At 66.8% G+C, this 55,740-nt stretch carries 53 protein-coding genes (2 of these 53 running past the window's edge); 22 read left to right on the forward strand and 31 right to left on the reverse strand.

The features are described from left to right. The 5 genes from rodA to JLDANKMP_RS18260 all read right to left on the reverse strand — a co-directional run. A protein-coding gene (rodA, locus tag JLDANKMP_RS18240; RefSeq protein WP_005411073.1) for a rod shape-determining protein RodA crosses the window boundary here: on the reverse strand, positions 1-793 show its 5' portion. The gene continues 320 nt to the left of window position 1, outside the view; 793 of the gene's 1,113 nt are visible here — the first part of the coding sequence; its start codon is at positions 791-793; its stop codon lies beyond the left edge, outside the window. Next, complete coding sequence (gene mrdA, locus JLDANKMP_RS18245) at positions 790-2,865, reverse strand: penicillin-binding protein 2 (RefSeq protein WP_049433260.1); 2,076 nt, start codon at positions 2,863-2,865, stop codon at positions 790-792. Before mrdA ends, rodA begins: the two co-directional genes overlap by 4 nt. 3 nt (positions 2,866-2,868) lie before the next feature. Next, positions 2,869-3,354, reverse strand: coding sequence for a rod shape-determining protein MreD (mreD, locus tag JLDANKMP_RS18250; RefSeq protein ID WP_005411075.1), 486 nt, complete (start codon positions 3,352-3,354; stop codon positions 2,869-2,871). After that, the gene (gene mreC, locus JLDANKMP_RS18255) at positions 3,351-4,448 is read right to left on the reverse strand and encodes a rod shape-determining protein MreC (RefSeq protein WP_212561800.1); all 1,098 of its coding nucleotides are present in this window, start codon (positions 4,446-4,448) and stop codon (positions 3,351-3,353) included. Before mreC ends, mreD begins: the two co-directional genes overlap by 4 nt. Positions 4,449-4,569: 121 nt before the next feature. Beyond that, complete coding sequence (locus JLDANKMP_RS18260) at positions 4,570-5,616, reverse strand: rod shape-determining protein (RefSeq protein WP_005411077.1); 1,047 nt, start codon at positions 5,614-5,616, stop codon at positions 4,570-4,572. Positions 5,617-5,899: 283 nt separating this feature from the next. On the opposite strand from JLDANKMP_RS18260, the gene JLDANKMP_RS18265 reads away from it, so the two are divergent. Continuing rightward, the gene (locus tag JLDANKMP_RS18265; RefSeq protein ID WP_005411078.1) at positions 5,900-6,838 is read left to right on the forward strand and encodes a carbohydrate kinase family protein; all 939 of its coding nucleotides are present in this window, start codon (positions 5,900-5,902) and stop codon (positions 6,836-6,838) included. Positions 6,839-6,981: 143 nt separating this feature from the next. On the opposite strand, the gene JLDANKMP_RS18270 is transcribed toward JLDANKMP_RS18265, so the two are convergent. The 4 genes from JLDANKMP_RS18270 to ubiE form a co-directional block, all read right to left on the reverse strand. Then, a complete protein-coding gene (locus JLDANKMP_RS18270; RefSeq protein WP_212561801.1) occupies positions 6,982-7,617 on the reverse strand; it encodes an HAD family hydrolase in 636 nt (211 codons plus the stop codon). Then, positions 7,605-8,336 carry a hypothetical protein gene (locus tag JLDANKMP_RS18275; protein ID WP_005411080.1) on the reverse strand — a complete coding sequence of 244 codons (732 nt, stop codon included), beginning with the start codon at positions 8,334-8,336 and terminating at the stop codon, positions 7,605-7,607. The genes JLDANKMP_RS18270 and JLDANKMP_RS18275 overlap by 13 nt, the downstream gene beginning before the upstream one ends. 127 nt (positions 8,337-8,463) lie before the next feature. Continuing rightward, on the reverse strand, positions 8,464-10,392 hold the full coding sequence (locus tag JLDANKMP_RS18280; RefSeq protein ID WP_099481233.1) for a M1 family metallopeptidase: 1,929 nt from the start codon (positions 10,390-10,392) through the stop codon (positions 8,464-8,466). Positions 10,393-10,662: 270 nt separating this feature from the next. After that, positions 10,663-11,424: a bifunctional demethylmenaquinone methyltransferase/2-methoxy-6-polyprenyl-1,4-benzoquinol methylase UbiE gene (ubiE, locus tag JLDANKMP_RS18285; protein WP_005411082.1), complete on the reverse strand. Its 762-nt coding sequence runs from the start codon at positions 11,422-11,424 to the stop codon at positions 10,663-10,665. An 80-nt stretch (positions 11,425-11,504) separates the two neighbouring features. On the opposite strand from ubiE, the gene JLDANKMP_RS18290 reads away from it, so the two are divergent. From JLDANKMP_RS18290 to JLDANKMP_RS18305, 4 genes are all read left to right on the forward strand, one after another. Further along, positions 11,505-11,957 (forward strand): nucleoside deaminase, encoded by a 453-nt coding sequence (locus JLDANKMP_RS18290; RefSeq protein WP_005411083.1) that lies wholly within the window; start codon positions 11,505-11,507, stop codon positions 11,955-11,957. A 198-nt stretch (positions 11,958-12,155) separates the two neighbouring features. Beyond that, the gene (locus tag JLDANKMP_RS18295) at positions 12,156-12,416 is read left to right on the forward strand and encodes a hypothetical protein (RefSeq protein ID WP_212561802.1); all 261 of its coding nucleotides are present in this window, start codon (positions 12,156-12,158) and stop codon (positions 12,414-12,416) included. Positions 12,417-12,491: 75 nt separating this feature from the next. Next, positions 12,492-12,827: a hypothetical protein gene (locus tag JLDANKMP_RS18300; RefSeq protein WP_005411085.1), complete on the forward strand. Its 336-nt coding sequence runs from the start codon at positions 12,492-12,494 to the stop codon at positions 12,825-12,827. 67 nt (positions 12,828-12,894) lie between these two features. Then, positions 12,895-13,317 carry a low affinity iron permease family protein gene (locus JLDANKMP_RS18305; RefSeq protein ID WP_005411086.1) on the forward strand — a complete coding sequence of 141 codons (423 nt, stop codon included), beginning with the start codon at positions 12,895-12,897 and terminating at the stop codon, positions 13,315-13,317. An 83-nt stretch (positions 13,318-13,400) separates the two neighbouring features. Here the strand turns inward: JLDANKMP_RS18305 and smeF are convergent, their stop codons facing one another. From smeF to smeD, 3 genes are all read right to left on the reverse strand, one after another. Further along, on the reverse strand, positions 13,401-14,801 hold the full coding sequence (smeF, locus tag JLDANKMP_RS18310) for a multidrug efflux RND transporter outer membrane subunit SmeF (protein WP_138970161.1): 1,401 nt from the start codon (positions 14,799-14,801) through the stop codon (positions 13,401-13,403). A gap of 92 nt (positions 14,802-14,893) precedes the next feature. Beyond that, positions 14,894-18,016, reverse strand: a complete 3,123-nt coding sequence (gene smeE, locus JLDANKMP_RS18315) for a multidrug efflux RND transporter permease subunit SmeE (RefSeq protein ID WP_005411088.1) — start codon at positions 18,014-18,016, stop codon at positions 14,894-14,896. A 12-nt stretch (positions 18,017-18,028) separates the two neighbouring features. Next, positions 18,029-19,213 (reverse strand): multidrug efflux RND transporter periplasmic adaptor subunit SmeD, encoded by a 1,185-nt coding sequence (smeD, locus tag JLDANKMP_RS18320; RefSeq protein WP_005411089.1) that lies wholly within the window; start codon positions 19,211-19,213, stop codon positions 18,029-18,031. Between the two features lie 226 nt (positions 19,214-19,439). Between smeD and smeT the strand changes: the two genes are divergently transcribed. Next, positions 19,440-20,099 carry an efflux transporter SmeDEF transcriptional repressor SmeT gene (gene smeT, locus JLDANKMP_RS18325; RefSeq protein WP_005411090.1) on the forward strand — a complete coding sequence of 220 codons (660 nt, stop codon included), beginning with the start codon at positions 19,440-19,442 and terminating at the stop codon, positions 20,097-20,099. Between the two features lie 45 nt (positions 20,100-20,144). After that, positions 20,145-21,137, forward strand: coding sequence for a Gfo/Idh/MocA family oxidoreductase (locus JLDANKMP_RS18330; protein WP_212561803.1), 993 nt, complete (start codon positions 20,145-20,147; stop codon positions 21,135-21,137). A 52-nt stretch (positions 21,138-21,189) separates the two neighbouring features. On the opposite strand, the gene hslU is transcribed toward JLDANKMP_RS18330, so the two are convergent. The 8 genes from hslU to JLDANKMP_RS18370 form a co-directional block, all read right to left on the reverse strand. Next, a complete protein-coding gene (hslU, locus tag JLDANKMP_RS18335) occupies positions 21,190-22,563 on the reverse strand; it encodes an ATP-dependent protease ATPase subunit HslU (RefSeq protein ID WP_005414521.1) in 1,374 nt (457 codons plus the stop codon). 103 nt (positions 22,564-22,666) lie between these two features. Then, entirely contained in the window at positions 22,667-23,218 is a 552-nt protein-coding gene (hslV, locus tag JLDANKMP_RS18340) for an ATP-dependent protease subunit HslV (RefSeq protein WP_005411093.1), read from the reverse strand. Between the two features lie 85 nt (positions 23,219-23,303). After that, complete coding sequence (gene xerC / locus JLDANKMP_RS18345; protein WP_005411094.1) at positions 23,304-24,200, reverse strand: tyrosine recombinase XerC; 897 nt, start codon at positions 24,198-24,200, stop codon at positions 23,304-23,306. A 13-nt stretch (positions 24,201-24,213) separates the two neighbouring features. Next, positions 24,214-24,888: a DUF484 family protein gene (locus tag JLDANKMP_RS18350; RefSeq protein WP_012481301.1), complete on the reverse strand. Its 675-nt coding sequence runs from the start codon at positions 24,886-24,888 to the stop codon at positions 24,214-24,216. Continuing rightward, positions 24,885-25,736: a diaminopimelate epimerase gene (gene dapF, locus JLDANKMP_RS18355; RefSeq protein ID WP_033834522.1), complete on the reverse strand. Its 852-nt coding sequence runs from the start codon at positions 25,734-25,736 to the stop codon at positions 24,885-24,887. Before dapF ends, JLDANKMP_RS18350 begins: the two co-directional genes overlap by 4 nt. Next, positions 25,729-26,001, reverse strand: a complete 273-nt coding sequence (locus JLDANKMP_RS18360; RefSeq protein WP_005411097.1) for a lipoprotein — start codon at positions 25,999-26,001, stop codon at positions 25,729-25,731. Before JLDANKMP_RS18360 ends, dapF begins: the two co-directional genes overlap by 8 nt. 82 nt (positions 26,002-26,083) lie before the next feature. Further along, the gene (locus JLDANKMP_RS18365; protein WP_005414523.1) at positions 26,084-26,509 is read right to left on the reverse strand and encodes a YbaN family protein; all 426 of its coding nucleotides are present in this window, start codon (positions 26,507-26,509) and stop codon (positions 26,084-26,086) included. A 54-nt stretch (positions 26,510-26,563) separates the two neighbouring features. Then, complete coding sequence (locus JLDANKMP_RS18370; protein ID WP_212561804.1) at positions 26,564-28,675, reverse strand: S9 family peptidase; 2,112 nt, start codon at positions 28,673-28,675, stop codon at positions 26,564-26,566. Positions 28,676-28,895: 220 nt separating this feature from the next. Between JLDANKMP_RS18370 and JLDANKMP_RS18375 the strand changes: the two genes are divergently transcribed. Next, positions 28,896-30,089: a pyridoxal phosphate-dependent aminotransferase gene (locus tag JLDANKMP_RS18375; protein WP_171039730.1), complete on the forward strand. Its 1,194-nt coding sequence runs from the start codon at positions 28,896-28,898 to the stop codon at positions 30,087-30,089. A 128-nt stretch (positions 30,090-30,217) separates the two neighbouring features. Here the strand turns inward: JLDANKMP_RS18375 and JLDANKMP_RS18380 are convergent, their stop codons facing one another. Further along, positions 30,218-32,314: a prolyl oligopeptidase family serine peptidase gene (locus JLDANKMP_RS18380; protein WP_088611115.1), complete on the reverse strand. Its 2,097-nt coding sequence runs from the start codon at positions 32,312-32,314 to the stop codon at positions 30,218-30,220. A 69-nt stretch (positions 32,315-32,383) separates the two neighbouring features. Continuing rightward, a complete protein-coding gene (locus JLDANKMP_RS18385) occupies positions 32,384-32,710 on the reverse strand; it encodes a hypothetical protein (protein ID WP_212561805.1) in 327 nt (108 codons plus the stop codon). 128 nt (positions 32,711-32,838) lie between these two features. Here JLDANKMP_RS18385 and JLDANKMP_RS18390 point away from each other — a divergent pair, with 128 nt between their 5' ends. Continuing rightward, positions 32,839-33,441 carry a lipocalin family protein gene (locus JLDANKMP_RS18390; RefSeq protein ID WP_005411103.1) on the forward strand — a complete coding sequence of 201 codons (603 nt, stop codon included), beginning with the start codon at positions 32,839-32,841 and terminating at the stop codon, positions 33,439-33,441. A gap of 70 nt (positions 33,442-33,511) precedes the next feature. Here the strand turns inward: JLDANKMP_RS18390 and JLDANKMP_RS18395 are convergent, their stop codons facing one another. The 3 genes from JLDANKMP_RS18395 to JLDANKMP_RS18405 form a co-directional block, all read right to left on the reverse strand. After that, on the reverse strand, positions 33,512-34,201 hold the full coding sequence (locus tag JLDANKMP_RS18395) for a methionine ABC transporter permease (protein WP_005411104.1): 690 nt from the start codon (positions 34,199-34,201) through the stop codon (positions 33,512-33,514). Further along, positions 34,198-35,205 (reverse strand): methionine ABC transporter ATP-binding protein, encoded by a 1,008-nt coding sequence (locus tag JLDANKMP_RS18400; protein ID WP_049461469.1) that lies wholly within the window; start codon positions 35,203-35,205, stop codon positions 34,198-34,200. The genes JLDANKMP_RS18395 and JLDANKMP_RS18400 overlap by 4 nt, the downstream gene beginning before the upstream one ends. A 201-nt stretch (positions 35,206-35,406) precedes the next feature. After that, entirely contained in the window at positions 35,407-36,303 is an 897-nt protein-coding gene (locus JLDANKMP_RS18405) for a DMT family transporter (protein WP_005411106.1), read from the reverse strand. Positions 36,304-36,429: 126 nt separating this feature from the next. Between JLDANKMP_RS18405 and JLDANKMP_RS18410 the strand changes: the two genes are divergently transcribed. From JLDANKMP_RS18410 to JLDANKMP_RS18420, 3 genes are all read left to right on the forward strand, one after another. Next, entirely contained in the window at positions 36,430-36,912 is a 483-nt protein-coding gene (locus JLDANKMP_RS18410) for a YajQ family cyclic di-GMP-binding protein (RefSeq protein WP_005411107.1), read from the forward strand. 101 nt (positions 36,913-37,013) lie between these two features. Continuing rightward, on the forward strand, positions 37,014-37,580 hold the full coding sequence (locus tag JLDANKMP_RS18415; RefSeq protein ID WP_012481307.1) for a DUF1415 domain-containing protein: 567 nt from the start codon (positions 37,014-37,016) through the stop codon (positions 37,578-37,580). Next, positions 37,577-38,380 (forward strand): SDR family oxidoreductase, encoded by an 804-nt coding sequence (locus JLDANKMP_RS18420; RefSeq protein WP_012481308.1) that lies wholly within the window; start codon positions 37,577-37,579, stop codon positions 38,378-38,380. Before JLDANKMP_RS18415 ends, JLDANKMP_RS18420 begins: the two co-directional genes overlap by 4 nt. A 167-nt stretch (positions 38,381-38,547) precedes the next feature. Here JLDANKMP_RS18420 and JLDANKMP_RS18425 read toward each other — a convergent pair whose 3' ends face one another. Then, positions 38,548-40,578 carry a M3 family metallopeptidase gene (locus JLDANKMP_RS18425; RefSeq protein WP_212561806.1) on the reverse strand — a complete coding sequence of 677 codons (2,031 nt, stop codon included), beginning with the start codon at positions 40,576-40,578 and terminating at the stop codon, positions 38,548-38,550. A 170-nt stretch (positions 40,579-40,748) separates the two neighbouring features. On the opposite strand from JLDANKMP_RS18425, the gene JLDANKMP_RS18430 reads away from it, so the two are divergent. After that, positions 40,749-41,153, forward strand: coding sequence for a hypothetical protein (locus JLDANKMP_RS18430; RefSeq protein WP_044570892.1), 405 nt, complete (start codon positions 40,749-40,751; stop codon positions 41,151-41,153). A gap of 138 nt (positions 41,154-41,291) precedes the next feature. On the opposite strand, the gene JLDANKMP_RS18435 is transcribed toward JLDANKMP_RS18430, so the two are convergent. Then, the gene (locus JLDANKMP_RS18435; protein ID WP_005411112.1) at positions 41,292-42,404 is read right to left on the reverse strand and encodes a PLP-dependent cysteine synthase family protein; all 1,113 of its coding nucleotides are present in this window, start codon (positions 42,402-42,404) and stop codon (positions 41,292-41,294) included. Positions 42,405-42,529: 125 nt separating this feature from the next. Here JLDANKMP_RS18435 and gloA point away from each other — a divergent pair, with 125 nt between their 5' ends. Then, a complete protein-coding gene (gene gloA / locus JLDANKMP_RS18440; protein ID WP_005411113.1) occupies positions 42,530-43,048 on the forward strand; it encodes a lactoylglutathione lyase in 519 nt (172 codons plus the stop codon). Positions 43,049-43,142: 94 nt separating this feature from the next. Beyond that, on the forward strand, positions 43,143-43,571 hold the full coding sequence (locus JLDANKMP_RS18445; RefSeq protein WP_005414534.1) for a VOC family protein: 429 nt from the start codon (positions 43,143-43,145) through the stop codon (positions 43,569-43,571). A 67-nt stretch (positions 43,572-43,638) separates the two neighbouring features. Here JLDANKMP_RS18445 and JLDANKMP_RS18450 read toward each other — a convergent pair whose 3' ends face one another. Then, positions 43,639-44,070, reverse strand: coding sequence for a CBS domain-containing protein (locus tag JLDANKMP_RS18450; protein ID WP_005411115.1), 432 nt, complete (start codon positions 44,068-44,070; stop codon positions 43,639-43,641). A 446-nt stretch (positions 44,071-44,516) separates the two neighbouring features. Beyond that, positions 44,517-46,355 carry a glutamine--fructose-6-phosphate transaminase (isomerizing) gene (gene glmS / locus JLDANKMP_RS18455; protein WP_212561807.1) on the reverse strand — a complete coding sequence of 613 codons (1,839 nt, stop codon included), beginning with the start codon at positions 46,353-46,355 and terminating at the stop codon, positions 44,517-44,519. Between the two features lie 203 nt (positions 46,356-46,558). Here glmS and JLDANKMP_RS18460 point away from each other — a divergent pair, with 203 nt between their 5' ends. The 7 genes from JLDANKMP_RS18460 to JLDANKMP_RS18490 all read left to right on the forward strand — a co-directional run bounded on the left by JLDANKMP_RS18460 (position 46,559) and on the right by JLDANKMP_RS18490 (position 54,357). Next, a complete protein-coding gene (locus JLDANKMP_RS18460) occupies positions 46,559-47,836 on the forward strand; it encodes an efflux RND transporter periplasmic adaptor subunit (RefSeq protein ID WP_111113588.1) in 1,278 nt (425 codons plus the stop codon). A gap of 35 nt (positions 47,837-47,871) precedes the next feature. Further along, a complete protein-coding gene (locus JLDANKMP_RS18465) occupies positions 47,872-48,597 on the forward strand; it encodes an ABC transporter ATP-binding protein (RefSeq protein WP_005411118.1) in 726 nt (241 codons plus the stop codon). Between the two features lie 10 nt (positions 48,598-48,607). After that, entirely contained in the window at positions 48,608-49,906 is a 1,299-nt protein-coding gene (locus JLDANKMP_RS18470; protein WP_043035642.1) for an ABC transporter permease, read from the forward strand. 20 nt (positions 49,907-49,926) lie between these two features. Next, entirely contained in the window at positions 49,927-51,144 is a 1,218-nt protein-coding gene (locus tag JLDANKMP_RS18475) for an FtsX-like permease family protein (protein WP_005411120.1), read from the forward strand. A 16-nt stretch (positions 51,145-51,160) separates the two neighbouring features. Beyond that, positions 51,161-51,538, forward strand: coding sequence for a PDZ domain-containing protein (locus JLDANKMP_RS18480; protein ID WP_212561831.1), 378 nt, complete (start codon positions 51,161-51,163; stop codon positions 51,536-51,538). 123 nt (positions 51,539-51,661) lie between these two features. After that, positions 51,662-53,008 (forward strand): sigma-54 dependent transcriptional regulator, encoded by a 1,347-nt coding sequence (locus JLDANKMP_RS18485; RefSeq protein ID WP_060380616.1) that lies wholly within the window; start codon positions 51,662-51,664, stop codon positions 53,006-53,008. Further along, on the forward strand, positions 53,005-54,357 hold the full coding sequence (locus JLDANKMP_RS18490) for an ATP-binding protein (RefSeq protein ID WP_005414539.1): 1,353 nt from the start codon (positions 53,005-53,007) through the stop codon (positions 54,355-54,357). The genes JLDANKMP_RS18485 and JLDANKMP_RS18490 overlap by 4 nt, the downstream gene beginning before the upstream one ends. 56 nt (positions 54,358-54,413) lie before the next feature. On the opposite strand, the gene JLDANKMP_RS18495 is transcribed toward JLDANKMP_RS18490, so the two are convergent. Then, a complete protein-coding gene (locus tag JLDANKMP_RS18495; protein WP_099527392.1) occupies positions 54,414-54,947 on the reverse strand; it encodes a GNAT family N-acetyltransferase in 534 nt (177 codons plus the stop codon). Continuing rightward, on the reverse strand, positions 54,916-55,740 hold the 3' portion of the coding sequence (gene glmU, locus JLDANKMP_RS18500) for a bifunctional UDP-N-acetylglucosamine diphosphorylase/glucosamine-1-phosphate N-acetyltransferase GlmU (protein WP_005411125.1). 543 nt of this gene lie beyond the right edge of the window; only the last 825 of its 1,368 coding nucleotides appear in the window; its start codon lies beyond the right edge, outside the window; it ends in the stop codon at positions 54,916-54,918. Before glmU ends, JLDANKMP_RS18495 begins: the two co-directional genes overlap by 32 nt.

The raw sequence follows: 55,740 nt of genomic DNA on the forward strand, positions 1-55,740 counted from the left end.
ACGCGAAGTCGGTGGTCTGTTCGGGAATGAAGTTCAGGTGCGACTGCGAGCCCTCGCCCCAGCCCTTGCCATCGAAGCCACCGGACCCGATCGCGATCTTCGACTGGATGATGTTCCAGCCGGCCCCCAGTGCATCCATCTCCGGGTCCAGGAACATCATGATGCGGTCCTTCTGGTACGGCCGCAGCAGCCAGAACCAGGCCACCGGCGCGACCGCAGCCACGCCGCCCACGCCCAGCCCGACCCACCACCACGGCAGGCCTGCCAGCAGCAGTACGAACACGCCGCTGGCGGCGATCAGCACGCCGGTACCGAAGTCGGGCTGCAACATCACCAGGCCGGTCGGCACGCCGATGATGATCAAGGCCACGAGCACGGTGTTGAAGCGCGGCGGCAGCGGCATCTTGTGCAGGTACCAGGCCACCATCATCGGCAGGCTGACCTTCAGCAGCTCGGCCGGCTGCAGGTAGAAGAACTTCAGGTCCAGCCACTGCCGGCCGTACTTGCCGGTGCCGAGCACGAACACCGCCAGCAGCGGAATCATGGAGATCGCATAGATCATCGGCGTGGCCGAGCGGATGCGCAGGATCGGCACCCGCGAGATGCCCCACAGTGCAGCCATGCCCACCGCGAAACGCGCGCCCTGGGCCATCACCAGGCCGTCGCCACCGGCACTCTTCAAGGTGGCCAGGCCGATCACCATCAGCGCGCCCAGGGCCAGGCACAACACCCAGTCCAGCGTGCTGAAGAAGCGGCGCAGCATGTCGCCGGCCCAGCGCAGGAACACTTTCATCGTGCGGGCTCCGCAACCGTCGGGCGTGGCGTGGCCGGCAGTGCGGCAGCGGCCGGCGTGCCCGGCTGCGGCGCAGGGGCCGGTTCGGGGGCCGGGGCACCCACCTGCACCGGGTGTTCGCCCAGCTGCGCGGCCGCCAGATCACCGGCCTGGCGTGCGCCGGCGTCTTCGTTGTCGAACGCGGTGGCACCGATGGCGGTGGTACCACGCTCGCTGTCCAGCGGCTGCATGCCCTCGGGCATCTTGCCCAGCAGGTAGGCATCGAACACCTTGCGGGCGATCGGCGCAGCAGCCGAACCACCATAGCCACCGCCTTCCACCGCGACCGCGATCGCGATCACCGGGTTTTCGACCGGCGCGAAGCCGACGAACAGCGCGCGGTGGCGCAGGTGCATCGGCAGGCTCTTCGGGTTCACCGCTGCGGTGCCCTTGCGGCTGATGACCTGCGCGGTACCGGTCTTGCCGGCCATCACGTACGGCGCACCGACCGCCACGCGCCAGCCGCTGCCGCCCGGCCGCATGGTCGCCATCATGCCCTCGCGCACCGCCTGCACGTTGTTGGGGTTGGGGCTGACCGGCTTGCTCTCGCCGGGCGGCGTCGCGGTCCAGTCGCTGTCGAAGCCGTCGCGCTGCTGGATCACCAGGTGCGGGGTGCGCAGCTGCCCATCGGCCAGCGCGCTGACGCCGCGCGCCAACTGCAGCGGGGTGACCTTCCAGTCGCCCTGGCCGATGCTGATGTTGACCGTATCGCCGGGGTACCAGGCTTCCTTGCGGGTCTTCCGCTTGTAGGCCGGCGACGGCAGGATGCCGCCGATTTCGCCGGTGAGGTCGATACCGGTCGGCTGGCCGAAGCCGTAGTACTCCATGTAATGGTCGAAGCGCTCGATGCCCAGGTCCAGCGCCAGCTTGTAGTAGTAGGTGTTGACCGACTCGGCGATGGACTTGCGCAGATCGGTCCAGCCATGGCCGCCACGATGCGCATCACCCCAGCCACGGCTGGTGCCGGGCAGGTAGAACATGCCGGTGGACAGCACCTTGTCTTCCGGGCGGCGCACGCCCGAGTCCAGGCCGGCCAGGCCGATCAGCGGCTTCAGCGTGGAACCGGGAGCGACGCCGCCGAGCACCAGGCGGTTGAACTGCGGCCGCGACGGGTTCTCGTTCAGCGCCTTGAAGTCGGCATGGGAAATGCCGTTGACGAACAGGTTGGGGTCGTAGGACGGCAGGCTGACCATCGCCAGCACCTCGCCGGTACGCGGGTCCATCGCCACTGCCGAGCCTTCCTGATCGCCGAAGGCGGCCACCATGGCACGCTGCAGGTCCGCGTCGATCGACAGCCGCAGGTCGGCGCCGGACTGCGCGGCCACCCGGCCGATGGTGCGGATGGCACGGCCCTGCACGTTGGTTTCGACCTGCTCGTAGCCGACCTTGCCGCGCAGCTGCTGCTCGTAATAGCGCTCCAGGCCGGACTTGCCGATGTGGGTCAGCGCGGCATTGCCTTCGCCGAGGATCTCCAGGTCCTTGTCGTCGACACGGCCGACGTAGCCGATGATGTGCGCGAACAGGTCGCCGTACGGGTAGCGCCGGGTCAGGTAGGGCTCAAGCTCGACGCCGGGGAAGCGCCAACGGTCGACGGCGAAGCGCGCCATCTCCTCGTCGCTCATGCGCAGCTTCAGCGTGACCGGCAGGAACTTGCGGCGCGCCTTGCGCGACTTGTTGAACGCTTCCAGCTCTTCCGGGCTGATGCTGATGATCTTCGCCAGCCCTTCCAGGGTGGCGTCCATGTCCTTGACCTTGTCCGGGGTCACGTCCAGGCGGAACGCTGGCACGTTCTCGGCCAGCAGGCGACCGTTGCGGTCGTAGATCATGCCGCGCCCGGGCACCACCGGCCGCGGCTTGATGCGGTTGGCTTCCGAGCGCGTGGCGTAGACGTCGTGATCCAGCACCTGCAGCTTGAAGTACCAGCCGCCCAGGCCCAGCAGGCAGACCAGCACGCCCAGGAAACCCAGCGCCGCACGGCGGCGGAACTGTTCGGCTTCGGCGTGCGGGTTCTTGACCTGGCGGCGCGGGATCATGGCTCAGCGCCCGCGCTTGCCGAAGCGCACTGCGTCCAGCAGCACGAACACCAGCGGCCACAGGCCCATGCCCAACAGCGGGGCCCACCAGTACGACCACGGCAGGGTCGGCTCGCCCACCAGGATGTGGACCAGCGCGCTGACGATGCGATCGTTGAACAACAGGCCACCGATGGCCAGCATCTGCTGCGACATCGGGAAGAAGCGGATGCGGGCGCGGAAACGCTGCAGGATGAAGGCCAGCATCACCAGCCGCAGCGCCTGTTCGCCGAGCACGCCGCCGTACAGCAGGTCGGCGACCACGCCGCTGGCGAAAGCGATGCCCAGGCCGACGCGCTCGGGCGTCTCGATCACCCAGTACGCCAGTACCAGCGCCAGCCAGTACGGGCGCAGCGGCTGCAGCAGCGCCGGCAACGGCAGCAGGCCCAGCAGCAGGGCTACGACCAGGCTGGCCGGCAATACCCACGGGTTGTCGCGCAGGCGGCTCATCGCTGGGCCTCCGGCGTGGTCGGTTGCCGGCCAGCGGCCGGCACTACCGGGGCAGCAGGATCAAGCGAAGATGCGGGGGCAGCAGTCCTCGCTTGCGACGAGGGCTGTTGCCGGCCAGCGGCCGGCACTACCGGGGAGCTGACCGGAGCTGGCGTCGTTGTCGCTGGCGCGGCTCCCGCAGGCACGGTGGCGCCGGTGGCCGGGCCACCCGGAGTGGTTTCTTCGAGCTGCAGGCGCAGTTCCGGCGGAATGCGGATCGCCGCACCGGGGCGCAGCAGCAGCACATCACGGCCACGATCCAGCTGGGCGGCTGGCTTCAGTTCGCCGACCAGGAAGGCATGGGTGTCGTCCGGGCGCAGGCCGGTGATGGTGCCGACCGGGAAGCCGGCCGGGAAGCGGCCACCGAGGCCGGAGGTGACGATCTCATCGCCCACTTCCACACCCGCGCTGAGCGGGATGTCGCGCAGCTCCAGCGTGTCGCCGCGACCGTAGACGATCAGGCGTACGCCGTTGCGGGCCACGGTGACCGGCACCGCGTGGTCGGGGTCGGTCAGCAGCAGCACGGTGGAGGTACCGCCGGTGACGCTGATCACCTGCCCCATCAGGCCACCGGCATCGATCACCGCCTGCCCGACGTGCACGCCTTCGCGGCTGCCGGCGTCGAGCACCAGGCGCTGCTTCACCGGGTCCAGGTCGATATCCAGGATCGGCGCCAGCTGCACGTCCAGGCCACTGCGCTCGGCCACGTTCAGCAGTTCGCGCAGCTGGGCGTTGTCCAGCGCCGCGGTCTGCAGACGGGTCAGGCGCGCGTTGGCCAGCAGCAGCTGGTTGCGCAGTTCACGGTTCTCGGTGACCAGCTGGGTGTGGCTGGCTGCGGAATCCTTGACCTGGTTGCCGAGCTTGCCGGGCAGACCCGCCAGTGCCCACACAGGCTGCACCAGGCTGTTGGCCTGCTCGCGCAGGCGCGCCAGCCAACCCGCCTGATCGTCAAGGACGATCAGTGTGATGGCCAATGCAAGATAGGCCAGCAACCGCAGGGGGCTGGCGGCATCACCGGATCGGGAGGCAACGGGAGGACCGGCGTAGGGCGGCACGGCAACGATTCAACTGGCAGAAGGCGGAAGGGAAACACGCGGACGCCCCGCCGGTGCCGGCCCGCCATCGCGGCGGGCCGCACCCCGGAAGGGCGCGGCGGGCAGGAACGGCCGGGACGGCTTATTCCGGCGCAAAGAACTCGTTGCCGTGCATGTCCACCAGTTCCAGCGCACGACCGCCACCGCGGGCCACGCAGGTCAGCGGATCGTCGGCCACCTGCACGTGCAGGCCGGTTTCCTCGGAGATCAGGCGGTCCAGGTCACGCAGCAGGGCGCCGCCGCCGGTCAGCACGATGCCGCGCTCGGCAACGTCGGCACACAGTTCCGGCGGGGTCTGCTCCAGCGCCAGCTTGACCGCGCTGACGATGCCCGACAGCGGTTCGTGCAGGGCTTCAAGCACCTCGTTGGAGCTGATCTTGATCATCTTCGGCACGCCCTCGGCGAGGTTGCGGCCGGAGATCTCCAGCTCCTGCACCTCGGCCTGCGGGTAGGCACAACCCAGCTCGACCTTGATGCGCTCGGCGGTGGCTTCACCGATCAGCATGCCGTGGTTGCGGCGCACGTAGTTGGTGATGGATTCGTCGAAGCGGTCGCCGCCGATGCGGACCGAGGCCGAATAGACGATGCCGTTGAGCGAGATCACCGCCACTTCGGTGGTGCCGCCACCGATGTCGATGACCATCGAGCCACGGGCTTCGGTGACCGGCATGCCGGCGCCGATCGCGGCAGCCATCGGCTCTTCGATCAGGTACACGTCACGGGCACCGGCTTCCTCGGCCGATTCCTTGATCGCGCGGCGCTCGACCTGGGTCGAACCGGCCGGCACGCAGACCAGCACGCGCGGGCTCGGGCGCAGCACGCGCGACTTGTGCACCTTCTTGATGAAGTGCTTGAGCATCGCCTCGGTGTAGGTGAAGTCGGCGATGACGCCGTCCTTCATCGGGCGGATGGTGGTGATGTGGCCCGGAGTACGGCCGAGCATCTGCTTGGCCTCGGCGCCAACGGCTGCCACCGAGCGGGTGCCACCGATGGCACGGTCCTGGCGCACGGCCACGACCGACGGCTCGTTCAGCACGATCCCCTGCCCGCGCACGTAGATGAGGGTGTTGGCCGTGCCCAGGTCGATGGACAGGTCGTTGGAGAACATGCCACGGAGTTTCTTGAACATCTGAGGAAGGAGTCCTGAGGGGTGTCGTGCCCGCCGCGGGATGGCGAAAAAATGGGCAGAAATCGAGGCCGACAAGCCTAGCAACCCGCCTGCCGCCGAGCAAGGAAAAAACTAGCTGAACCCGCGTCTTCACAGGCTTTCGGCCTGATCGGGCATCACCTGGTTCTGGCCCTGAGCGGCACCAGCGGGTAACCTTTGCGCCGTCGGGCGCCCAAGGGCGCCGTTTGCTTGCCCGCTGAACCGGGCCGGCCCACCCCAAAATTCACCGCATAGGCTTACATCGATGTCCGCTCTGATCTGTGGTTCTCTTGCCTTCGACACCATCATGGTGTTCCCGGACCAGTTCAAGAATCACATCCTGCCGGACAAGGTGCACATCCTGAACGTGTCCTTCCTCGTGCCGCGCATGCGCCGCGAGTTCGGCGGCTGCGCCGGCAACATCGCCTACAACCTGCACCTGCTGGGCGGCCAGCCGATCCCGATGGGCACCGTGGGTTCGGACTTCGGCCCGTACCGCGAATACTTCGAGGGCCTGGGCATCGACCTGTCGCGCGTGCGCGTGATCGACGAGCTGTTCACCCCCCAGGCGTTCATCACCACCGACCACGACAACAACCAGATCACCGCCTTCCACCCGGGCGCGATGATGCGCTCCTACGAGAACCATGTGCGCGGCGTGCCGGGCGTGACCCTGGGCCTGGTCGGCCCGGACGGCCGCGAAGGCATGATCCAGAACGCACAGGAATTCCACGAGGACGGCATTCCGTTCATCTTCGACCCGGGCCAGGCCATGCCGCTGTTCAACGGCCCCGAGCTGCGCGCCTTCATCGATCAGGCCGACTACGTGGTGGTCAACGACTACGAATCGAACCTGCTGCAGGAGCGCACCGGCTGGGACGAGAAGGAGATCGTCAGCCGGGTCAAGGCCTACATCACCACCCGTGGCCCGAAGGGTGCGGTCATCCACACCCCGGAAAAGAGCTACGACATCCCGCCGGCGCACGAGCGCCGCGTGGTCGATCCGACCGGCTGTGGCGACGCCTTCCGCGCCGGCCTGATCTACGGCATCCAGAAGGGCTACGACTGGCTGACCATCGGCCGCATGGGCAACCTGATGGGCGCGCTGAAGGTCGAGCACCCCGGCACGCAGAACCAGCGCTTCACCTTCGATGAGTTCAACGAGCAGTTCAAGCAGCAGTTCGGTTACGCGCTGGGCGCGTAAGCCGAACTGCCCGCGCATTCCACCTTGTCCCGCGCCTTCGGCGCGCCCCCTTGAACAACAAGGGGGCTTTCCACCCGATGCGCTGCTGGGAATGCTGTTGGTAGGTGTCGACCTTGGTCGACACTGCCGGCCAGCGGCCGGCACTACCCCTTTTGCTGCCAGGCCGCCAGCAAGGCGCGGCAATCGGCGAAATGCCAGTCGGCCCGGCCCGGCCATGGGTTCTCCGGCAGATTGACCAGCACGGTGTGAGCGCCCGCGGCGCGCCCGCACTCCAGGTCGTAGGCGTGGTCACCGACCATCACCGCGTGCGCAGCCCCGATGCCCCAGCGACGAAGATGCTGCTGCAGGCCATCCGGCGAGGGCTTGGGCACCGCTTCATCGCGGCCGATGATGCCGGCGTCGTCGAACAACGCCCCGACCCCGATCGCCTCCAGCGTCAGCTTCGCCAGCGCATGGTCGTTGCGGGTCAGGATGCCCAGCCGGCAACCAGCCGCCGACATCGCGCGCAGCAGCTTCACCGCCCCCGGCGCTGGCAGCGCGTCCTCGGCCAGCGCGCGCTCGTGATCCAGCAGCCACGCGCGCTTGGCCTGCGCCGGTGCGTCGGGCAATGCCGCGATATGGTCGAGGATGTCTTCCTCCGCGGCGATCTCCAGCGCTCGGCGGATCGCGGCGAAATCATGCACGGCCACCGTCAGCGTGCCGTCCATGTCGAACACCCAGTGCCGGATCGCGGACAACGCGTGCACTGCGCTGCCCGTCGCAACCTTCACTGCCACCACTGCGGCATGCGGCTGGCGTCGACACCGCCGGTTTCGAACACGGCCGTTCGCGTGCCACCGGCCTTGACCGGGAACTCGATGCTGATCGACTTGCCCTTGCGCGCCAGCTTCCACAGTGCCTTCTGATCGGTGATGAACAGGGCGATGGCTTCATCGGTCTTCGGGCGCCAGGCCGCCATTGGTACCGGCTTGCCGTCATCCACGGTCACTTTCACCGTGCATTGCGGGCAACGGAAATCACCGGCCTGCAGCACCAGGTAGGCATGCCGCTTCCACTCCGGATGATCGCGGAACACCAGCTGCACCGGTTTGGCGCCGCTGCCATCCACGTCCACCCGTTCCTTGCTGTAGATCTGCGCCGAGACCTGGTTGCCCTTGCTGCCCACCGGAATCTGGTTGTACTGCCATAGCCCCTGCATGCGGCGCAGGTCGCGCGCGGCGTCGCCCTTGGCCTTGACCTCGTCGAAGCCTGCGGCGATGCGCTCGGCGGCGGCGGTGTCCTTGTACTGGTCCAGCAGCGAGGCACCATGCAGGCGCGCGCGTTCCCAGTCCTGCGCGGCCACGGCCATGTCGTACTGCTTGGCCACGTCTTCGGCCTTGGCCTCCTTCTGCGCCTGCGCGGCGGCCGCAGCGGCTTCCTGCGCCTTGCGTTCCTCTTCCGGGTTGCTGCAGGCGGCCAGGGCCAGGGTGCAGGCGGTGAGCAGGATCAGTCGTTTCATGGCGGAGGTCCTATGCGAGTGCATCCCGATTCTATCGGCAGCGAAAAGCGGATACACCAACGGCGGGTTTCCCCGCCGTTGGTGGTGAAGCAGTGACCGGTTGCCGGCCAGCGGCCGGCACTACCGCTTACTTGGCTTCAGCCTTGGCCAGCATGTCCTGGACCGAGGTGGTGGTGATCGGGTGGTAGCCCGGCTTGGCCTTTTCGAAGGCCTGCTTGGCCAGCTCCAGACCCTTCGGGGTCTTCACCAGTTCGGCGTAGATCGGCAGGATCAGCTTGCGACGGCCGACGCGCTCGATGAATGCAGCCGCCCCTTCATTGGCCTGCTCGTAGCCGCTGCGGATCGCCAGCGGGTACCAGCGCATGGCGATCTCGCCATTGGGGGTGCCGGTGAAGTGGAAGGCCTTGTCCAGCGTGGCCAGCTTGTCCAGCGGCTGGGTCGCACCCAGACCGTCGATGAAGCGCACCCACTCCTGGGTGCTCCAGTCGGCGATGACCTGGCTGCTGGGCACGGTGCCGGCGCTGGCGAATGCGATGCGCGCGGTATCGACGCTGCTGAAGTTGCGCGACTGCGCCTTGGCCGCGAACGCCGGGATGCCCGGCTCGTCCAGCCACGCCTTCAGTTCGGCCTCGGTCACGGCCGACGGATTCTTCGGCAGCAGGTTCTTCTTCATGTACGCGACGAACTGGTCGGTGTTCGCGCTCTGGAAGGCGTGGTCATCGAACCAGCCCCGCAGGAACGGATCGAAGGTCTCGCGGCCGAAGCGCTGTTCCAGGAACTCCAGGAACCACGAACCCTTGACGTAGGCGACCTGGCTGAGGGCTTCATCGGGGTCACGCTCGTTCAGCGGCGGCAGCGCCAGTGCCTGGTCGGCCGGGCTCATGTCCTTCACTTCGGCCAGCAGGTCGGTCTGGTCGATCTGCTTCTCCATCTCGGCCATCTCCTTGCCGTACAGGGCTTCGGTGATGCGGCCCTGGACGTAGGTGGTGAAGCCTTCATTGAGCCAGATGTCCTTCCAGCTGGCGTTGGTCACCAGGTTGCCCGACCAGCTGTGCGCCAGCTCGTGGGCGACCAGCGAGACCAGCGACTTGTCGCCGACGATCACGGTCGGGGTGGCGAAGGTCAGGCGCGGGTTTTCCATGCCGCCGAACGGGAACGACGGCGGCAGCACCAGCATGTCGTAGCGGCCCCAGCGGTATTCGCCGTACAGCTTCTCGGCGGCACCGATCATCTTCTCGGTGTCTTCGAATTCCTTGGCGGCCTTGTTGACCATGGTCGGCTCGGCCCAGACGCCGGAGCGGCCGGAGATCGGCTCGAACACCAGGTCGCCGGCCGCGATGGCCAGCAGGTAGGACGGAATCGGCTGCGGCATCTTGAAGGTGTAGTCACCGTCACGCGCCGCCTTCGGATCGTTGTCGGCGCTCATCAGCACCATCACGTCCGGGCGCGAGACCACGTGCGCGCTGTAGGTGAAACGCACGCTCGGGGTGTCCTGCAGCGGCACCCACGAACGGGCGTGGATGGCCTGCGACTGGCTGAACATGAAGGGCAGCTTCTTGCCCTCGGTCATCGACGGTGCCAGCCACTGCAGGCCCGATGCGGTCGGCGCGGTGTGGTAGGTCACTTCCACCTTGGCCGGCTGTTCCGGGGCCTCGATGGTCAGCTTGCTGCCGAACACCTTGTCAGCGGCGGCCAGCTCGAACTTCAGCGGGCTGCGCGCGCCATCGGCGGCGACGGCCTCGACCTTGGACACGGTCAGCTCGCGGGTGTCGAGCACCAGCTGCCTGGCGTCCTTCTGCTTCCATTCCAGGGTGTAGGTGGCGGTGCCGCCAATCTGCTTCTGGTCGAAGTCGAGCTTCAGATCCAGCGCGATGTCCTTGATGACGACCTTGTCCGGCTCGGCGTACGAGCTTTCGTCGTGGCTGCGGTTCTCGGCGTTCACGGGGGCGGCAGGGGCCTTTGCGGCAGTCGGGGCGGCGGCGGGCGCGGCCGCCTCCTGGGAGCAGCCGGCGGCCAGGGCCACGGCCAGCGGAAGGAGCATCAGCGGATTACGCATGAATCGGGACCGTTACGGGGATCAAACCCCAATGGTACCTCCCTCCGGCCCGGCAGGCGTTGCGCGGTGCGGGGTAATGGCAGGCAAGCCGATCCTGCGCCTCGGGCGCATGCCAACCAATGTCGGCATCTACAGGCAGGTACCAACCTTGGTTGGCACGGACCCATCAACGCATGCGGCAGGCCCGTGCCGACCAAGGTCGGCAGCTACCAGATCGGATCACCGCAGCGGGCGAGCACCAACCACGGTTGGCACCCACCAGAGCGGGGCTTACAGCTTGTAGCCGGAGTGGATCGAAACGATGCCGCCGGTCAGGTTCTTGTAGTGGCAGCGCTCGAACCCGGCCTGCCCCATCATCGCCTTCAGTTCATCCTGCGGCGGGTGCTTGCGGATGCTCTCGGCCAGGTACTGGTAGCTGTCCGAGTCATTGGCGAACAGCTTGCCCAGCTTCGGCAGGATCTTGAACGAGTGGAAGTCGTAGATCGGCTTGAACCAGTCCGCGGTGACTTCGGAGAACTCCAGCACGCGGGCCTGGCCCCCGACCTTCAGCACGCGGTACATCTCGCGCAGGCCGGCGTCCTTGTCGGTCACGTTGCGCAGGCCGAAGGCGATGGTGACCAGGTCGAAGCTGTTGTCCGGGAACGGCAGGGCCTCGGCGTTGCACTGCACGTAGTCCAGGCCCAGCACCAGGCCGCGGTTGGTCAGGCGATCACGGCCGACCGACAGCATGCCGGCGTTGATGTCGCCCAGCACCACCGAGCCCTCGGCGCCGACGCGCTCCTTCAGCAGGGCGGCGATGTCGCCGGTGCCGCCCGCCAGATCGAGCACGCGGTCGCCCGGCTTCACCTGCGCGGTGGCCACGTAGTAGCGCTTCCACGCCCGGTGCACGCCCAGGCTCATCAGGTCGTTCATCAGGTCGTAGTTGCGCGCGACCGAGGTGAACACCTGGCCGACCAGCTTCTGCTTGTCCTTGGCGGCGACGTCGCGGAACCCGAAATGGGTGGTACCGGCTTTGTAGGGGGATTCGCTCATGGCCCCGATTATCGCACCGCCGGGGGCCAGCGGCACCCCCTGCCCGTATCATGGCGGGCCACGACTTACCGGAGCCCCGCATGATCACCACGCCCGACTACCAGGCCCTGCTGCAGACCGCCATCGCCGAAGCCCGCCAGGGCCTGGCCGAGGGCGGCGTGCCGATCGGCGCAGCCCTGTACCACAACGACGGCCGCCTGCTTGGCTGCGGCCACAACCGCCGCGTGCAGGAAGGCGACCCGTCGGTGCACGGCGAGACCGATGCGTTCCGCAAGGCCGGCCGCCAGCGCCGTTACCAGGACACGATCATGGTCACCACCCTGGCACCGTGCTGGTACTGCTCTGGCCTGGTGCGCCAGTTCAACATCGGCACCGTGGTGGTGGGCGAATCGCGCACCTTCCAGGGCGGCATCGACTGGTTGCGGGAAAATGGCGTCAACGTGATCGACCTGGACAGCCAGGAATGCGTGGACCTGCTGGGCGGCTTCATTGCGCAGCACCCGGAGATCTGGAATGAAGACATCGGTGAATGATCACCACGCAGTGTCCTGTTGAACCCGTTTAATGAACGCTTCAGTGCCGGCACGCCCTAGTGCCGGCAGCGTTTGCGGCCATTGCCGTGAACCAGTGCACAGTCAGCTGCGCAACGTGCACACGCTGCGATAACACCCCGCCCGGCTGCCGCGCCTAGGGTGGGGTTACCGGGACTTCTTTCCCCGGCGGAGCCAGCCATGTGCGCGCACGCCGTACGACCTGCACCAGACTCGATCCTCGACCCGATCCGCGAACGCCTGCAGCGGCAATATGCACTGCACCGGCGCGGCGCGTTGTTCTGGACCGCCTACCAGCGCATGCAACTGGAGCTGGTCCGTCGCCATCCGCTCGACCACGAGCGCCTGTGCAACGCGATGGCCACCCTGGCCGAAGATCTCGGTGCCGTCGAGCACGCGCAGTTGATTGGACATGCCGACGCCAGCTCCACATCGCGCTGACGCGGCATGCACCGCCACATACGCCACACTCCGATGAACCCCCACTCCCTTTCCACTCAACCGAACTGGATTGTCATGCACGCTGAAGTCCCCACCATTCCTCCGGTCATCAACGTTGACGCCGAACTGGATCACTGGCGCCGCCAACATGCCGAAGGCGCACTGCCGCACAACTCGTTCGGCTCGTACGTGCCGTGGATCAAGTTTGCCTGCGATTCGCTGATCACCCAGCCGCGCGCCAGCGAGGCCGAACGTGACGAGATGTTCCAGACCCAGTACGCCCTGCAGATCATGCCGCGACTGAGTGAAGCCCAGGCCCGCGAATTCGTCGACCGTTGCTGGCAGCACGTCTACCAGAGCAGTCCGGTGCGCAGCCTGCAGGCACCGCGGCTGCAGCGCATGCGCGCCTGACCGCCGCTGCACAGCGCCTGCACGGGCCACTGCCGATCATCCTCGTCACCTGAGTGGGACGACGACGATGAAAGTACGAAACCTGTTCAATACGATCGCCAAGAAGGCCGCGGCCGCCACCGGCTCGCCGTGGACCTTCCTGGCTGCAGTAGCGATCGTGGTGATCTGGGGCATCAGTGGCCCGGTGTTCGGTTTCAACGACACCTGGCAGCTGGTGATCAACACCGGCACCACCATCATCACCTTCCTGATGGTGTTCCTGATCCAGCACACGCAGAACGCGGACACCGCCGCGATGCAGATCAAGCTGGACGAGCTGATCCGGGCGACGGCCGAAGCCAACAACGAACTGTTGGATCTGGAAGAACTGGACGAAGCGCGCCTGGAAGAGATCCGCGCCGAGTACGAGCAGATGGCGCGCGAAGCCGGCGATGCGCTCGCGCGGGTGCGCGCCTGCCATGCAGCGCGGCGCGACGATGAAGCGGTGTAGCAGGTCCTGAAATGACAATGCCGGCCAGCGGCCGGCACTACCATCGATCATCAAGGTAGAGCCGGCCGCTGGCCGGCTGTCCTTCAGCTGCGCTCGTGCCAGCCACCGCCCAGCACCTTGTACAGGGTGATGCGGTTGGCCTGCTGCGCCAGCTGCGCCTGCAGCTGGGTCTGTTGTGCGTTGTAGGCCGTACGCCGCGCATCAAGCAGGGTCACGAAGCTGTCCAGGCCCGCGTCGTAGCGCGCCTGCGACAGGCGGTTGGCCTGTTCGGCCGCTTCCACCAGGCGCTGCTGTGAACTCACCTGCTCGTCCAGGCTGACATTCAACGCCAGCGCATCGGCGGTTTCGCGGAAGCCCACCTGGATCGACTTCTCGTACTGCGCCAGAGCGATATCACGATCCGCGTTGGCGATGGCCAGGTTGGCGCGCAGCTTGCCGCCCTGGAAGATCGGCAGCGTGATCTTCGGCAGGAAGCTCCACACGCGCGTACCGCTGTCGAACAGGTTGGACAGTTCGCTCGAACCACTGCCGATGCTGCCGGTAAGCGAGATGCTCGGGAAGAACGCCGCGCGTGCCGCACCGATATTGGCGTTGGCCGCCAGCAGCTGGTGTTCGGCGGCCATGATGTCCGGGCGCTGCAGCAGCACGTCGCTGGGCAGGCCGGCCGGCGGCGGTGCCAATGCAAGCAGCTGCGGCTCGATGCTGTCCGGCAGCAGCGCCGGATCCAGCTGGCCACCGGCCAGCAGCGCCAGCGCGTTGCGGTCCTGGGCCAGCTGGCCACGCAGGCGTGCGGCGTCCGTACGCGCGGTCTCGACCAGGGTACGGGTCTGGGTCAGCTCCAGCGCCGAACTGCCACCACGTTCGTGGCGGGCCTCGGCCAAGCGCAGCGAATCCTCGTAGGTCTTCAGCGTGGCATCGGCGATCTTCAGCCGCTGCGCATCGGCACCGTAGGTCAGCCATGCGGTGGCCGTCTCGGCCACCAGGCTCAACTGCGCATTGCGGCGGTTGGCGGCCACCGCGAAGTACTGCTGCAGCGCGGCTTCACTGAGATTGCGCACGCGGCCGAACAGATCCAGCTCGAACTCGGCCACGCCGACACCGGCGGTGAACTGTTCGTTGACACCGGCGTCGGTGCCCTGGCGCTGCATCTGGCCGGTAACGGCCACGCCGGGCACGCGATCAGCGCGCTGCACACGGTACTGGCCGCGCGCGCGCTCAACGTTGAGCACGGCCACGCGCAGATCGCGGTTGTTCTGCAGCGACTGGTCGATCACCTGCTGCAGGCGCGCATCGGTGAAGAAGTCGCGCCAGCCGACGGCGGCGACATCGGCCACCTCGCCCTGCGCGGCCTCGGCCGGCCACTGCGCCGGGATCGCCGGGGCGACAGCGGTGTTCTTCGGCACCAGGGTGGAGCAGCCGGCGAGCGCGAGCACAGCGGCAATGGAAAGGAACAGGGATGCACTTTTCATGGGAATGACTTCCATCGGTACTGCCGGATGGCAGGAGGTCATGCCGGCCAGCGGCCGGCACTACCGTTTCGATAACGCCAGCCTGAGGCCGGCATGACCGCTACAGGTCACGTCGTGGATTTGCGCTTGAACACGCGCTGCACCACCACGAAGAACAGCGGCACGAAGAACACGCCGAGCACGGTGCCGACGATCATGCCGCCGAGCACGCCGGTGCCGATCGCCTGCTTGGCGCCGGAACCGGCACCGGTGGAGATCGCCAGCGGTACCACGCCCATGCCGAAGGCCAGCGAGGTCATCACGATCGGGCGCAGGCGGTCGCGCACGGCATGCATGATCGATTCGATCAGGCCTGCGCCCTTCTCCAGGTTCTCCTTGGCGAACTCCACGATCAGGATCGCGTTCTTGCTGGTCAGGCCCACCGTGGTCAGCATCGCCACCTGGAAGTAGATATCGCGTTCCAGGCCCTTGAAGGTATTGGCCAGCACCGCGCCGAGGATGCCCAGCGGGGCCGCCAGCAGCACTGCGGTCGGCACGCTCCAGCTTTCGTACATCGCGGCCAGGCACAGGAATACGATCATCAGCGAGAGCGTGTACAGCAGTGGCGTCTGCGAGCCAGCCTGGCGCTCCTGGTACGACATCGCCGTCCATTCGATGCCGAAGCCCGCCGGCAGCTGCTTGGCCAGCTGTTCGATCTCGGCCATGGCATCACCGGAAGCGACACCCGGGGCCGGTTCGCCCTGGATTTCCATGGCCGACACACCGTTGTAGCGTTCCAGGCGCGGCGAACCGTAATCCCAGTGCTTGGTAGCGAAGGCACTGAACGGCACCATTTCACCCTTGTCGTTCTTCACGGACCAGAGATCGAAGTCCTCCGGCACCATGCGGAACGGCTGGTCGGCCTGCACGAACACACGCTTGACGCGGCCACGATCGACGAAGTCGTCGATGTACGAGCTGCCCCACGCGGCGGCCAGCGTGCCGTTGATCTGGTCGATCGACAGCCCCAGCGAGGTCGCCTTGGCCGCGTCGATGTCGATGCGGAACTGCGGCGTGTCCTCCTGGCCGTTCGGGCGCACGTTGGCCAGCTTCTTGCTGCCGGCGGCGAGGCCGAGCAGCTGGTTGCGCGCGGCCACCAGTGCCTCGTGGCCCTGGCCGCTGTTGTCCTTCAGGAAGAAGGTATAGCCCGAGGCGGTGCCCAGTTCCGGGATGGCCGGCGGCGGGAAGGCGAAGATGAAGGCATCCTTGATCTGGCCCAGGGCCGCCATCGCGCGTCCGGTGATCGGCATCACGCCATTGTTGGCGTCGCGCTCGCTCCAGTCCTTCAGCTTGACGAATGCCATGCCGGCGTTCTGGCCCATGCCGGCGAAGCTGAAGCCCTGCACCGAGAACACCGAGTCCACCGCATCCTTCTCGTTCTGCAGGAAGTGGTTTTCCAGTGCCGCGATCGATTCCAGCGTACGTTCCTGGGTGGCACCCACCGGGGCCTGTACCAGCGCCATCAACACGCCCTGGTCTTCGTTGGGCAGGAATGAGCTGGGCAGGCGCACGAACAACACGCCCATCAGCACGAACAGCGCCGCCACGATGCCCATGAAGCGCCACGGGCGATGGATGATGCCGCGCACGCCACGCTGGTAGCTTTCGCTGGTGCGGTCGAATCCACGGTTGAAGCCATTGAAGAAGCGACCGGCCAGGCCGCGGTGGGCGACGTGGTGCTCGCCCTTCTTCAGCGGCTTGAGCATGGTCGCGCACAGCGCCGGGGTCAGCACGATCGCGACCAGCACCGACAATGCCATCGCCGAGACGATCGTGGCCGAGAACTGGCGGTAGATCACGCCGGTGGAGCCACTCATGAAGGCCATCGGCACGAACACCGCCGACAGCACCAGGCCGATGCCCACCAGCGCGCCGGTGATCTGGCCCATCGACTTGCGGGTCGCCTCGAGCGGCGACAGTCCTTCCTCGGACATGATGCGCTCGACGTTCTCAACCACCACGATGGCATCGTCCACCAGCAGGCCGATCGCAAGCACCATCGCGAACATGGTCAGCATGTTCACCGAGAAGCCGAGCATGGCCAGCACGCCGAAGGTACCCAGCAGCACCACCGGCACGGCGATGGTCGGGATCAGGGTGGCGCGGAAGTTCTGCAGGAACAGGTACATCACCACGAACACCAGCACGATCGCTTCGATCAGGGTCTGCACCACGCCCTTGATCGACACGCGCACGAACGGGGTGGTGTCGTACGGGACCTCGGCCTTCAGCCCGGCCGGGAAGAAGCTCTTCATGTCTTCCAGCGCGGCATTCACACCAGCGGCGGTATCGAGCGCGTTGGCGCCGGTGGCCAGGGTCACCGCCAGGCCGCTGGCCGGCTGGCCGTTGTAGCGGGTGACGAAGTCGTAGGACTCGGCACCCAGCTCGACGCGGGCGACATCCCCCAGGCGCAGCTCGGCACCGTCCTGCGCACCGCGCACGATGATGTTGCGGAACTGTTCCGGGGTCTGCAGGCGCGACTGCGCGTTGATGGTGGCGTTGAGCTGCTGGCCCTTGATCGACGGTGCACCGCCAAGCTGGCCGATGGCCACCTGCGCGTTCTGTGCCTTGATCGCTGCGGTCACTTCCGCAACCGACAGGCCATAGGTATGCAGCTTGTTCGGATCCAGCCAGATGCGCATGGCGTACTTGCCACCGAACACCTGGATGTTGCCCACGCCTGGCACGCGGCTCAGGCGATCGACAACATTGGAACCGACGTAGTCGGCGATGTCGTTGGCGTCCATGCTGCCGTTCTCGGACACGAACGCGATGACGTTCAGGAAGCCCGAGCTGGACTTGGCCACGTTGATGCCCTGCCGCTGAACTTCCTGCGGCAGCAGCGGCATGGCCAGCTGCAGCTTGTTCTGCACCTGCACCTGGGCGATGTCCGGGTTGGTGCCGCTCTCGAAGGTCAGGGTGATGGTGGCCTGGCCGTTGGACGAGCTGTTGGAGGAGAAGTAGATCAGGCCATCAAGGCCCTTCATGTTCTGCTCGATGATCTGCGTCACCGAGTCCTCGACCACCTTGGCCGATGCACCCGGGTAGGTGGCGCTGATTTCCACCGCCGGCGGTGCGACGTTGGGGTACATCGAGACCGGCAGCTTGAACAGGGCCAGGCCGCCGGCGAGCATGATGATGATGGCGATCACCCACGCGAAGATGGGTCGATCGATGAAAAAGCGTGCCATGGGGTTCTCCGCTTACTTCGCGTCGCCGGCCGGGGCGGCAGGCTGGGCGGCCGCTGCCGGCTTGGCCGGAGCAGCGCCCTTCTCGGTGGCCTTGACCGGCATGCCGGGGCCGATCTTCTGTAGGCCTTCGACAATGACCTTGTCGCCGGCCTTCAGACCGTCCTCGACCAGCCACTTGTCGCCAACCGTGCGGCTGACCTTGACCGGGCGCACTTCGACCTTGTTGTCCTTGCCGACCACCATCGCGGTGGTGTCGCCCTTCGGATCGCGGGCGATGCCCTGCATCGGTACCAGCACCGCATCGCTGCGCACGCCGCCGCCGATCACCGCGCGCACGTAGGTGCCCGGCATCAGCAGGCCGTCCGGGTTGTCCACCTTCACGCGCAGGCCGAAGCTGCCGGTGGCTGGATCGACGCTCACTTCAGAGAACTCCAGCGTGCCCTTGTGCTCGAAGGTGCTGCCGTCTTCCATCAGGATGCTGACCGGCAGCGTCTGGTTGTCCTGCAGGCGGCCGGCAGCCAGTTCGCGGCGCAGCTGCAGCAGCTCGGCCGAGGACTGGGTCAGGTCGACGTAGATCGGGTCCAGCTGCTGCACGGTGGCCAGTGCATTGGCCTGGCCGGCGCTGACCAGCGCACCCTGGGTAACGCTGGACTTGCCGATGCGGCCGCTGATCGGCGCGGTGATGCGGGCATAGCCGAGGGTGACGTTGGCCGCGTCCAGCGAGGCCCTGGCGGCACCGACATCGGCCTCGGCCTGCTTCTGCGCGGCCACGGCGTTTTCCAGGTCCTGCTGGCTGACCGCGTCGACCTTGGCCAGCTCGGTGATGCGCTTGGCGCTCAGGCGCGCGGCGTTGGCCGTGGCTTCGGCGCGGGCCAGCTGGGCGCGGGCGCTGTTGGCCTGGGCGCGGTAGCTGGCGTCCTCGATCTGGTAGAGCGGCTCGCCGGCCTTGACCATGCCGCCTTCGGTGAACAGGCGCTTGGCAACGATGCCGTTGACCTGCGGGCGCACTTCGGCCACCAGGAAGGCGTTGGTACGGCCCGGCAGTTCGCGGGTCAGGCCCACGGTCTCGGACTTCAGCGTGACCACGGTGACGTCACCCGGGCCCTGCTCGGGGGCCTGGGGTTGGCCGCCGCAGGCAGCCACGGCTGCGGCGATGGCCAGCGACAGTGCAAAGGGTCGGATTCGGCTCAGCAACATGACGGAAAGGCTCTTGAAGGAAAGGATCTCAGCCGGCGCTGATACGGCGGACCCTTCGACCGGTAAAGGTGAAGACCGTGAGAACAGCGCCCACCCGGGTGGAGCGGGAGCCGGACCGGCCTGCCACGCACACGACGGGAATGATGGGAGCGAAATATACATACATGCTTGTTTGTTTGTAAACCGGTACAATTCAGCCACGTTTCACCCGCACTCGTACCTACCCATGGCCCGCAAGACCAAAGAGGACACCCAGGCAACCCGGGAAGGCATCCTTGACGCCGCCGAAGCCTGCTTCCATGAACACGGCGTGGCCCGTACCACGCTGGAGATGATCGGCGCCCGCGCCGGCTATACCCGTGGCGCGGTCTACTGGCACTTCAAGAACAAGAGCGAGGTGCTGGCCGCGATCGTCGAACGGGTGCACCTGCCCTTCATGCAGGAACTGGAGCGCACCTCGACCGACCAGCGCGACACCCCCGTGCACGACCTGCGCGCGGTGATGATCCACTCCTTCATCGAGCTGTCCGAAGACGAGCGCCTGCGCAAGACCATGGAGATCATGCTGCGCAGCGATGCCTCGGCCGACACCAGGGTGCTGACCGAAATGCAGCAGGCCGGATTCCGCGATGCGCTGGACCGGATGGAGCGTGCCCTGCGCCGCGCCCGCGATCTGGGCCAGCTGCGCGAAGGCGCCGACCCCAAGATCGCCGCGCGCATGCTGCATGCCACCGTGCTGGGCGTGCTGCACGGGGCGATGGTCGAACCGGACCTGATGGACCTCAAGCGCGACGGCATGCTCGCACTGGACATGACCCTGGCCGCCTATGTGAAGGACGGCGTGTTCGTGCCGGGCACTGTGCCCGAGCCGCTGCCCGAAGCGTGAGTGGCGCTGCTGCCGCCACCGCCGCGCCCATCTGAGGACAGCCCCGTGATCCTGGACAACGTGGTGTGGGGCTTCATCGGCTGCGGCAGCGTCACCGAGAAGAAGAGCGGCCCCGCCCTGGCCAGCACACCCGGCTCACGGGTGGCAGCGGTCATGCGCCGCAATGCGGCGTTGGCCGAGGATTACGCGCGGCGCCATGCCATTCCCCGCTGGTACGCGGACGCCGATGCGCTCATCGCCGATCCGGAAGTGAACGCGGTCTACGTCGCAACGCCGCCCTCGACGCACATGCAGTACGCGCTGCAGGCGATAGCCGCGGGCAAGCCGGTCTACATCGAAAAGCCGATGGCCATGGATCACGCGGAATGCGAACGCGTGCTGGAGGCCAGCGCGCGCTGCGGCGTGCCGGTGTTCGTGGCCTATTACCGCCGCGCCCTGCCCCGCTTCGCGCAGGTGAAGCAGCTGCTGGACAGCGGCGCGATCGGCACACCGCGCAGCGTGCGCGCCACCCTGCATCGGTCGCATTCGGCGAACGCCGCATCGCCGGACTTCTGGCGGACCAACCCAGCGATCGCCGGCGGCGGCCTGTTCGTCGATCTGGGCTCGCATACCCTGGACCTGCTCGACCATCTGCTGGGGCCACTGAGCGAAGTGCGTGGCCTGGCCAGTTCGTTGACTGGCGCCTACCCCGCCGAAGACAGCGTCTCGATGTGCTTCCGCACCGGGGCGGGGGCGCACGGCATCGCGCAATGGAGTTTCTGCGCCTTCCGCCGCCAGGATGAGATCGAGATCACCGGCGACCACGGGCAGCTGCGCTTTGCCACGTTCGAGGACGTTCCGGTGGTTCTGGAGACCGAAGCGGGCATGCAGGCATTCGACATCCCGAACCCGCCATCGGTCCAGCAGCCATTGATCGCCTCCCTCGTGGACGAGCTGCGCGGCAACGGCCGTTCGCCCTCGACCGGCATCAGCGCCGCACGCACCAGTGCGGTGATCGACCAGGTGCTGCAGGCCTACCGCGCCCTACACCCGCACTGACCGCCAACAAAAAGGCCGCCTTTCGGCGGCCTCATGCTTTGCAGCGTCGGCATTACAGGATGTAGCGGCTCAGGTCCGGGTCCTGCACCAGCTCACCCAGGTGCTTGTCGACGTAGGCGCTGTCGATCGCCAGGCTTTCGCCATCGCGATCCGGTGCCTCGTAGCTGAGCGAATCCAGCAGGCGCTCCAGCACCGTATGCAGGCGACGGGCCCCGATGTTCTCCTGGCGCTCGTTCACCTGGAAGGCGATTTCGGCCAGGCGCTCGATGGCGTCGGCGGTGAAGCTGACCTTGACGCCCTCGGTAGCCAGCAGCGCCTCGTACTGCTTGGTCAGCGCGGCCTTCGGCTCGGTCAGGATGCGCACGAAATCACCCTTGCTCAGCGCACCCAGTTCAACGCGGATCGGGAAGCGACCCTGCAGCTCCGGAATCAGATCGCTGGGCTTGGCCAGGTGGAACGCACCGGATGCAATGAACAGGATGTGGTCGGTCTTGATCGTGCCGTACTTGGTGGACACGTTGGAGCCTTCCACCAGCGGCAGCAGGTCGCGCTGCACGCCTTCGCGGGAGACATCGCCGCCGCCCACGTTATCGCCACGCTTGGCGACCTTGTCGATCTCGTCGATGAAGACGATGCCGTGCTGCTCGCAGGCCTCGATCGCCGCAGTACGGATATCGTCCTCGTTGACCAGCTTGCCGGCCTCTTCCTCGATCAGCAGCGGTCGCGCGGCCTTGATGGTCAGCGTGCGCTTGTGCGCCTTCGCGCCGCCGCCAAGGTTGGCGAACATCGACTTCAGCTGCTGGCCCATTTCCTCCATGCCCGGCGGGGTCATGATGTCCATGCTGACATTGGCGGCCAGGTCGAGTTCGATCTCGCGCTCGTCCAGCTCACCGTTGCGCAGCATCTTGCGGAACTTGATGCGGGTCTCGTTGTCCTGCGCCGACGGTTCGTTGCGGGCGACTTCCGGATCGAAACCGATGCCACCGCTGCGGCGCGGCAGCAGCGCATCGAGGATGCGGTCTTCGGCACGCTCTTCGGCCTGGGTACGCACGCGCACCTTGGCCTGTTCGCGGTACAGCTTCACTGCGGTATCGGCGAGGTCGCGGATGATCTGCTCGACGTCCTTGCCGACGTATCCGACTTCGGTGAAGCGCGTGGCTTCGACCTTCACGAACGGCGCGTTGGCCAGCGTGGCCAGGCGACGCGCGATCTCGGTCTTGCCGACGCCGGTCGGGCCGATCATCAGGATGTTCTTCGGCATCACTTCATTGCGCAGCTCAGGCACCAGCTGCATGCGGCGCCAGCGGTTGCGCAGGGCGATGGCCACGGCGCGCTTGGCGTCGTGCTGGCCCACGATATGCCGGTCCAGTTCCTGCACGATCTCGCGCGGGGTCATGGTGGCGGAGGAAACTTCGATCTTCGACATGGATGTGCTCACGAATTCGTTGTCGGTCGCGCCGGCCGCTGGCCGGCAACCAGGCACGCGTGTGGGGGATCATGAGGTTGCCGGCCAGCAGCCGGCGCGCCCCTCAGAGTTCCTCGACCACCACGTTGCGGTTGGTGTAGATGCAGATATCGCCGGCAATGCCGATCGCTTCGCTGGCGATGGTGCGCGCATCCAGTTCGGTGTGTGCCATCAACGCGCGTGCAGCCGACAGCGCATAGGAACCACCCGAGCCGATGGCGATGATGCCGTCCTCCGGTTCGATCACATCGCCGGTGCCGCTGATGATCAGCGAGGTTTCCTTGTCGGCGACGGCCAACAGGGCTTCAAGCTTTCCGAGGCGGCGCTCGGTGCGCCAATCCTTGGCCAGTTCGACCGCAGCACGCTGCAACTGGCCGTGCTTTTCCAGCTTGGCCTCGAACAGCTCGAACAGGGTGAAGGCATCGGCGGCGGCACCGGCAAAGCCGGCCAGCACCTGGCCATCACGACCGAGGCGGCGCACCTTGCGCGCATTGCCCTTCATCACGGTGTGGCCCAGCGTGACCTGGCCGTCGCCGGCAATGGCCACGTGCTCGCCGCGACGGACGCAGACGATGGTGGTGGCGTGGAAAACGTTGGGGTTCTGACTGGGGTCCATGATGCCTCCGGGGTGACAGAACCAGAAGTGGGGACTGCCCTGCGCCCTTCAAGCCACCCGCGACCGGCTGCCGCACGGGCAACGTTCAGCTTTCTCCGCTGCCCTCGCTGCTGCTTCGACGCTTCGCGCGCGGATGCGCCGCGTCGTAGACCTTGGCCAGGTGCTGGAAATCCAGATGGGTGTAGATCTGGGTGGTGGCGATGTCGGCATGGCCCAGCAGCTCCTGCACGCCGCGCAGATCACCGGATGATTCCAGGATATGGCTGGCGAAACTGTGCCGCAGCATGTGCGGGTGCACGTGCTTGAACAGGCCCTGGCGCTGCGCCAGCTGGCGGATGCGGATCTGCACCGCGCGTTGGCTGATCGGTCCGTTGCGGCCGGGAAATACCGGCGAGGCCGGACCACCGCCACTTTCGGCGCGCCACGCCTGCAGCGCTTCGCGCGCCGGCCGGCCGAACGGCACGCGGCGCTGCCGATTGCCCTTGCCCAGCACGTTGACCAGCCCGCTGTCGAAATCCAGATCGCGCCAGGTCAGCGCGCAGACTTCGCTCAGGCGCAGGCCGGAAGAATAAAAAAGTTCCAGCAGCGCGCGGTCACGGCGGCCGAGTTCACCTTCCGGCTCCAGCTCGACCAGCTGCACGGCCTCATCGGCGTCAAGGACCTGTGGCAACCGGCGCGGCGCGCGCGGCGCCTTCAGCGTTGCTGCAGGACTGACCTCGATGCGGCCGTGCTTGAGCAGCCAGGCATAGAAGCTGCGGCAGGCGGACAAGCGGCGCTGCAGGCTCTTGGCCGACAGGCCACGGCGGTGCTCATCGGCGACGAACTGGCGCAGCGCGTCGGCATCGAGTGCCTCCACCGCAACACCGCGCGGCTCGGCCCAGACCGACAGCGCGTCCAGGTCACGGCGGTAGGCATCGAGCGTATGCGCCGACATCCGCCGCTCCACCTGCAGATGCTGCAGGAAGGCCTGTACCGCGCTCATCGTCGTGTCCTGCTCAGCCCGGGAAGCGCTTCAGGCCGGTGACCAGGGCATCGCCCATCATGCGCAGGAACAGCGTGCCCATGCCCGGATAGAAACGGTTCGGATCGTGGCTGCCCACCGCAATCAGGCCCACGCCCGGCAACGGCAGCAGCGCGGTGGTCTGCACTTCCTCGCTGCGCACGCCATACAGCACGGCATTCTTTTCCGGCTGCAGGCGGCCGCAGATCGGCTCGCCGTCCTTCAGGCAGTCGCGGAACGGGCCGAGCTGCGGATCATCGGCGGCGATCACCTGCAACCAGTCGGCCTGTTCCAGCCCGGCCACCGGCGTGTGCACCACCAATCGCACCAGGTCGCCGGCGAAATCTTCCTGCAGCGAGGCCGCCATCGCACGCAGGGTGTCGGCGGCGTTGTCCTGCTTCATCAACGCCAGGGTCAGCTGGTGCGTGCGCACCGCCAGGCGTTCGTTGACCTGGGCAGTCGCGCCCAGGTCGGCCAACCGTCGTGCCAGCTCGCGGTTCTTCTCGCGCAGCACTTCCAGCTGGTAGCTGGCCAGCGACGCGGTCGGGCCGTCGTCACGCGGCACCACCAGGGTCAGGGCCAGGTCCGGGAACTGCTTGAGGAAGCCGGGATGTCGCCGCAACCAGGCAGCGACTTCGTGGGCCCCGAGCTTGTCGACGGTTTCGGTCATGCCATCCACTCCCCTTCGAAGACGAATGCGGTCGGGCCGGCCATCACCACAGGCTGGCCATCGCCCGGCCACTGGATGCGCAGGTCACCGCCGGGCAGGCTGATGCGTGCATCACGCTGCAGGCGGCCGCGCTGCATCAGGGTCACCGCAGCGGCGCAGGCGCCACTGCCGCAGGCCAGGGTTTCGCCGACGCCACGTTCATTCACACGCAGGCGTGCATGCGCCGGGCCCATCACCTGGGCGAAGCCCACGTTCACCGAGCGCGGGAACGAGGCATGCTGCTGCAGCAGCGCACCGACGCGCTCGACCGGTGCAGCATCGATCAGACCCACTTCGATCACCGCATGCGGGTTGCCCATCGACACCGCAGCGAAACGCACGCTTTCGCCCTGCAGCGGCAGCAGGTATTCCTCGCGCGCGTGGGCGAAACCCACCAGCGGCACGTTGGCCGGCTCGAACGCCGGCACGCCCATGGTCACCGCGAACTGGCCATCGCCCAGCACTTCCACCTCGTGGCTGGCCAACGGGCTGTCGATGACGAAGCGGTCGCCCTGCGCACTGCCTTCGCGCACCAGCCAGGCGGCGATGCAGCGCGCGCCATTGCCGCACTGTTCGGAATTGGAGCCGTCGGCATTCCAGATGCGGTACGACGCCACCGAGCCTTCCGCGCGCGGCGCTTCGATGGTCAGGATCTGATCGCAGCCGACGCCGGTGTGGCGGTCGGCCAGCTGCGCGGCCAGTTCAGGCGTGGGCGGCGCGGTGCCGTCACGCAGGTCGATCACTACGAAATCATTGCCCGCGCCATGCATCTTGCTGAAGCGCAGGGCCTTGGAACCGGCCTTACTCATTCCCGCCGCCCACCTTCTTCGCAGGCGCAGGCGCCGGTTGCGTGGTCGGTGCAGCCGGCTCCACGGTCGTGGCCGGGGTGCCGCTGCCTTCGGTCTGCGCCGGGGTCGCTTCGGTAGCGGGCTCGGCAACAGGTTCGACGGTTTCTTCCACCGGCACCGGCTTCTGCGGCAGTACCAGCGGGCCCTTGTTGCCGCAGGCGGCGAGGAACAGCAGCGAAGCCGCTGCCAGCGGAATCAGAATGGCGTTTCGATGGGGGATCTTCATGCCCCGAGTATAGCCATTGGCGGCTGAGCGGTTGGTGCAGGGGATCGGGTTGCCGGCCAGCGGCCGGCACTACCGCAGGTGCTCAATCCGCGGGGGGTGGCAACGGCCGGGTCCACAGCCAGATCGCCACCACGGTCATGCTGCCGATCGAGAACCACTTCACCCAGGCAATCGGCACGCACCAGAGCATAATGCCGGCGCATACCGCCATGGTGATCGTGGCCATCCACTTGCCGTAGCGGCTGACCGCCCCGTGTGCCTGCCAGTTGGCGATGGCCGGGCCGAAGCGTGGATGCTGCAGCAGCCAGTTGTGCAGGCGCTCGGAGCCACGCGAGGCGGCCCAGGCCGAAATCAGGATGAATACGGTGGTCGGCAGGCCCGGCACGAAGATGCCGACGATGCCGGTGCCGAGGCTGACATAGGCCAGCAGCCACCACGCCCAGCGGAAACGCACCACGCGCGGAGGCGTGGTGGCATCGCGAGGGACGGAAGGATCTGGCGCGCTCATAGCCGCAAGGATACCGGTTCAGGGTGCCAGGCAGTGCCCGGCACCCTGTCGCGATCACGGCTGGGCGATGCCCAGCTGCTGCAGCACGAATGCATACGACTCGGACAGCTCGCGGTAACGCTGGAAGCGCCCCGACTTGCCGCCGTGGCCGGCTTCCATGTTGGTGCGGAACAGGATCGGGTAATGGCCGGTGTTGTCGTCACGCAGCTTGGCCACCCACTTGGCCGGTTCCCAGTACTGCACCTGCGAATCCCACAGGCCGGTGCCCACGAACAGCGCCGGATAGGCCTGCTTGCTGACGTTGTCGTAGGGCGAGTAGGACAGCATGTAGTCGTAGAACTGCTTCTGCTCCGGGTTGCCCCACTCGTCGTACTCGTTGGTAGTCAACGGAATGGTCGGGTCGAGCATGGTGGTCACCACATCGACGAACGGCACCTGGGCCACCATCACGCGGTAGTCCTGCGGCGCCTGGTTGGCCACCGCGCCCATCAGCAGGCCACCGGCACTGCCGCCGGATGCCGCCACGCGATCCTTCGCCGCCCAGCCCTGCGCCACCAGGCCACGGGTGACGTCGATGAAGTCGTTGAAGGTGTTCTGCTTGTGCAGCAGCTTGCCGTTCTCGTACCAGTCGCGGCCCATTTCCTGGCCACCGCGGATGTGGGCGATGGCATACACCACGCCACGGTCGAGCAGGCTCACCGCGGTCTGGTTGAAGTACGGGTCCATCGACATGCCGTAGCTGCCATAGGCGTACTGGAACAACGCGCCCTTGCCATCCTTCTGGTAGCCCTTGCGGTAGACCAGCGACACCGGCACCTTCACGCCATCGCGCGCGGTGATCCAGACGCGGTCGGTTTCGTACTTCGACGCGTCATAGCCGATCACCGGCTGCACCTTCAGCTGGCGGCGCTCACCGGTGGCGGTGTTCAGTTCGAACACGGTGGTGGGGGTGGTCATCGAGGTGTAGACGTAGCGCAACCAGGGCGTATCGGCCTCGGTGTTGTCGCCCAGGCCCATCGAGTACGCCGGCTCGTCGGCCTTCACGTAGTCGCTGCGGCCATCCTTGAACAGCAGACGGATGCGTTCCAGGCCCTCGGAGCGTTCGGCGATGGCGGTGTAGCCATCGAACAGTTCGAAGCCTTCGATGAACACCGCATCGTCGTGCGCGATCCAGTCCTTCCACTGCGCACGCGAGGTCGCATCGGTCGGTGCGGTGACCAGCTTGAAATTCTTCGCACCGTCGTTGGTGCGGATCACCCAGCGGCCATCGTAGTGGTCGGCGTCGTACTCGACATCGCGCTGGCGCGGCGCCAGCACGGTGAAGTGGGTCGGGTCGCTGGCCGGCGCGTAACGCTCTTCCGAGGACACGGTGCTGTGCACGCCGATGGTGATGAAGCGATCGTCGCGGGTGCGGCCGATGCCCATGTAGAAGCTGTCGTCCTTCTCTTCGTAGACGATGGTGTCGGCGCTGGCCGCGGTGCCCAGCACGTGCTTCTTCACGCGCACGGTCAGCAACGTTTCCGGATCGTTCTCGACGTACAGCACGGTGCGGTTGTCGTCGGCCCAGACCAGGTCGCCCGAGCTGCCGGTGATCACATCGGGCAGCACCTTGCCGGTGGCCAGGTCCTTGAAGCGGATGGTGTACTGGCGGCGGCCGACATCATCATCGGCCCAGGCCAGCAGCTGGTTGTCCTGGCTGACTTCCATCGAGCCGACGCTGAAATAGCCCTTGCCGGCAGCCATCGCGTTGACGTCCAGCAGGATTTCCTCGGCGGCCTCCATGCTGCCCTTGCGGCGTGCGTGGATCGGGTAGTCCTGGCCGGTCTCGAAGCGGCTGTAGTACCAGTAGCCACGCTCGCGCGTCGGCACGCTGGAATCGTCCTGCTTGATGCGGCCGACGATCTCCTTGTAAAGGGTGTCTTCCAGCGGCTTCAGCGGCGCCAGCAGCTGGTCGGCATAGGCATTCTCGGCCTGCAGGTAGGCCAGCATGTCCTTGTTCCCGCGCTTGTCGTCGCGCAGCCAGTAATAGTCATCGTTGCGGGTCGCGCCGAACGGCGCCTTGACCACATGCGGATGCTTGGCGGCATCCGGCGGAACGGGCGGAGTGGCGGCGGTGGCAGTGGTGGTCATCAGGCTGGCAAGCAACAGGCAGAGGGTGGATTTCATGAGATAGGGCTCCTTGAGGGGCAATGCAATGGCGTCCTTGCGCCCGAGTCTGGGTTGCGGAAGGACGGTGGGCAACCCTGCGGAACGTCATGGTGGCCATGCCTGCCGGTAGTGCCGGCCGCTGGCCGGCACCCTCACGGCCTGCGGGTGGGTCGGTTGCCGGCCAGCGGTCGGCACTGCCAGAGCGCGTGACCCCGGTGCGCGGCGTACCATGGGCTGCATGAGTACCCTGCCCCATACGCCGGGCTACAGCCGGCGCAGCCATGAAATCGCTCCGTTCCACGTGATGTCCCTGCTGGCCCGCGCGCAGGCGCTGGAACAGGCCGGCCACGACGTGATCCACCTGGAAATCGGCGAACCGGACTTCACCACCGCCGAACCGATCGTGCGTGCCGGCCAGGCCGCATTGGCCGCCGGCCATACCCGCTACACCGCCGCACGTGGCCTGCCCGCCCTGCGCCAGGCGATCAGCGGCTTCTACCGCAGCCACTACGGGCTGGACATCGACCCCGAACGCATCCTGGTCACCCCCGGCGGCTCCGGTGCGCTGCTGCTGGCCAGCAGCCTGCTGGTCGATCCCGGCCGCCACTGGCTGCTGGCCGACCCGGGTTATCCGTGCAACCGCCACTTCCTGCGCCTCGTTGAAGGCGGCGCACAGCTGGTGCCGGTCGGCCCGGACACTGCCTACCAGCTCACACCGTCGCTGGTGGAACAGCATTGGAATGCCGACAGCGTCGGCGCGCTGGTTGCCTCACCGGCCAACCCGACCGGCACCGTGCTCTCCGCCGACGAACTGGCCGCCCTGTCGAAGACCCTGCACGCGCGCGGTGGTCACCTGGTGGTGGACGAGATCTACCACGGCCTCACCTATGGCCTGGATGCACCCAGCGTGCTGCAGGTGGATGACAGCGCATTCGTGCTGAACAGCTTTTCCAAATACTTCGGCATGACCGGTTGGCGGCTGGGCTGGCTGGTGGCACCGCCAGCAGCCGTGCCGGACCTGGAGAAACTCGCGCAGAACCTGTACATCAGCGCGTCGAGCATCGCCCAGCATGCCGCGCTCGCCTGCTTCAGCGCGGAGTCGATGGCGATCTTCGAGCAGCGTCGCGAAGCGTTCCGCCAGCGCCGCGACTTCCTGCTGCCCGCGCTGCGCGAGCTGGGCTTCCGCATCGAAGTCGAGCCGCAGGGTGCGTTCTACCTGTACGCCGATGTCAGCGCATTCACCGATGACGCACAGGCGTTCTGCGCCCACTTCCTGGAAACCGAGCACGTGGCATTCACGCCCGGGCTGGATTTCGGCTTCCATCGCGCCAACCAGCACGTGCGCCTGGCCTATACCCAGGAAGTGCCGCGGTTGCAGGAGGCGGTGGCACGGATCGCGCGTGGGTTGCAGCGTTGGCAGGGATCACGTTGACGGTAGTGCCGGCCGCTGGCCGGCAACCCGGGAATGCGTGAATGATGCGGTTGCCGGCCAGCGGCCGACACTACCGGATAAAGAAAAACGCCGCCCCGGGGGCGGCGTTTTCCGTTCTGCCTGTCTGCTTACTTACCGCCCAACCGCTCCCACAGGAAGCTGTAGGCCAGCGCCGACATGTGTGCGGCCTGCGCGTTGTTGGCTGCACCGCCGTGGCCACCTTCGATGTTCTCGTAGTAGGTCACGTCCTTGCCGGCGTCGATCATCTTCGCCGCCATCTTGCGGGCGTGGCCCGGGTGCACGCGGTCATCGCGGGTGGAGGTGGTGAACAGCACCGGCGGGTACTTCTTCTTCGCGTCGAACAGGTGGTACGGCGAGAAGGTCTTGATGAACGCCCAGTCGCTGGTATCCGGGTTGCCGTACTCGGCCATCCACGAGGCGCCGGCCAGCAGATGGCTGTAGCGCTTCATGTCCAGCAGCGGCACCTGCACCACCACCGCACCGAACAGTTCCGGGTACTGGGTCAGCATGTTGCCGGTCAGCAGGCCACCGTTGCTGCCGCCCTGCACGCCCAGGTGACTGGCGCTGGTGATCTTGCGCTTGACCAGATCGCGTGCCACCGCGGCCATGTCTTCATAGGCCTTGTGGCGGTTCTGCTTCAGCGCCGCCTGGTGCCAGCGCGGGCCGTATTCGCCGCCGCCACGGATGTTGGCAACCACGTACACGCCGCCCTTCTCCAGCCAGGCGCGGCCCATGCCACCGGAGTAGCCCGGGGTCAGCGAGATCTCGAAACCACCGTAACCGTACAGCAGGGTCGGGTTGGAACCGTCCAGCTTCATCGCCTTGTCGTGCACCACGAAGTACGGCACGCGGGTGCCGTCCTTGCTGGTGGCGAAGTGCTGCTCGATCACCTTGCCCTTGGCATCGAAGAAGGCCGGCATGGTCTTCAGCGTTTCCGGGGCCTGCCCGATCTCGGCCAGCGCCAGAGTGGTCGGGGTCAGGTAGTCGGTGGCGGTCAGCCACACCGCGTCGCTGTCGTTGCTGTCGACAGCAGCCACGCCCAGCGTGCCGAAGGCCGGCGCGCCGACGAAGCGGCTGGTCTGCCAGCCATTGGCGCCCGGGGTCAGCACCGACAGGCGGTTCTTGACGTCATCCAGCACGTTCAGCACCAGGTGGCTCTTGGTCCAGGTGGCGCTGGCCAGCGAGGTGGTCGCGGTCGGGGTGAACAGCACGTCGAACTCACGCTTGCCGGCCAGGAAGTCATCCAGCCTGGTCGCCAGCAGCGAACCGGACGCATAGGTCTTGCCACCCACGGTCCACGGATCACGCAGCTCCAGGGTCAGCCACTGCTTGTGCAGGCCCTTCTCGGCCGAGTTCGGCGCATCGATCTTGGTCAGCGTGCCATCGTCGCCACGCAGGTAGATCTCGTTGTTGTAGAACGCCAGCGTGCGGCTGACCAGGTTGCGCTCGAAGCCCGGGGTGTCATCGTGCATCGCCGCGATGTACATGTCTTCCGGCTTGCCTTCATACACCACGCTGGCGGAGGCCATCGGCGTACCACGCTTCCACAGCTTGGCCACGCGCGGGTAGCCGGAGGTGGTCATCGAGCCGGCACCGAAGTCGGTGTAGACGAATACGGTGTCGCGATCGATCCAGTTCAGGCCGCCCTTCGACTCCGGACGGAAGAAGCCGTCCTTGATCCAGGTCTTGTTGGCCAGGTCGAACTCGCGGGTCACGTCGGCGTCGGCACCACCGCGCGACAGCGCGATCAGGCAGCGGCTGTAATCCGGGCGCAGGCAGTCGGCGCCGTGCCAGACCCAGTTCTCGCCCTCGGCCTTGTTCAGGGCATCGAGGTCAAGCACGGTCTCCCACTGCGGCGAGGCCTTGCGGTACTCGGCCAGGGTGGTACGCCGCCACAGGCCGCGCTCGTGCTGCTGGTCCTTCCAGAAGTTGTAGTAGTAATCGCCGATCTTCTGCACGGCGGGAATCTTGGCATCGGAGTCGAGCACCTCGCGGATGCTGGTCTCCATCTGCTTGAAGGCCGGGGTCTGCGCCAGGCGCGCCTCGGACTTGGCGTTCTGTTCCTTGACCCAGGACAGCGGCTTGTCGCCGGTGACGTCCTCCAGCCAGGCGTAGCGATCGGTGTCTTCAGCAGCCACGGCGGTCCCCACCGAGGCAGCGGTCATCATGCCAGCCAGCAGGCAGGCGGAAGCGAGTCGAGACATTGCAGCTCCAGGCAGTCATAAGCCGTGGAACGCTAGCATGGATCGCTGCAGCCGCCCCCGTGTCGAAGGTCAGGCCGTGGCCGTAGCGCGGCGGCCACGGCGGGGCGTCCCGGCGGTGCGACGATGTGCCTGTCCACCGGTGCGACGGGCCAGCCGCAGCCACGACAGGCGCGGCACAGGGAAGCGCAGCAGCGCCCACCAGGCCACCAGCGGCATGCCCACCAGCCACATCGGCAGCCAGCCCAGCCAAGCGTTGCTGCCGCGCGCGGCTGGCCAGACCAGTACCAGCGCCAGGCCGGCCAGGGCCACCTGCTGCACGCTGCGCAGCAGGCGCGGATCGGCGCGTTCAATGATGACGCGTTCAGTTGCAGGGCGGCGGACGGAACGTGCGTTCATGGGGCTTCTCCGGTGGACAATGCAACACAGCTTGGGCAAGGCCCTTCTCACAGGTTGCGACACCATTGACGGATCGCGCACGCTCAGTCGACCATGCTCAGGCAAAGCCCTTCTGAGCCCGCTCCCGCATGACTTCGATCCGCCCGCTCTGCGCCATGCTGTTGGCCCTGTCCCTGGCGGGCCCCGCCGTGGCCGCCAGTGAGCCGCCATCGCCCCGCGCCAGCACCCCGCGCGCGACCGACCCGGATGCGCCGATCGACCTGAAGCGCTTCATGGGCACTTGGTACGTGATCGGCCGCGTGCCGAACTTCATCGAACGTGGCCATGTGGCCAGCGTCAACGACTACGAACTGCGCGACGAGCACAAGGTCGGCATCACCTACCGCTACCGTGATGGCTTCGGCGAACCGCTGCAGGAAGTGCGTGCCCGCGCCAGCGTCGACCCGGACAGCGGCAACCACGGCTGGCGCACCTGGTTCTACCGCGTCGTGCCTACCCATTCGCGGGTGCTGGAAGTGGCACCGGATTACTCGTGGGCACTGATCGGTTACCCGGGCCGCGAGATGGCCTGGATCTTCTCGCGTACGCCGGACATGGACAAAGCCCTGTACAAGGAGCTGGCCGAACGCCTGCGTGACGAGTACGGGGTGAACACCGACAAGCTCAAGCGCGTGCCGCAGCACCCGGAGCAGGTCGGGAAGCTGGGTTACGAAGTACCGAACGTGCGTTGACCGCACGTGGGATTGCCGGCCAGCGGCCGGCACTACCCGAACGAGATGCCGGGCGCCGCCCGGCATTCTGTTATCTGCGGCTGTAATGCGCGACCAGGCGGTCGCCAAGCATCTGCAGCAGCTGCACCAGGATCAGCAGCAGGACCACGGTGACCAGCGCCACGTCGGTGTGCGAGCGCTGGTAGCCGTCGCGGAAGGCCAGGTCGCCAAGGCCACCGGAACCGATCGCACCGCCCATCGCGGTGAAGCCGATCAGCGCGACGGTGGTGACCGTTGCGCCAGCGATCAGGCCCGGGCGCGCTTCCGGCAGCAGCACGCGGGTGACCAGCTGCCAGGTGGTGGCTCCCATCGCCTGGGTCGCTTCGATCACCCCACGGTCCACTTCGCGCAGTGCGGTCTCGACCAGGCGCGCGTAGAACGGCGCGGCACCGATGACCAGCGGCACGATCGCACCGCGTACACCCAGCGACGTCCCCATCAGGAACAGGGTGACCGGGATCAGCACGATCATCAGGATGATGAAAGGCACCGAGCGCAGCAGGTTCACCACCAGCGCCAGCACGCCATAGGCGAACGGACGGCGCTTCATCTGCGGTGCACCGAACAGGTACAGCAGCACGCCCAGCGGCAGGCCGATGGCCAGGGTCAGCGGCAGCGAACCGAGCAGCATCAGCAGGGTGTCGATGGTGGCCTGGCCGATGTCGGCCCACTTGCCCGCGTCCAGGTGGCGGAAGAATCCGCCGGCAGTAGCGATGATCATCGACGCAGCTCCTCAACATGCACGCCGGCGGCCACGAACGCGGCCTGCGCGGCGGACTGGTCGCCGCCCACCAGGGCGACCACCAATTGGCCATACGGGGTGTCCTTGATCCGGTCGATGCGGCCGGACAGGATGTTGTAGTCGACCCCGGTCTCGCGCGCGACGCGGCCGAGCAGGGGTTCGTAGGTGTCGCCACCGAGGAAGGTCAGGCGCACGATGCGGCCACCGACGGCATCGAAATCGCGGTGCAGCGTGCCCTCGTCCACATGCTCCGATTCGCTGACGAAACGGCGCGTGGTCGGGTGCTGCGGGTGCAGGAACACCCGGGTGACCGGACCGGTTTCGACCATCTGGCCGGCATCGAGCACCGCAACGCGGTCGCAGACACGGCGGATCACGTCCATCTCGTGGGTGATCAGCACGATGGTCAGGCCCAGCTCGCGATTGATCTTCGACAGCAGCGACAGCACCGAAGCGGTGGTCTGCGGGTCGAGCGCACTGGTGGCCTCGTCGCACAGCAGGATCTGCGGACGGGTCGCCAGCGCGCGGGCGATGCCGACGCGCTGTTTCTGGCCACCGGACAGCTGCGCCGGATACTTCTGCGCATGCGCTTCGAGGCCCACGGTCTGCAGCAGCTCGGCCACGCGCGCGTCGATCTCCGCCTTCGGCGTGCCGGCCAGTTCCAGCGGGAAGGCAACATTGCCAGCCACCGTGCGCGAGGACAGCAGGTTGAAGTGCTGGAAGATCATGCCGATGCGCCGGCGCAGCGCGCGCAGGCCGTCCGCGTCCAGCGCGGTGACATCCTCACCGCCGATCAGCAGCCGGCCACCACTGGGTTCTTCCAGGCGGTTGATCATGCGGATCAGGGTCGACTTGCCGGCGCCGGAATGGCCGATGATGCCGAACACCTCACCGGCCTCGATGGTCAGGTCCAACGGTTGCAGCGCGCTGACTTCGCGGCCGGCAACGGCATAGGATTTGTGCAGGCGCTGGAACTCGATCACGGGCGTGGCTCACCGGCTGGGTGACGGAAGGGGGCGTGCAGCCTACCAGCGCAGGCGGTCGCGCGCCCGCGCCATGGCCCAGAATGTTATTCCTTTTGGTTCTAAGAAACTGTCCCCGGTAGTGCCGGCCGCTGGCCGGCACCTGCAGCGGTCCCTCCGGCGCAAGGGGTTGCCGGCCAGCGGCCGGCACTACCCCCGGGCTCAGGGATGATCCAGCGGCTTCGGCGGTTCCTGCCGGTTTACCCGCTCGCGATGCAGCAGGTACAGCCCCGAGGCGACGATGATCGCCGCGCCCACCCAGGTATAGCCGTCCGGCAGCTGGCCCCAGAAGGCCAGATCCCAGCCGATCACCCAGACCAGGCCGCTGTACTCCAGCGGCGCGATCATCGAGGCCTCGCCCAGCTGGAAGGCCTTGGTCAGGGCAATCTGGCCCAGCGCCCCGGCCAGGCCCATGCCGGCAATCAAAGGCGCGTGTGCCAGCTGCAGCGGTACCCAGCCGGGAATGGCGAGCAGGCCGGCGCCGATGGCCATGATCACCAGGAACCAGACCACCATCGACTGCGAGGTATCGGTGCGGGTCAGCAGGCTGACCGTGATCGCCGCCACGGCATAGGCCGTTGCCGCCGCCAGCACCATCAGGCCGGGCACCGAGATGAAGCCATCCACGCCCGGCCGCAGCACCACCAGCACGCCCACCAGGCCAATGCCGATGGCGACCCAGCGCCGCGGCCCGACCCGCTCGCCCAGCAACGGCACCGACAGCGCGGCGATCAGCAGCGGGGCAACGAAGTAGATGGTGTAGGCGGTGGACAGCGGCAGGTCGCGCAGGGCGAACACGAAGCAGCCGATCATCGCCATGCCCAACGCGCCGCGCAGCAGGTGCAGGCCCCAGCGCCGCGGCACCAGCGAACGTGGGCCGGCACTGACCAGCACCCACACCAGCACGAACGGCAACGAGGCCGCACCACGCAGGAAAGTCACTTCCAGGGTGGGATAGCTGGCCGACAGCTGCTTCATGCCAGCGTCCATCAGCGAGAAACAGGCGACCGCAGCGACCATCCAGGCCACCGCACGCGAAGGGGAGCGTTGCACGTTCATGGCCCATTATCGCCGACCGCACCGGATTGTAGGGCGGCCGCCGAGCATGGGCTGGGCTCCACAGAAAGCGGGCACGCGGGCCGGCACGATAGAATGATCGCCACTGAAACCTGCGGAGCATCGCCCATGCCTTCCTTCGACGTCGTGTCCGAAGTCGACACCCACGAGCTGACCAACGCCATCGACCAGGCCAACCGCGAACTGGCCACCCGCTTCGACTTCAAGGGCGTGGACGCAAAGTTCGAGCGCGACGGCGATGTCATCAATCAGTTCGCGCCGACCGAATTCCAGCTCAAGCAGATGAACGACATCCTGCGTGCTCGCCTGGCCGCGCGCGGCATCGACGTGCTCAGCCTGGAGTTCGGCGACATCGAGACCAACCTGGCCCAGGCCCGGCAGAAGATCACCGTCAAGCAGGGCATCGAGCAGAAGATCGCCAAGAAGATCGCGGCGGCCCTGAAGGACGCCAAGCTGAAGGTGGAAAGCCAGATCAACGGCGACAAGCTGCGCGTGCAGGGCAAGAAGCGCGATGACCTGCAGGACGCCATCGCCGTGCTCAAGGCCGGCAAGTTCGAGCTGCCGCTGCAGTTCAACAATTTCCGCGACTGAGCCACCTGCCGGGAATCCCCCGGTGCTGCCAGCCGCAGGTACGACGGCGCGTTGCCAGCGACGCGCCTACAATGTCGGCCCCGCCAGCCGACGTGCCCGCCATGACCGATTCCGACCTGCCCATCGATGACCCGATCGCCGCGACCCGCCTGTGGCTGGAGCGCATCGTCATCGGCCTGAACCTGTGCCCGTTCGCCAAGGCGGTATACGTGAAGGACCAGGTCCGCATCGTGCTCAGCGATGCGACCACGACAGAAGCGCTGGTTGAACAGCTGGCCGAGGAGCTGGTGCTGCTGCGCGACACGCCGGCCGAGCAGATCGACACGACGCTGATCGTGCATCCGCAGGTGCTGACCGATTTCCTCGACTACAACGACTTCCTCGACAACGCCGATGCGGCGATCGAGGCACTGGACCTGCAGGGGATCCTGCAGGTGGCCAGCTTCCATCCGGATTACCAGTTCGAGGGCGTGGCCGCCGACGACGCCAGCAACTACACCAACCGCGCGCCCTTCCCCACCCTGCACCTGCTGCGCGAAGACAGCGTGGCGCGCGCGGTGGATGTGTATCCGGACCCGGACGTGATCGTCGAGCGCAACATCCAGACCCTGGACCGCATCGGCGTGGACGGCTGGCATCGCCGCCTGCGCGGCGAAGACCTGACGTGAGCACGGTGCCGCCGATTGCCGCATGGCCGGCCGCGCCACTGTCGGGCAAGGTGGTGCTGGTCACCGGCGGCGCCAATGGCATCGGTCGCGGTATTGCCCAGGCCGTGCTCGGTGCCGGCGGACGCGTGCTGATCGGCGACCTGGACAGGGAGGCCGGCCAGGCCTGCCTGGACGAATGGCAGCGCGGTGAGGATGCCGCGTTCCAGCGTTTGGACATCACCGACGAAGCCAGCGTGCGCGACTTCATCGCCGAGGCGCTGCAGCGTTTCGGACACATCGACGGGCTGGTCAACAATGCCGGCATCGCCGGGCCGCACGGCACGCGGCTGCAGGACATGGACTGGCACGAATGGCAACGCCGGCTGTCGTCGCTGCATGGCGCCTTCCTGTGCAGCAAGCACGCGCTGCCGGCGCTGACGGACAGTGCTGCGGGCGCGATCATCAACATCGCCTCCACCCGCGCCTGGCAATCCGAAGCGCACAGCGAGGCCTATGCGGCGGCCAAGGGTGGCCTGGTGGCCTTCACCCATGCGCTGGCGATCAGCGCCGGCCCGGCGGTGCGGGTGAACAGCATCAGCCCCGGATGGGTCGGTACCACTGCGTGGCAGGCACCCTCACGGCGCCATGAACCAGAGTACTCGGCCATCGACCACGCACAGCATCCGGTCGGCCGGGTCGGCCGCCCTGAAGATATCGGTGCACTGGCGGTGTACCTGCTGTCGTCGCTGTCCGGTTTCAGCACCGGCCAGGACTTCATCGTCGACGGCGGCATGACCCGGAAGATGATCTACGCCGAATGATCCGCCTCATCCACGCATGGCGTGGATGGCGGTGAAGTGCCAACCAAGGTTGGCACCCACCACAGCGGTTATGCAGGGTTGCCCCACCATCTCACTCGGTGGGTGCGGACCTTGGTCCGCACCATTGCCAGGAAGTGCCAACCAGGGTTGGCACCCACCACAACGGTTTACGCCATGCCCGAGTGGCGCAGCAGCGCGTCGATCTGCGGCGCGCGCCCACGGAAGGCCTTGAAGTTCTCCGCCGCCGGGCGGCTGCCACCGCGCGACAGGATCTCATCGCGGAAGCGTGCACCGGTCTCGGCCAGTGCCTGCGGCGCTTCCTCGAACGCCGCATAGGCGTCGGCACTGAGCACTTCGGCCCACTTGTAGCTGTAGTAGCCGGCGGCGTAACCGCCCGCGAAGATGTGGCTGAACTGGTGCGGGAAGCGGTTCCAGGCCGGCGGATGGTTCACCGCCACCTCCGCACGCACGCGATCGAGCAGCGCCAGCACGCTGTCCTGCGCCGGTTCGAACTGACTGTGCAACAGCATGTCGAACAGGCCAAACTCAAGCTGGCGCACCGTGGCCATGCCGCTGTGGAAGTTGCGCGCGGCCAGCATGCGCTCGTACAGCCCGCGCGGCAGCGGTTCGCCCGTGTCCACGTGCGCGGTCATGGCCTGCAGGTGCTCCCACTCCCAGCAGAAGTTCTCCATGAACTGGCTGGGCAGTTCCACTGCATCCCATTCCACGCCATTGATGCCGGCCACGCCCAGCTCACCGATGCGGGTCAGCAGCTGGTGCAGGCCATGGCCCATCTCATGGAACAGCGTGGTCACTTCGTTGTGGCTGAAGGTGGCCGGCTTGCCGTTGGCACCGCGGCCGAAGTTGCACACCAGGTAGACCAGCGGCGTCTGTACGCTGGCGTCCGCGCGCACGCGACGGTTGCGGCAATCGTCCATCCACGCGCCACCACGCTTGCCCTCGCGCGCATACAGGTCCAGATAGAACTGGCCGACCAGCGCGCCCTGTGCATCGACCAGACGGAAGAAGCGCACGTCGTCATGCCACACCGGTGCGCTGTCCTCCTGCACGCGCAGGCCGTACAGCTGCTCGATCACCGAGAACAGGCCGCCCAGCACCTTCGGTTCGGTGAAGTACTGCTTCACTTCCTGTTCGGAATAGCTGTAACGGGCCTGCTTCAGGCGGTCGGCGGCGAACGCCAGGTCCCAGGCCTGCAGGCTGTCGATGCCCAGCTGCTCGCGTGCGAACTGCTCCAGGTCGGCCCGGTCCCTGGCCGCGAACGGCTTGGCGCGCGCGGCCAGGTCACGCAGGAAACCCAGCACTTCGGCCGGGTCCTGCGCCATCTTGGTCGCTACCGAATAATCGCCATACGAATCGAAGCCGAGCAGCGCGGCCAGTTCAGCGCGCAGGGCGAGGATCCGATCGATGTTGCCGCTGTTGTCCAGGGACTCATCGCCGAATTCGGACGCACGCTGTGCGCTGGCACGGTAGAGGATCTCGCGCAGGTCGCGGTCCTCGCCCCAGGTCTGCACCGGCAGGTAGCACGGCATCTGCAGGGTCAGTTTCCAGCCGGCCTTGCCGTCCTTCTGTGCTGCGGCACGCGCGGCGGCCTTCACGTCTTCCGGCAGGCCCTTCAGCCGCGCTTCGTCCTCGATGATCAGCGACCAGGCGTCGGTAGCGTCGAGCACGTTCTGCGAGAACTTCGCCGACAGCGCCGACAGTTCTTCCTTGATCGCCGCGAAGCGCTGCTGCGCCTCCGCCGCCAGCTCGGCACCACCGAGGCGGAAATCGCGCAGGGTGTTGTCCAGCACCTTGCGCTGGGCCGCGTCGAAGCGTGCCGCCTCGGCACTGGCGGCCAGCGTCTGGTACTGCCGGTACAACGCCAGGTTCTGGCCCAGCGCGCTGGCGAAGCGGGTCACCCGCGGCAGGTTGCTGTTGTAGGCCTCACGCAGTTCCGGGCTGTTGACCACGCCCTGCAGGTGGCCGACCAGACCCCAGGCGCGCCACAGGCGCTCGGTGGCGTCATCCAGCGGGGCAACGAAGGTCTGCCAGGTGACCGGCTGCACCTGCTCGGCGGCGCTGACGGCGGCTTCGGCCTCGGCCAGCAGCACGTCCAGCGCCGGCGCCACGTGCTCGGGGCGGATGGCCTCGAAGCGCGGCAGGCCGGAAAAATCGAGCAGGGGGTTGGCAACGGTCACGGCAGATCTCCAGGGTACGGGCCCGGCAGGCGGGCAGCATGCAGGATATGGCGCTGGCAGGCGGGGCTGACAAGGGGGCACGGCCCGGCATTCACGTCGGCCTTACGGTCGCGCACCGAAGCTCTGGCTGCGGGGGAGTCCGCAGCGGTACGCACCGAACGAGGCCCTACATGGAAGGTCTGGCTGCAGTTGCATCCGCCTCACCGGCCCGGTCACTGGCATTGTCCGCCAGCCCGGCCGAACTGACCTGGATCGCCGCATTGTGCGATGCCGGCGACGATGCCCAGCGTCACCTGCATCAACTGCAGGCAGTGCTGCAGCAGGGCGGCACGTTCAACGACGCCCAGGAGTGGTACCCGTTCGAGGTGATCGAACGCGGCGCCAGCCAACTGCGGCTGGGCCATGAGCGCGAGTTCGTGATCTGCGTGCTGCTGTGGCTGCAGGCGCTGGCCCAGGGCCGAGCGAGCATCCTGGACCCGAGCCTGCATCTGGATGATCGCGCGATGGACATCGAGGCCTTGCCCGATGCACTGCGCGACGCGGTGCTGGACGCGTTCACTGCAGCGGGATATTGAGACGCCCCGGCGACCGGGTAGAGTCGACTGTTAGTCGACTTTCGCGCGCAGCGCGGGATTTTCGCGACCTGAACCTGGAGCAGTCGACTAACAGTCGACTCTCCCCAGCCGACGCACAGCCGGCCGTGCGTTGCCGCGTTACAACGCTTCCAGGCTGCACCACGGCAATTCGGGCAGTCCCTGCCCGGCCACCGCCGCCGCCAGTTGCGCATCGGCGCCGTCGACATCGATGCCCTGGCGCGCATACCACGACGGGTCGTAGTAGCTCTGCGCGTAGCGCTCGCCGCTGTCGCACAGGATGCTGACGATGCTGCCCTGGTGGCCCGCCTCGCGCATCCACTGCGCCGCCTGCAGCACACCGATGAAGTTGGTGCCGGTGGAGCCACCGACACGGCGGCCCAGCTGGCGGCTGACATGGCGCATCGCGGCCAGGCTCAGCGCATCGGGCACCTTCACCATCGCATCGACACTGGTCGGGATGAAGCTCGCCTCTACCCGCGGCCGGCCGATGCCTTCCACGCGCGAGCCACCGCTGCAGGTCAGGCCGCGCCAGTCCTGCTCACCGGCCACGGCGGCTTTGTAGCCATCGAAGAACACCGACACTTCCGGGTCCGCACAGAGGATGCGGGTGTCATGCCGGCGATAGCTGACATAGCGCCCCAGCGTCGCTGCGGTACCGCCGGTGCCGGGGCTGCACACGATCCATTCCGGAACCGGGCTGGGCTCTTCGGCCATCTGCTTGAAGATGGACTCGGCGATGTTGTTGTTGGCACGCCAGTCGGTGGCGCGCTCGGCATAGGTGAACTGGTCCATGAAGTGGCCGCCGGTTTCACGGGCCAGCTTTTCCGAATCACAGTTGAGGTCGCAGGCACGTTCGACCAGGTGGCAACGGCCGCCGTGGAACTCGATCGCGGCGATCTTTTCAGGCGAGGTGGAGGCCGGGATCACCGCAATGAACGGCAGGCCGAGCAGCCGCGCGAAATAGGCTTCGGACACGGCGGTCGAGCCGCTGGAGGCCTCGATCACCGGACGCCCTTCACGCAACCAGCCATTGGCCAGCGCATACAGGAACAGCGAGCGCGCCAGCCGGTGCTTCAGGCTGCCGGTGGGATGGCTCGACTCATCCTTCAGGTACAGGTCGATGCCCTCGAACCCTGGCAGCGCCAGCGGGATCAGGTGGGTATCGGCGGAACGGTTGAAATCAGCTTCGATCTTGCGGATGGCGGCAGCCACCCATTCACGCTGCGACATGGCGGGCAATCGTTGTCAGGACGGAACGGTGCGATCCGGCCATTGTACGTCGCAGTGCCGTCAGGTGCTGGCCGGTAGAATGGCGCCATCCGGCCGGCAACGGCCCTGTCTGAAGGACCTCCCCCATGACCATTCCCGCCCTGCGCGATGTTCCCGGCGTCGCCGCCCAGGCCCCGGCCGAAACCACCGGCTTCGTGTTCAACCACACCATGCTGCGCGTGAAGGACATTGCCGCTTCGCTGGACTTCTACACCCGCGTGCTCGGCTACCAGCTGATCGACAAGCGCGACTTCCCCGAGGCCCAGTTCAGCCTGTACTTCCTGGCCTACGTGCCCGCTGACGTCACGGTGCCGGAAGATGACAACGCCCGCCGCCTGTGGATGGCCGGGCTGCCGGGCGTGCTGGAACTGACCCACAACCACGGCACCGAAACCCAGGACGGCGCGGTCTACCACGACGGCAACAGCGACCCGCGCGGCTTCGGCCACATCTGCGTGTCGGTGCCGGACATCGAGGCCGCCTGCCAGCGCTTCGAGGATCTGGGCGTGACCTTCCAGAAGCGCCTGACCGACGGCCGCATGAAGAACCTGGCTTTCATCAAGGACCCGGACGGCTACTGGGTCGAGATCATCGCCAACGTCTGACCCGAAAAGGGGACGGAGGGGATTAAGTCGTTTCTGGCATTATTGGGCTGGAAGCGACTTAATCCCCTCCGTCCCCTTTTTCTGCGAGGTTGGTATGGAAACGATGGAACTGCACCGCGGCCGCCTGATCGACCACATCCAGCTGGTAGTGCGCGACCTGGCGGCCAGCCGCCGCTTCTACCAGGCGGTGTTCGATACGATCGGCATCCCGATCGCCGGTGAAGGAGACGACTACTTCTGGGCCGATGAGCTGTTCATTTCCAGCGCCAGCAGCACGGCCGCCGCCGGCCAGCTGACCGGCCGCCACCATCTGGCCTTCCAGGCCCGCGACAGCGCCACCGTCGATGCCTTCCATACCGCCGCGATCGCCGCCGGCGGCACCGACAACGGCGCGCCCGGTGAACGCCCTTACCACCCGGGCTACTACGGCGCGTTCGTGCTCGACCCGGATGGCAACAACATCGAAGTGGTCTACCACGGCCCAGCCAACTACAGCGCCGACTCGGTGAAGGTCACTTTCTGAATTCACCGATGCCGTGAACGAAGAAGCCGGGCAATGCCCGGCTTCTCTGCTTCCAGCGCTGCAGCCCTCAGTGGGCGGCCATGTAGATGTCCTGCAGCACGGCCTTTTCCAGCTCCAGCTCGCCCAGCAGGTTCTTCACGATGTCGCCCAGGCTGAGGATGCCGACCAGACGAGTGCCTTCGGTGACCATCAGATGACGGCGCCGCGAGTACGTCATCAACGACATGGCCTGCTTCAGGGTGGCCTCCGGGGCGATGCCCTCCAGGCCGGTGGACGGCAGGCTGGAAATCACCCGGCGGCCGGCCTGCGGGCCGTCGTCGGCCAGGGTACGCACGATGTCCTTCTCGGAAATGATGCCGACCGGGGCATCGTCCTTCATCACCACCAGTGCAGCGATCCTGTTCGCGCTCATCTTGTGGGCGGCGGCACCGATGGTGTCTTCGGCATCGATGGTGATGACAGCTTCTTTCTTGGATTGCAGGAGTTCGCGGACGTTCATTCTTGTTTCCTGGTGCAGGTCACTGAAGTCAAAAAGTGTGCTCTTCCGATACGCCCCCTCCCCGGGAACAGACCTTTCAGCGCACGTCTGGCGCACCCGGCTGCCGCTTGGAATGGATCGGCAGACGACGTGCTGCAACGCGAACGAGGTGGGTTCAACCGCTCAACCCGGACCTCGGTCAAATCGATTCTACGACTGCGACCATCGGTCACTACCGGCATCGATGGGACAGTTCGTCGTGGGAACCAACCGACGATCCAGAGAATGGCACCGCGGCTGAAACCGCCGCTGAATACACGCGATGCCACGCGTTAAAGATTGATTGCCTGCTGCCGACGGTGGACAGAACACCCTGTGACTGTCCCACTTGCCGCTGCCACCGGCACAAACGAAAGGGGGCCCACACGGCCCCCTTCGCTTGCAACCTCCAACCGAGCTGACGGGTGTTACTCCACCGTCACGCTCTTGGCCAGGTTGCGCGGCTTGTCCACGTCGGTGCCGCGCGCCAGCGCGGTGTGGTAGGCCAGCAACTGCACCGGAATGGTGTGCACGATCGGGCTGAGCACGCCGGCATGACGCGGCGTACGGATCACGTGCACGCCTTCGGACTCGTTGAAGTTGCTGTCCTGGTCGGCGAACACGAAAAGTTCACCGCCACGCGCACGTACTTCCTGCATGTTCGACTTCACCTTTTCCAGCAGGCTGTCGTTCGGCGCGATCACCACCACCGGCATGTCCTCGTCCACCAGCGCCAGCGGGCCATGCTTCAGCTCGCCCGCCGGGTAGGCCTCGGCGTGGATGTAGGAGATTTCCTTGAGCTTGAGCGCGCCTTCCAGCGCGATCGGGTAGTGCAGGCCGCGGCCCAGGAACAGCGCGCTGCTCTTGCGCGCGAACCGCTCGGCCCAGGCAGCGATCTGCGGCTCCATGTTCAGCGCATGCTGCACGCTGCCCGGCAGGAAGCGCAGCTGCTCCAGGTAGTCCGCTTCCTGTGCGGCGTCGATGCGGCCATGCAGCTTGCCCAGCACCACGGTCAGCTGGAACAGCGCCGCCAGCTGGGTGGTGAACGCCTTGGTCGAAGCGACGCCGATCTCGGCACCGGCACGGGTGTAGCAGACCAGTTCGCTGGCGCGCGGGATCGCGCTTTCCGGCACGTTGCAGATCGACAGCGTGTGCTTGTGGCCCAGCGACTTGGCGTACTTCAGCGCTTCCATCGTATCCAGCGTTTCGCCGGACTGGGAAATGGTCACGATCAGGTGCTTCGGATTCGCGTAGGCAGCGCGGTAACGGTACTCGCTGGCGATCTCCACGCTGCACGGCAGGCCGGCGATGGCCTCGACCCAGTAGCGTGCAGTCAGGCCGGCGTAGTAGCTGGTACCGCAGGCGATGATCTGCACACCCTCGATGCCCGACAACACGACTTCGGCGTTCTTGCCGAACAGCTCGGCCGGGAAACCACCGGCATCGATCGCCGCCTCGATGGTGTCGCCCAGAGCGCGCGGCTGCTCGTGGATTTCCTTCTGCATGAAGTGGCGGTACGGGCCCAGCTCCAGCGATGCCAGCGATACATCCGACAGATGCACGTCGCGCTCGACCGCCTGGTCATGCTCGTCGAAGATGCGCACGCCATCGCGGCGGATTTCGGCGGTATCGCCTTCCTCCAGGAAAATCACCTTGCGGGTGGCCGAGATCACCGCCGAGACATCCGAAGCGACGAAGTTCTCGCCTTCGCCCAGGCCGATCAGCAGCGGGCAGCCCATACGCGCGCAGACGAAGCGCTCCGGCTCGGCGCGGCTGACCACGGCCAGCGCGTAGGCGCCGGTCAGTTCCTTCACCGTGTGCTGCAGCGCCACCAGCAGGTCGTCGCCATCCTTCAGGTGGTGGTGGATCAGGTGTGCGATGACTTCGGTATCGGTCTGCGACTCGAAGGTGTAGCCCAGCGCGCGCAACTTCTCGCGCTGCTCTTCGTGGTTCTCGATGATACCGTTGTGCACCAGCGCCACGCCCTGGCTGATGTGCGGATGCGCATTGGCCTCGGTGACACCACCGTGGGTGGCCCAGCGGGTGTGGCCGATGCCCAGCACCGCGTTGAAGCCCTCGGCCTCGGCCGCCGTGGCCATTTCCGACACTCGGCCGGTACGACGCACGCGACGCACCTCCGACCGCTCGGCATGGTCGATCACCGCGATACCCGAGGAATCGTAACCACGGTACTCAAGGCGCTTCAGACCCTCGATCAGCACCGGCACTACGTCGCGATCAGCGATCGCACCCACGATTCCACACATGTCACGCGTTTCCTTGAAGACGATTGTCGCATTCTAGCCTGCGTGTCCGGCTTCCCCCTCCTGTCCGCTTAATGAAAGTGTCCGGAAAGGTGTCCGCGGACACCCGGACACTTCACATCAAAGCACAACCCCTTGACCCATAAGGAATTAAAGTTGGCACGCTACGTGCTTAGTACTGGCTACCACCGTCAGGCACGCACCCGATGATCCGCGACACTTCCGCCCAGGACCAGATCGTTTCCTCCGCTCCGGCCAGCGCTCCGCGCGCCAACTGGCTCCGTTACCGTTGGCCGGCGCTGGGCACGATCGCCCTGCTCGCCGGCATCGGCTGGGCCGTGCACGCCTGGTCCAACGCCAGCCGCTCCTTCGACAGCAGCCGCGTGCGCATCGCCGAAGTGAAGCGGGGCGACCTGGTCCGTGACATCGCCGCTGACGGCCGCGTGATCGCCGCCAACAGCCCGATCCTGTATGCCATCTCTGCGGGCACTGTGGACCTGAAGGTGGTCGCCGGTGACGTGGTGAAGAAGGGACAGGAGCTGGCGGTCATCGACAGCCCCGAACTGCGCAGCAAGCTGGCCCAGGAACAGGCCACCCTGGCCGGCCTGGAGGCCGAGGCCAGCCGTGCCGCGCTGGACGCCACCCTGGCTCGCGCCAAGTCGCGCAAGGAAACCGACCAGGCCACCATCGAACGGCAGGCCGCCGACCGCGACCTGCAGCGCTACCAGCGCGGCTACGACGGCGGGGCGGTGCCGCAGATCGACCTGGCCAAGGCCAAGGACTCGCTGAAGAAGGCCGACATCACCCTGGCCAACGCCACCACCGATGCCCGCCTGCAGAGCCAGGGCGCGGACCTGGATGCCCGCAACAAGCGCCTGCTGGCCGATCGCCAGAAGGCGGTGGTGGCCGAAGTACAGCGCCAGGTCGATGCGCTGACGCTGCGTGCCCCGTTCGATGGCCAGGTCGGCCAGGTGCAGGCGGTGCAGTCCACCAACCTGGCCGCCAATGCCCCGGTGCTGGGCGTGGTCGACCTGTCCAAGTTCGAAGTCGAGATCAAGGTGCCGGAGAGCTTCGCCCGCGACCTGGCGATCGGCATGCCGGCACAGCTGACCGGTGGCAACGGCCAGCCGTTCCCGGGCGAGATCAGCGCGGTGTCGCCGGAAGTGGTCAACGGCGAGGTCAATGCCCGCGTGCGCTTTGCCAGCGCGCAGCCGGAAGGCCTGCGCCAGAGCCAGCGGATGTCGGTGCGCGTGCTGCTCGATACCCGCAGGAACGTGCTCAAGGTCGAGCGCGGCCCGTTCGTCGAACAGGGCAACGGCATGGCCTACGTGATGGATGGCCGCACCGCCGTGCGTCGTCCGGTGGAACTGGGCGTCAGCAGCCTGGGCGAAGTGGAAATCAAGTCGGGTGTGCAGCCGGGCGACCGCATCGTGGTCTCCGGCAGCGACCTGTTCAAGGACGCCGAACGCGTCTCCGTCAACTGATACCTGATACCTGAATCCTGGAGAGAGGACACCCCATGTACATGCTCGAAATGCGTTCGGTCGCCAAGGTCTTCCGCACCGAACAGGTGGAAACCCATGCACTGCGCTCGCTGGAACTGCAGGTCAAGGAAGGTGAGTTCGTCGCGGTCACCGGCCCCTCCGGCTCCGGCAAGACCACCTTCCTCAACATCGCCGGCCTGCTGGAAACCTTCACCAGCGGTACCTACATGCTGGACGGCCAGGACGTGAGCACGCTGGGCGACGACGCCCGCAGCCGCCTGCGCAACCAGAAGATCGGCTTCATCTTCCAGGGCTTCAACCTGATCCCCGACCTGAACCTGTTCGACAACGTCGACGTTCCGCTGCGCTATCGCAGGATGAGCGCCAACGAGCGCCGCGAACGCATCGAGAAGGCACTGACCCAGGTCGGCCTGGGCTCGCGCATGAAGCACTATCCGAATGAACTGTCGGGTGGCCAGCAGCAGCGCGCGGCCATCGCGCGTGCGCTGGCCGGCAGCCCGCGCCTGCTGCTGGCCGACGAACCGACCGGCAATCTGGATACGCAGATGGCCCGGGGCGTGATGGAGCTGCTGGAGGAGATCAACGCCGCCGGCACCACCATCGTGATGGTCACCCACGACCCGGAACTGGCCGCGCGTGCGCAGCGCAACGTGCACATCGTCGATGGCCAGGTGACCGACCTGGTGCGCGAGCCGGTGCTGGCCACGCCGTTGCGCCACATCGTCGCCGTCAACGAGTGAGGGCCCGACCATGTTCGCCTACTACGCCCGATTGGCGGCGCGCAGTTTCCGCCGCAACAAGGTCCTGACCGCGCTGATGGTGATCGCCATCGCGCTCGGCATCGGCGCCTCGATGACCACGTTGACCGTATTCCACGTGCTGTCCGGCGACCCGATTCCCGGCAAGAGCGACCGCCTGTTCTACGTGCAGCTCGATGCCGCGACCGGCGCCTATGTCGCCGGCGAGGAACCGGAAACCCAGCTGACCCGCTTCGACGGTGAAGCGCTGCTGCGCGAGGCCAAGGGCGAGCGCCAGGCGCTGATGAGCGGCGGCGGCGGCACCATCGAACCGGACAACAGCACGCTCAAGCCCTTCAGCATCGACACCCGCTGGACCTCGGCCGACTTCTTCCCGATGTTCGAGGTGCCCATGCAGTACGGCCGCCCCTGGACGCGCGAGGACGATGAAGGCCGCGCACGCGTGGTGGTCATCTCCAAGGCGCTCAACGACAAGCTGTACCAGGGCGCCAACAGCGTGGGCCGCGACCTGCGCATGGAAGGCCAGAGTTACCGCATCGTCGGCGTGATGAAGGAATGGAGCCCGGAGCCGCACTTCTACGACCTGACCACCGGCAGCTACGGCAAGAACGAAGACCTGCTGCTGCCGATCTCCACCTCGTTCGACCTGAAGCTCGGCAACAACGGCAACATGAACTGCTTCGGCGAAAACCCCGACGGCAACAGCTACTCGCTCAATGCACCCTGCGCGTGGCTGCAGTACTGGGTGGAAATGGACCCGGCCAAGGCCGGCGACTACCGCCGCTACCTGGAGAACTATTCGACCCAGCAGCGCGAGGCCGGCCGCTTCAAGCATCCCCCGAACGTGCGCCTGCGCACCGTGATGGAATGGCTGGACTTCAATGGTGCCGTGCCCAGCGACGTGCGCCTGCAGCTGTGGCTGGCGCTGGGCTTCCTCGGTGTCTGCCTGGTCAACACGGTAGGCCTGCTGCTGGCCAAGTTCCTGCGCCGCAGTGGTGAGATCGGCGTGCGCCGTGCACTCGGCGCCAGCCGTGGCCAGATCTTCCTGCAGTGCCTGGTGGAAGCCGGCGCGGTGGGCGTGGTCGGTGGCGTGCTGGGTATCGGCCTGGCCCTGCTTGGCCTGTTCGCGGTGCGCCAGCAGCCGGTGGAATACGCAAAGCTGGCCCACCTGGACGGCAACATGCTGCTGCTCGCGCTGGGCCTGACCCTGTTCGCCAGCCTCGCCGCCGGATTCCTGCCCGCCTGGCGCGCGATGCAGGTCACCCCGGCCATCCAGCTCAAGTCGCAGTAAGCACCCGAACGAGGACGCCCATGGACATCCGCCCCATCCTCAGCACGCTGCGCCGGCACAAGACCGCTGCCGCCCTGATCGTGCTGGAAGTCGCACTGACCTGCGCCATCGTCTGCAACGCGCTGTTCCTGGTCAGCCAGCGCGTGGAGAAAATCAGCATGCCAAGCGGCATCGCCGAGAGCGAACTGGTGATGCTGCGCGTCAGCGGCATCGGCAAGCAGACCGACGCCATGTCCCGCACCCGCGAGGACCTGGCATCGCTGCGCGCGATTCCCGGCGTCAGCAACGTCACCATCATCAACCAGGTTCCCTTCCGCAACGGCTCCTCCAGCAGCAGCATCTCGCGGGTGATCGACCAGGAACGGCCGACCACCAACGCCTCGATGTACACCCTGTCCGAGAACGGGCTGGCCACGATGGGCATCAATCTGATCGCCGGCCGCGATTTCCTGCCCGACGAGTACCAGAACTTCGAAGACGTCAGCAAGGGTGGCGCCAAGGAAAAGGCCATCCCGGTCATCCTCACCCAGGCCACCGCCGCCAAGATGGAGCCCAACGGCAGCGCCCTGGGCAAGACCTACTACATGGGCAAGCAGTCGCTGCATGTGGTCGGCATCGTCGACACGCTCAGCACGCCCAATGGCTGGAATGACAACTGGACCAACTCGATGCTGCTGCCGATCCGGGTCAGCTTCGACAAGGGTGGCACGTACGTGTTGCGCACTTCGCCGGAACGCCGCCAGGAGGTGCTCGATGCCGGTGCCGCCGCGCTGGAGCGCAACGACCCCAACCGCCTGATGCGCGACAAGCTGACCTATGAAGACCAGCGCAAGGACTTCTTCAAGAACGACCGCGCGATGGTCGGCCTGCTGATCACCGTCAGCATCTCGCTGCTGGTGGTCACTGCGCTGGGCATCATCGGCCTGGCCAGCTTCTGGGTGCAGCAGCGCAGCAAGCAGATCGGCATCCGCCGTGCGCTGGGCGCCACCCGCGGGCAGATCCTGCGCTACTTCCAGACCGAGAACTTCCTGCTGGCCTCGCTGGGCATCGTGCTGGGCATGCTGGCGGCGTACGCGATCAACCTGGCCCTGATGAACCTGTACGAGCTGCCGCGCATGCCGCTGTACTACCTGCCGCTGGGTGCGCTGCTGCTGTGGATACTGGGCCAGATTGCGGTGTTCGGTCCGGCACGGCGTGCGGCGGCGGTACCGCCTGCGGTCGCCACGCGGGGCGCGTGAGATGCGTGCCTGCGCGATGTGCCTGATGCTGCTCCTGCCCCTGCCGGCGCTGGCCGGTGGTGGCAGCGCACAGACGCTGGAATGGCGCCGCGATGGAGCGCGGCTGTCGCTGCGCTCGACCGAAGGCCAGGTGCATGTGGAGGCCGCCAGCCCGGAAGTGCGCTTCGGCGTGCGCAGTGGCGATCGCATCCTCCGCGTGGACGACACGGCGGTGCGCCGGGTTGAACATCTGGCCGAGGCACTGCGCCATTCCCACGCGGCCAGCGCCTATCTGTTGCTGCGCCGCGACAAGCGCGAACTGACGGTGGCGGTCAACGCCGCTGCGTGGCGACAGGCAATGGAGGTCCCGCCACCACCCGCGCAACCACCTCCGCCAGCCCCACCCGGGCGCTGAGCATCATCCGCTCCTGCACGGCCACAGGTTTGGCTATGCTTGATGGGTGGCGCCGGGCTCTCCCGGTGCGTGGACACGAACGGCTCCATCGGCGCCGCCCATCCCTTTCTGCAGAACCGCTTGATGCCTGCGATCCTGATCATCGACGACAACGCCAGCGTGGGTACTGCGCTGGACGTGCTGTTCTCCCTGCACGACATCGACACCCTGCAGGCGCACACGCCCGCCGATGGGCTGGCCCTGCTCGAGTCGCAGCCGGTCGATCTGGTGATCCAGGACATGAACTTCAGCGAGGACACCACCTCCGGTGAGGAGGGCGAAGCGTTGTTCGCGCAGATCCGTGCGCGCCATCCGGACCTGCCGGTGATCCTGCTGACCGCCTGGACCCACCTGAGCAGTGCGGTGGACCTGGTCAAGGCCGGTGCGGCCGACTACCTGGCCAAGCCCTGGGACGACCGCAAGCTGATGACCACGGTCAACAACCTGCTGGAACTGTCCGAGGCACGCCGCGAACTGGACCGGCGCCGCAGCCGTGAACTGCACCAGCGCAACGCGCTGGAAGAGAAGTACGACCTGTGCGGCGCGGTCTTCGCCGACCCCGCCAGCGAGCGCGTCATCGCCCTCGCCTGCCAGGTCGCACGCTCGGAACTGCCGGTACTGATCACCGGCGCGAACGGTGCCGGCAAGGAGAAGATCGCGCAGATCATCCAGGCCAATTCGCTGGTGGCCAAGGGCCCGTTCGTGGCGGTCAACTGTGGCGCGCTGCCCTCGGAACTGATCGAAGCCGAACTGTTCGGTGCAGAGGCCGGCGCGTATACCGGCGCCAACAAGGCGCGCGAAGGCAAGTTCGAGGCCGCCGATGGTGGCACCCTGTTCCTGGATGAGATCGGCAACCTGTCGCTCGGCGGGCAGATGAAGCTGCTGCGCGTGCTGGAAACCGGCCGCTTCGAGCGCCTGGGTTCCAACCGCGAGCGCCAGGTCAAGGTCCGCGTGGTCAGCGCGACCAATGCCGACCTGCCGGCGATGATCCGCGACGGTACCTTCCGCGAAGATCTCTATTACCGCCTCAACACGGTGGAACTGGTGCTGCCGCCGCTGGCCGACCGGCCGGGCGACATCGTGCCGCTGGCCGAGCGATTCCTGACCGCTGGCAAGCCGCTGTCCAGCGCCGCCACCGCAGCACTGCAGCGGCACCCCTGGCCAGGCAACGTGCGCGAGCTGCGCAACGTGATCCAGCGTGCCGAACTGCTGGCCACCGGCAACCGCATCGAAGTGGCCGATCTCAACCTGCCGCGCGCAGCCGTCGTACCACGACCGGCACCCAGCGCAGGCAATGATCCCGACCGCGCACGCATCGAGGAGGTGCTGGCGCGCAACCATGGCGTCATCGCCCAGGCTGCCGCCGAGCTCGGCCTGAGCCGCCAGGCGCTGTACCGGCGCATGGACCGCCACGGTATTCCACGCGAATGAAGCGGCGCTCGTTCACTTTCCGCCTGTTCCTGCGCCTGCTGCCGGTGCTGGCACTGGCTGCGGCACTGCCGTGGCTGCTGGCCTACTGGATGGACCATGGCTGGGTGGTGACCACGGTATCGGCGCTGATCCTGCTGTCACTGATGTGGTGGACCCTGCGCCGTGCCACGGCGCCGGTACGCTCGCTGATGCGGGCCCTGGCGGGCACCACCAGCAGCTATCGCGACGGCGAATACAACTTCGGCGTGCACTGGCCCGGCAATGACGAGCTCGGCGACCTGGTGCAGGCACACCGGGAGCTGGGTGATGTACTGCGTGAGCAGCGGCAGGGCCTGGTGCAACGTGAGCTGCTGTTGGACACCATGGTGCAGAACACGCCGGTTGCGATGCTGTTGATCGCCTCCGGCGGTGATGGCATCGCCCGCGTGGTGTTCTCCAACCTGGCCGCGCGCAAGCTGCTGCACGGCGGCTGGAAGCTGGAAGGCCAACGCCTGGAAGACGTGCTGGAACAGGTGCCGGTGGAACTGCGCGATGCCATCGCCCGTGGCGGTGACAGCCTGTTCGCGGTGCACGCCGAAGGCGAGGATGGTGACGAGGACGACGAGCAGGTCTACCACCTCTCGCGGCGTGCGTTCCAGCTCAACGGCCGCCCACACGACCTGCTGCTGGTGCGCCTGTTGACCGCCGAACTGCGCCGCCAGGAAGTGCAGACCTGGAAGAAGGTGATCCGGGTAATCAGCCACGAGCTCAACAACTCACTGGCGCCGATTGCTTCGCTCGCCCATTCCGGCGGCGTGCTGGTGCAGCGTGAACGCTTTGACCGGCTGCCCGAGATCTTCACCACCATCGAGGACCGCGCACGCCACCTGGAAGGCTTCATCCGTGGCTATGCGCGCTTTGCCAAGCTGCCACAGCCGCAGCTGCAGACCGTGCACTGGGCGCCGTTCCTGTCCAGCCTGCGCCAGCAGATCCCGTTCGGCATGGAACGTGAGCCGGACGAGGAGCTGAGCAGCCGCATCGACATCGCGCAGTTCGGGCAGGCGTTGTTGAACCTGCTGAAGAATGCGCACGAAGCCTGCGCTGAAGCCGAGCCGCCCAACGACGATGTGCAGGTACAGCTGACCCGGCTGCCGCAGTGGCTGCGCCTGGACGTGCTTGACCGCGGCAAGGGCATGAACGAGCAGGTGCTGCAGAACGCACTGATGCCGTTCTATTCGACCAAGCGCAATGGCACCGGGCTGGGGCTGGCGCTGACGCGGGAGATCGTGGAGGCCCACGGCGGACGGGTGTCACTGCAGAACCGCGGCGATGGCGGGTTGTGCGTGTCGATCCTGCTGCCGGTGGGTTGAGCGGACCGATCGGGTAGATCCACGCGATGCGTGGATATGCCGACCGAGGCCGGCATCTACCAGGCCTGCCGCATCGCCACGCGTAGATGCATCGGAAACCCCAGCGCGGCCTCTTCGGCCATCACCGCCTGCAGCCCTGCACCCCACTCCGCCTCCGGTGCGGCGACGAAACCTTCGCTGGCATAGAAGGCCGCATTCCACGGCACGTCGGACAACGTGGTCAGCACGGCCGAGCGATAGCCTTTCGCCCGGGCCTGTACCAATGCATGGCGCAACAACGTGCGTCCATGACCTTGCCGCGCGTGTGCAGGATCCACATCCATCTGCAGCACGTGGAACTCACCTGCCAGTTCGCCGGCAAGCAGATAGCCGGCGATGCCACCGTCAGCCGCATCCACCACCCACAGCTGCCCGCGTTCAAGGCCATCCTGTAGTGTCGGCAGGTCCAGGCCATGCCCGGCGAACACCGGATAGGCCTCATGGCCCCTCAACACCTCGCCGGCGCGCTGCTCGATGCCGGGCAGCACACCGAGTTCATCGGCGCGGGGAATGCGGGGCTCAGGACTTCTTGAGCGGGCGCTTCCAGCCATCGATGGTTTCCTGCCGGGCACGTGCCAGTGTCAGTTTGCCGTCCGGCGCGTTGCGGGTGATGACCGAACCGGCGGCAATGGTCGCGCCGTCGCCAATGGTCACCGGTGCCACCAGCGAACTGTTGGAGCCGATGAACGCGTTGTCGCCGATGGTGGTGGTCGACTTGTTCACGCCATCGTAGTTGCAGGTGATGGTGCCAGCGCCGATGTTCACCTTGCTGCCGATCACCGCATCGCCCAGGTAGGTGAGGTGATTGGCCTTGCTACCGACACCCAGCGTGACCTTCTTGGTCTCGACGAAGTTGCCGACGTGCACGCCATCGGCCAGCACGGTGCCCGGTCGCAGGCGCGCGAACGGGCCGATCTGCGCGGCGCCCTCGGTAACCACGCCCTCCAGGTCGCAGTGCGCACGCACTTCGGTGCCCGGCCCAAGGTTGACGTCCTTCAAACGGTTGAACGGACCGACGGTGACGCCGTCGCCGAGCACCACGTTGCCCTCGAGCACGACATCGACGTCGATCAGCACGTCGCTGCCCACGGTGACAGTGCCGCGGATGTCGAGCCGGGCCGGATCGCGCACGCGCGCCCCCTGTGCGCACAGGGCCCGTACCGCACGACGCTGCCAGGCGCGCTCCAGCTGCGAGAGCTGCCAGGGGTCGTTTGCCCCTTCGGCCTCCTGCGCGTCGGCCACCAGCGCCATTTCGGCCGGCGTGTATTCATGGGCGGCAAACGCAAAGACATCGGTGAGGTAGTACTCGCCCTGTGCATTGCTGTTGGAAAGCTGCGACAGCCA

The sequence above is a fragment of the Stenotrophomonas sp. PE591 genome, assembly GCF_018320795.1.
GTDB lineage: Bacteria > Pseudomonadota > Gammaproteobacteria > Xanthomonadales > Xanthomonadaceae > Stenotrophomonas > Stenotrophomonas maltophilia.

Bases quoted from the DNA above. Each gene is read 5' to 3' on its own strand.
- mrdA (WP_049433260.1), bottom strand. From the start codon at position 2,865: ATGATCCCGCGCCGCCAGGTCAAGAACCCGCACGCCGAAGCCGAACAG.
- mreD (WP_005411075.1), bottom strand. From the start codon at position 3,354: ATGAGCCGCCTGCGCGACAACCCGTGGGTATTGCCGGCCAGCCTGGTC.
- JLDANKMP_RS18260 (WP_005411077.1), bottom strand. From the start codon at position 5,616: ATGTTCAAGAAACTCCGTGGCATGTTCTCCAACGACCTGTCCATCGAC.
- JLDANKMP_RS18265 (WP_005411078.1), top strand. From the start codon at position 5,900: ATGTCCGCTCTGATCTGTGGTTCTCTTGCCTTCGACACCATCATGGTG.
- JLDANKMP_RS18275 (WP_005411080.1), bottom strand. From the start codon at position 8,336: ATGAAACGACTGATCCTGCTCACCGCCTGCACCCTGGCCCTGGCCGCC.
- JLDANKMP_RS18280 (WP_099481233.1), bottom strand. From the start codon at position 10,392: ATGCGTAATCCGCTGATGCTCCTTCCGCTGGCCGTGGCCCTGGCCGCC.
- ubiE (WP_005411082.1), bottom strand. From the start codon at position 11,424: ATGAGCGAATCCCCCTACAAAGCCGGTACCACCCATTTCGGGTTCCGC.
- JLDANKMP_RS18290 (WP_005411083.1), top strand. From the start codon at position 11,505: ATGATCACCACGCCCGACTACCAGGCCCTGCTGCAGACCGCCATCGCC.
- JLDANKMP_RS18295 (WP_212561802.1), top strand. From the start codon at position 12,156: ATGTGCGCGCACGCCGTACGACCTGCACCAGACTCGATCCTCGACCCG.
- JLDANKMP_RS18300 (WP_005411085.1), top strand. From the start codon at position 12,492: ATGCACGCTGAAGTCCCCACCATTCCTCCGGTCATCAACGTTGACGCC.
- JLDANKMP_RS18305 (WP_005411086.1), top strand. From the start codon at position 12,895: ATGAAAGTACGAAACCTGTTCAATACGATCGCCAAGAAGGCCGCGGCC.
- smeF (WP_138970161.1), bottom strand. From the start codon at position 14,801: ATGGAAGTCATTCCCATGAAAAGTGCATCCCTGTTCCTTTCCATTGCC.
- smeE (WP_005411088.1), bottom strand. From the start codon at position 18,016: ATGGCACGCTTTTTCATCGATCGACCCATCTTCGCGTGGGTGATCGCC.
- smeD (WP_005411089.1), bottom strand. From the start codon at position 19,213: ATGTTGCTGAGCCGAATCCGACCCTTTGCACTGTCGCTGGCCATCGCC.
- smeT (WP_005411090.1), top strand. From the start codon at position 19,440: ATGGCCCGCAAGACCAAAGAGGACACCCAGGCAACCCGGGAAGGCATC.
- hslU (WP_005414521.1), bottom strand. From the start codon at position 22,563: ATGTCGAAGATCGAAGTTTCCTCCGCCACCATGACCCCGCGCGAGATC.
- hslV (WP_005411093.1), bottom strand. From the start codon at position 23,218: ATGGACCCCAGTCAGAACCCCAACGTTTTCCACGCCACCACCATCGTC.
- xerC (WP_005411094.1), bottom strand. From the start codon at position 24,200: ATGAGCGCGGTACAGGCCTTCCTGCAGCATCTGCAGGTGGAGCGGCGG.
- JLDANKMP_RS18350 (WP_012481301.1), bottom strand. From the start codon at position 24,888: ATGACCGAAACCGTCGACAAGCTCGGGGCCCACGAAGTCGCTGCCTGG.
- dapF (WP_033834522.1), bottom strand. From the start codon at position 25,736: ATGAGTAAGGCCGGTTCCAAGGCCCTGCGCTTCAGCAAGATGCATGGC.
- JLDANKMP_RS18360 (WP_005411097.1), bottom strand. From the start codon at position 26,001: ATGAAGATCCCCCATCGAAACGCCATTCTGATTCCGCTGGCAGCGGCT.
- JLDANKMP_RS18365 (WP_005414523.1), bottom strand. From the start codon at position 26,509: ATGAGCGCGCCAGATCCTTCCGTCCCTCGCGATGCCACCACGCCTCCG.
- JLDANKMP_RS18370 (WP_212561804.1), bottom strand. From the start codon at position 28,675: ATGAAATCCACCCTCTGCCTGTTGCTTGCCAGCCTGATGACCACCACT.
- JLDANKMP_RS18375 (WP_171039730.1), top strand. From the start codon at position 28,896: ATGAGTACCCTGCCCCATACGCCGGGCTACAGCCGGCGCAGCCATGAA.
- JLDANKMP_RS18380 (WP_088611115.1), bottom strand. From the start codon at position 32,314: ATGTCTCGACTCGCTTCCGCCTGCCTGCTGGCTGGCATGATGACCGCT.
- JLDANKMP_RS18385 (WP_212561805.1), bottom strand. From the start codon at position 32,710: ATGAACGCACGTTCCGTCCGCCGCCCTGCAACTGAACGCGTCATCATT.
- JLDANKMP_RS18390 (WP_005411103.1), top strand. From the start codon at position 32,839: ATGACTTCGATCCGCCCGCTCTGCGCCATGCTGTTGGCCCTGTCCCTG.
- JLDANKMP_RS18395 (WP_005411104.1), bottom strand. From the start codon at position 34,201: ATGATCATCGCTACTGCCGGCGGATTCTTCCGCCACCTGGACGCGGGC.
- JLDANKMP_RS18405 (WP_005411106.1), bottom strand. From the start codon at position 36,303: ATGAACGTGCAACGCTCCCCTTCGCGTGCGGTGGCCTGGATGGTCGCT.
- JLDANKMP_RS18410 (WP_005411107.1), top strand. From the start codon at position 36,430: ATGCCTTCCTTCGACGTCGTGTCCGAAGTCGACACCCACGAGCTGACC.
- JLDANKMP_RS18415 (WP_012481307.1), top strand. From the start codon at position 37,014: ATGACCGATTCCGACCTGCCCATCGATGACCCGATCGCCGCGACCCGC.
- JLDANKMP_RS18430 (WP_044570892.1), top strand. From the start codon at position 40,749: ATGGAAGGTCTGGCTGCAGTTGCATCCGCCTCACCGGCCCGGTCACTG.
- JLDANKMP_RS18435 (WP_005411112.1), bottom strand. From the start codon at position 42,404: ATGTCGCAGCGTGAATGGGTGGCTGCCGCCATCCGCAAGATCGAAGCT.
- gloA (WP_005411113.1), top strand. From the start codon at position 42,530: ATGACCATTCCCGCCCTGCGCGATGTTCCCGGCGTCGCCGCCCAGGCC.
- JLDANKMP_RS18445 (WP_005414534.1), top strand. From the start codon at position 43,143: ATGGAAACGATGGAACTGCACCGCGGCCGCCTGATCGACCACATCCAG.
- JLDANKMP_RS18450 (WP_005411115.1), bottom strand. From the start codon at position 44,070: ATGAACGTCCGCGAACTCCTGCAATCCAAGAAAGAAGCTGTCATCACC.
- glmS (WP_212561807.1), bottom strand. From the start codon at position 46,355: ATGTGTGGAATCGTGGGTGCGATCGCTGATCGCGACGTAGTGCCGGTG.
- JLDANKMP_RS18460 (WP_111113588.1), top strand. From the start codon at position 46,559: ATGATCCGCGACACTTCCGCCCAGGACCAGATCGTTTCCTCCGCTCCG.
- JLDANKMP_RS18465 (WP_005411118.1), top strand. From the start codon at position 47,872: ATGTACATGCTCGAAATGCGTTCGGTCGCCAAGGTCTTCCGCACCGAA.
- JLDANKMP_RS18470 (WP_043035642.1), top strand. From the start codon at position 48,608: ATGTTCGCCTACTACGCCCGATTGGCGGCGCGCAGTTTCCGCCGCAAC.
- JLDANKMP_RS18475 (WP_005411120.1), top strand. From the start codon at position 49,927: ATGGACATCCGCCCCATCCTCAGCACGCTGCGCCGGCACAAGACCGCT.
- JLDANKMP_RS18480 (WP_212561831.1), top strand. From the start codon at position 51,161: ATGTGCCTGATGCTGCTCCTGCCCCTGCCGGCGCTGGCCGGTGGTGGC.
- JLDANKMP_RS18485 (WP_060380616.1), top strand. From the start codon at position 51,662: ATGCCTGCGATCCTGATCATCGACGACAACGCCAGCGTGGGTACTGCG.
- JLDANKMP_RS18490 (WP_005414539.1), top strand. From the start codon at position 53,005: ATGAAGCGGCGCTCGTTCACTTTCCGCCTGTTCCTGCGCCTGCTGCCG.
- JLDANKMP_RS18495 (WP_099527392.1), bottom strand. From the start codon at position 54,947: ATGGCTGGAAGCGCCCGCTCAAGAAGTCCTGAGCCCCGCATTCCCCGC.